At 45.2% G+C, this 47,052-nt stretch carries 25 protein-coding genes (1 of these 25 cut by a window edge); 12 read left to right on the top strand and 13 right to left on the bottom strand.

What is annotated here, in order from left to right:
• The 4 genes in view from ACED42_RS01615 to ACED42_RS01630 are tightly spaced (at most 3 nt apart) and all read right to left on the bottom strand, a layout consistent with a single transcriptional unit that may run on beyond the window.
• A protein-coding gene (locus ACED42_RS01615; RefSeq protein WP_371701124.1) for a TolC family protein crosses the window boundary here: on the bottom strand, positions 1–820 show its 5' portion. 605 nt of this gene lie to the left of the window's left edge; only the first 820 of its 1,425 coding nucleotides appear in the window; the start codon lies at positions 818–820; its stop codon lies off the left edge, out of view.
• Positions 795–3,026, bottom strand: a complete 2,232-nt coding sequence (locus ACED42_RS01620) for a response regulator (protein WP_371701125.1) — start codon at positions 3,024–3,026, stop codon at positions 795–797. Before ACED42_RS01620 ends, ACED42_RS01615 begins: the two co-directional genes overlap by 26 nt.
• A gap of 3 nt (positions 3,027–3,029) precedes the next feature.
• Positions 3,030–4,379, bottom strand: coding sequence for an HlyD family type I secretion periplasmic adaptor subunit (locus ACED42_RS01625; protein WP_371701127.1), 1,350 nt, complete (start codon positions 4,377–4,379; stop codon positions 3,030–3,032).
• Positions 4,380–4,381: 2 nt separating this feature from the next.
• Entirely contained in the window at positions 4,382–4,744 is a 363-nt protein-coding gene (locus tag ACED42_RS01630; protein ID WP_017092940.1) for a hypothetical protein, read from the bottom strand.
• Positions 4,745–4,930: 186 nt separating this feature from the next.
• On the opposite strand from ACED42_RS01630, the gene ACED42_RS01635 reads away from it, so the two are divergent.
• Together ACED42_RS01635 and ACED42_RS01640 are read left to right on the top strand one after the other, a co-directional pair.
• Positions 4,931–25,303, top strand: coding sequence for a tandem-95 repeat protein (locus ACED42_RS01635; protein ID WP_371701129.1), 20,373 nt, complete (start codon positions 4,931–4,933; stop codon positions 25,301–25,303).
• 201 nt (positions 25,304–25,504) lie between these two features.
• Positions 25,505–25,858 (top strand): hypothetical protein, encoded by a 354-nt coding sequence (locus ACED42_RS01640; RefSeq protein ID WP_371701131.1) that lies wholly within the window; start codon positions 25,505–25,507, stop codon positions 25,856–25,858.
• Positions 25,859–26,042: 184 nt separating this feature from the next.
• Here ACED42_RS01640 and ACED42_RS01645 read toward each other — a convergent pair whose 3' ends face one another.
• The 5 genes from ACED42_RS01645 to ACED42_RS01665 form a co-directional block, all read right to left on the bottom strand.
• Entirely contained in the window at positions 26,043–26,939 is an 897-nt protein-coding gene (locus ACED42_RS01645; RefSeq protein ID WP_371694476.1) for an RNA polymerase sigma factor RpoD/SigA, read from the bottom strand.
• 394 nt (positions 26,940–27,333) lie between these two features.
• On the bottom strand, positions 27,334–27,666 hold the full coding sequence (locus tag ACED42_RS01650; RefSeq protein WP_009844988.1) for an Hpt domain-containing protein: 333 nt from the start codon (positions 27,664–27,666) through the stop codon (positions 27,334–27,336).
• Positions 27,660–29,249, bottom strand: coding sequence for a response regulator (locus ACED42_RS01655; RefSeq protein WP_371701133.1), 1,590 nt, complete (start codon positions 29,247–29,249; stop codon positions 27,660–27,662). The genes ACED42_RS01650 and ACED42_RS01655 overlap by 7 nt, the downstream gene beginning before the upstream one ends.
• 288 nt (positions 29,250–29,537) lie before the next feature.
• The gene (locus tag ACED42_RS01660) at positions 29,538–31,088 is read right to left on the bottom strand and encodes a DHA2 family efflux MFS transporter permease subunit (RefSeq protein WP_371701134.1); all 1,551 of its coding nucleotides are present in this window, start codon (positions 31,086–31,088) and stop codon (positions 29,538–29,540) included.
• 3 nt (positions 31,089–31,091) lie between these two features.
• Positions 31,092–32,156 (bottom strand): HlyD family secretion protein, encoded by a 1,065-nt coding sequence (locus ACED42_RS01665; RefSeq protein ID WP_122047038.1) that lies wholly within the window; start codon positions 32,154–32,156, stop codon positions 31,092–31,094.
• Between the two features lie 128 nt (positions 32,157–32,284).
• Between ACED42_RS01665 and ACED42_RS01670 the strand changes: the two genes are divergently transcribed.
• On the top strand, positions 32,285–33,187 hold the full coding sequence (locus tag ACED42_RS01670; RefSeq protein WP_017097897.1) for a LysR family transcriptional regulator: 903 nt from the start codon (positions 32,285–32,287) through the stop codon (positions 33,185–33,187).
• 72 nt (positions 33,188–33,259) lie between these two features.
• On the opposite strand, the gene ACED42_RS01675 is transcribed toward ACED42_RS01670, so the two are convergent.
• From ACED42_RS01675 to ACED42_RS01690, 4 genes are all read right to left on the bottom strand, one after another.
• Positions 33,260–35,593, bottom strand: a complete 2,334-nt coding sequence (locus ACED42_RS01675) for a glycoside hydrolase (protein WP_371701136.1) — start codon at positions 35,591–35,593, stop codon at positions 33,260–33,262.
• A gap of 119 nt (positions 35,594–35,712) precedes the next feature.
• Positions 35,713–36,543: a DUF2861 family protein gene (locus ACED42_RS01680; protein ID WP_371701138.1), complete on the bottom strand. Its 831-nt coding sequence runs from the start codon at positions 36,541–36,543 to the stop codon at positions 35,713–35,715.
• Positions 36,540–37,190, bottom strand: coding sequence for a response regulator transcription factor (locus ACED42_RS01685; RefSeq protein ID WP_371701140.1), 651 nt, complete (start codon positions 37,188–37,190; stop codon positions 36,540–36,542). The genes ACED42_RS01680 and ACED42_RS01685 overlap by 4 nt, the downstream gene beginning before the upstream one ends.
• Positions 37,168–38,577 carry a DUF3404 domain-containing protein gene (locus ACED42_RS01690; RefSeq protein WP_371701142.1) on the bottom strand — a complete coding sequence of 470 codons (1,410 nt, stop codon included), beginning with the start codon at positions 38,575–38,577 and terminating at the stop codon, positions 37,168–37,170. Before ACED42_RS01690 ends, ACED42_RS01685 begins: the two co-directional genes overlap by 23 nt.
• 243 nt (positions 38,578–38,820) lie before the next feature.
• Between ACED42_RS01690 and ACED42_RS01695 the strand changes: the two genes are divergently transcribed.
• The 9 genes from ACED42_RS01695 (at position 38,821) to ACED42_RS01735 (ending at position 46,945) form a co-directional block, all read left to right on the top strand.
• Positions 38,821–39,354, top strand: coding sequence for a YbhB/YbcL family Raf kinase inhibitor-like protein (locus ACED42_RS01695; RefSeq protein WP_371701144.1), 534 nt, complete (start codon positions 38,821–38,823; stop codon positions 39,352–39,354).
• 105 nt (positions 39,355–39,459) lie between these two features.
• Positions 39,460–40,242: a helix-turn-helix transcriptional regulator gene (locus ACED42_RS01700; RefSeq protein ID WP_371701146.1), complete on the top strand. Its 783-nt coding sequence runs from the start codon at positions 39,460–39,462 to the stop codon at positions 40,240–40,242.
• Between the two features lie 154 nt (positions 40,243–40,396).
• Positions 40,397–41,746, top strand: a complete 1,350-nt coding sequence (locus ACED42_RS01705; RefSeq protein WP_371701148.1) for a D-serine ammonia-lyase — start codon at positions 40,397–40,399, stop codon at positions 41,744–41,746.
• A gap of 253 nt (positions 41,747–41,999) precedes the next feature.
• Positions 42,000–42,800 carry a hypothetical protein gene (locus ACED42_RS01710; RefSeq protein WP_371701150.1) on the top strand — a complete coding sequence of 267 codons (801 nt, stop codon included), beginning with the start codon at positions 42,000–42,002 and terminating at the stop codon, positions 42,798–42,800.
• Positions 42,801–43,051: 251 nt separating this feature from the next.
• Entirely contained in the window at positions 43,052–44,113 is a 1,062-nt protein-coding gene (gene trpS, locus ACED42_RS01715) for a tryptophan--tRNA ligase (RefSeq protein WP_102549079.1), read from the top strand.
• A 137-nt stretch (positions 44,114–44,250) separates the two neighbouring features.
• The gene (locus tag ACED42_RS01720) at positions 44,251–44,619 is read left to right on the top strand and encodes a hypothetical protein (RefSeq protein ID WP_102549078.1); all 369 of its coding nucleotides are present in this window, start codon (positions 44,251–44,253) and stop codon (positions 44,617–44,619) included.
• Between the two features lie 124 nt (positions 44,620–44,743).
• Positions 44,744–45,121 (top strand): VOC family protein, encoded by a 378-nt coding sequence (locus ACED42_RS01725; protein WP_102498517.1) that lies wholly within the window; start codon positions 44,744–44,746, stop codon positions 45,119–45,121.
• 137 nt (positions 45,122–45,258) lie between these two features.
• Positions 45,259–45,738, top strand: a complete 480-nt coding sequence (locus tag ACED42_RS01730; protein ID WP_371690597.1) for a hypothetical protein — start codon at positions 45,259–45,261, stop codon at positions 45,736–45,738.
• A gap of 346 nt (positions 45,739–46,084) precedes the next feature.
• A complete protein-coding gene (locus ACED42_RS01735) occupies positions 46,085–46,945 on the top strand; it encodes a delta-class carbonic anhydrase (RefSeq protein ID WP_371701152.1) in 861 nt (286 codons plus the stop codon).
• Positions 46,946–47,052: the final 107 nt, after the last annotated feature.

Raw genomic sequence — 47,052 nt, forward strand, 5'->3', positions numbered from 1 at the left:
TTGTACCGCTCTCTTTTAAGCTTCTACGGCTTCTCTCGACGTTTTTCTTCGCCACTAACAAGTCGTTGTTGAGCTTTAATGCTTGATCCATGATTGAGCGTTGTTCGCTTTCGCTAATCTCTTTTAATGGCACGCTTTCGTATATATCTTGCGACGGAGTGATAGGGTATTGAATCTGAATTGAGAGCCCGTTGAGAATGACGCGACGATCTTTTTGTAAGGTTCTCAACCGATTCGACACACCTTCTTTTTGAGCGATAACTTCGTACAGTTCACTGGCGGCTGTGTTGCCTAACTCTACGTTTCGTCGCATCTGATGTTCACGCGTCTCAGATGATTTAAGCTCGACCTTGGTCGCTTTTATCTGTGCGTTGTTTTTCAAATACTCGAAGTATTGAGAGCCGATTTCAGAGATAGTGCTCTGGATTTTGTTCTCGTGTTTAATCTCTTCAATATTGAAGTCGAGTTTTGCCGTTCCATATTTAAAAATATCACCCAGATTGAATATCGATTGGGAAAGGGAAAGGCTATAGCTGTTCGAGTTATAGCTTGAAGTTTCATCAGGCACACTTGATAACAAGGTTTCATTCTCATTCCATGTGGTATCGGCAGCGCCATTAAGCGAAGGTAGAAACTTAGATCGGCTGATCCCAATATTGTATTCGTTCTCTTCCACACCTTTATCACTGGCGCGAAGAGACAGGCTGTTTTGCAGGCCGAGTTCTACCGCCTCAAGCAGGGTCGTCGCCGATGCTGAAGGTATCGTGCTGAATGCAAGCGCAGCCATAATGCTGCTAGTTAAGTTTCTGTACCGCCACATACTTGTTGATCACCTTGATGATTTGGTCGCTTTTGTAAGGTTTGCTGATCACGTAATCCATTCCGGCTTCAATACAAGCCTGGTGTTCGTTACTGCTGGTCAATGCGGTTGCCCCTATGATGGTACAAGGGTTTTTCTCGTTCTCTTGTTCGAATTGGCGAATGCGTTTTGTTGCTTCGATGCCGCCCATACCCGGCATGATGCAATCCATGAAGATGATGTCAGAACGTTTATTCATGAAGTGCTTCACGGCATCGGCACCATCGCCAACGGTGTCTGGTTCATACTCTTGCTTGGTAAGAATTCGTTTCAGTAAGATCTGCTGAACTCGGTCATCCTCAACGATAAGGAATGAGCTGTTCTCCATCTGTTCTTCCGATGCTTCCGCTTCCATAATGGTGAGTAGGTTTGGAATGAACTCGTAAGGGATAGCAGGGGCGTTGATGATCTTGTCGACGAAGCTATGACACTCTTGTGCTTGCTGAGTGTTGGTCACTGACAACAGTAACTTGGTATTTGGGTGGTTCTTAAGTTGAGATTTGACCGTTTTACTCAACGACGGCAGCTTATTGGGTTCAAAGGTATCGGTCAGCATAATCGCATCGTAATCACCGAATGTTTTCGCCGCTGAGAAAAGCTCATTTGCAGTGCGAATCTCGGTGATGTCGAGCCCCAAATTGCTGAGCATCTTCTTCATCACATCGATACGGATTTGAGTATTGGCGCACAGCAGTAAACGCTTGCCATCGAAGCGCGTCTTCTCTGTGTGGAAATTCTTAGCTTTAAGATCAAGCTCGATCTGAAAACGTTCCTGTGCCCCTGACTGGAACCAGTGACTCTCGTAATAGCCGTAATCTTTCAGAACGCTTTTTGCTAAGTCATCTGTATTGGCTGTATGGTCTTTGTGTGCGCTCCAATGGAGTTTATTGAGCTTGGCAACAGAGACATCCAGCGTTGATAAGAAGTTAAGGTTGATGGTGACACGGGTATTTTCCATGTCTGACGCCGCACCCGATTCAATCGTCACAAATAGCTTCTTATTTGATTTGAGTTGAATGGCATTGGAAAGCTGCAGGAACAATATCCAGAACAAGCTGGTGGATTGGCCCTCCACTCGATTCGGCAAATTATCAGAGATAAAGCAGTCGAGTTGACCTTCGTTCCTCTGAACTTTGGCGCTGATATGAATCATCAATTCAGACAACACGCTTAGTAGCGAGAATTCCTTCGACTTGCTTTCCGTACCCTGTGAAATCAATCGGTTATAGTTTTCTGCTAACTCAGATAAGGTACTACACGCAGAGGTAATATCCTTCGCCATCAATACGCCGTTTTCATCGGTTTCTTGAACCAGATATTGGACACCGCCGTTGATGGTGTTGGTGATACCGCGAATCTCATACCCGATCAGTGCATACAACTGTTTGTAGAGATCGTTATTGCGCTTTTGGTCTTCCAATTTACTGAAGATCAGTTTGAGGTGAGAGTAGATCTGGCGTTGTTTCGGATTGATGCTCACTTCATTCAGAAGCTCTTCGAGTCTTTGTAAGTCGAGTTGTTTCAGCTCTTGATAGAGGGCATCGAACTCATAGTCGATTTCGCGTTCGTTAGAGCTGGATTTCTTCAATTTCAACATGGCGACAGCGTTAGATAGAACCGTTATCACGGCCAATATTACGACCACCATAAACAACCAAACGAAGAACTCGTTTTTCTCAGACATCAAATCGCTCGCATGGTTGTTAAACATGGTGCGGTAGTTGTCATCCATCTGCAGATAGTTGTTGGTCAGTGAGAGATATAAATCGAGTACATCGGCACGTGCTTTAGCGCTATCGGAGAAACGGTTAATCGCTAATTCAAGTTGAGTGTATTCAGTAGCGCCAACCAAGCTGAACTCAGTTTTGTTCAAAGAGGCTAGCGACCTAAATTCATCTATTTCACGCTTCAAGTTAACTAGATTGAATTCGTTAGTACCACAAGTGTCGGTACTTAAGCACTGCTGCAGAGTTTGAATATCTTGTTCGATGGTCTGATTAAGCTTCTGAGCTTGTATGAGCAGTGGGGCACTTTGCACTTGTGCAACTGAGTCTACTTTTGACCAAGAAAAGTATAAATAGAAAGCGAGCGCAGCCAGTACGACGCTAAACAATATGCTTAGTCGCAGGGCGGGTACAGAAATATTGTACGAAGGTTTTCCGCTCATTGATTACCTCTCATCGAAAGCATCTTCGATGGCTGACATCACTGGCTTCGCTGCGTATTCGATCACGCGACGCGAGCCTGTTTTTACATCGGCGGTAAATTCCATATAAGGTGATAATTTGTATTGAGTGCCTCCTCGTTCAAGAAAGTTTCGGTCAATTTCAATCTCTGCTAAATAGAATTCGGCGTCTTCTTCTTCATAAGACGAGCGGCTGATTGAGGCGATGGTTCCCTCAACAAATCCATATTTAGCGAAATTATAGGTATCCATTTTTACCTTCACAGCCTGTCCGATTTCTACAAATCCCATGTCTTTACGTGGAATCTTCGCTTCGCCGTGTAGCGAATTATTTATTGGGGCAATATCTGCGATACTCTCACCTGGCGGAATCACAGCTGAGCGGAAATTGAAGTGCAGTTTGTCGACCACGCCATCGACTGGTGAGTAGACAACCAGTCGATCAACCTTGTCGGAATGTTGTGGTTGTAAGATACGTTTTAGCTTGAGATCTTTATTCGCTTGAATGATTTGTGCTTGGTACTCGGAGTTTCGATTTTCAACCAAGTCACGGTGTTGTTTTTCCAGTTTGTCGAGCTGAAAACGTTCGTTCATGACCGACTCATCAAGGTTCTCAATCTCACGTACCATATTGGATTCTTGTACTTTCATGTTGAGGACGTCGACATAAGACGCCATCTCTTCTTTATAAAGCGTATTTTTGATGTTGAGTTGTTTGCGAATGAGCGATAGTTGGTTCTCTGAACTTTTACGACGCTTAAGCATTGATTTAATCAGGGAGTTTTTGTGTTTAATATCGTGGGTAATGAGCTCTTCATTTGAACGGTTTTTAGAGAACTCTTGTCGCCATGTATTCATGTTGACCTGAACTTGTTCTGGAAATTTTTCGATATAAGAAGCGAAGTTGGGTTCTACCATGTCGCGTAAGCTTTCATAACGAATCTTATCGAGCTCAATCTGAATAATCTCAGTATTCACGGTATCGAGTTGTGTGTTGCGGTCTAGTGAGCGAATTCGTGCGATCGGCTGTCCTTCATAAACGACTTCTCCTTTTCGGACTAACATCTCTTCCAATATACCGCCTTCTAGGTGTTGAACCTTCTCAACGTCAGATTCCAACAACAGTTCACCACGTACAGAAACGACGATGTCTATACGCGCTTGTGATGCCACGGCGATAGCGACTAAAGCGAGTAGGAATATGATGAGCAACGTTTTGTGAACACTGGTCATGGCACTTCCAAGCACAATGGTGTCATCAGCTGTGACCTTAGAAGCCTCATTATTAGAAACGAGCGCTTTTCTTAAGTGATGTTCTATTTGGTTATTGCTCATGACTACCTCGATGACTTGTCATCTATTACTTCCTTAATGTCCAACAAGTGATTGATTTGTCGATTGACGTTGTGCAATTCAGTTTTTACATCCTCTAAAAGATCTTCAGGTGCAGGGAATTCGTGCTTACTCAAATGTTCCAATTTGGCCATTTTGGGTGGTAAGTCTTGATCGCACAGTAAAGTTAAGATGGTCTTTAATCTCTTTGAGTAGTTGTTGAGCTCATCAAAACGGTCACTTTTATGAAGCATCTCTATGTTGATCGCTGCGTCTGAAAAGTCCTTATAAAAATCGCCTAGTAGCAATTGAAGCCCTTTGTGGTTGTTGTCGATTGAACGCAGCAAACTCGTCATGTCTATCATCATTCCACCGCCGTAATTGTTTTAATCACAATAACTAAGGATCTTTAAAGGCAGTTTTCAAATTTTTTTTGATTCTTTATGCATAAAAACAAAAATATGAAAAAAGTTGTATAAAAACTTGGTTTTCCAAAATGGTGTCCTTTAATGCCTCTAAATACGATCAGTTAGCTAGTAGCAACGGAGGCTGTAATGGCAGGCGAAAATAACCAAAACAACCAAAATGAAGATCTCAATGACGCGGTAGAGCAGACGGACACGAACGACGCGGGTACGCCCTCCCAACAGCAGAATCAACAAAATCAACAGAACACGATTGCGTCGACGGTAGCGACGGGTGCTGAAAATACGGATGCAGCAGACGAAGTTAACCAAGCGTTGGAAGACAATCCAACTGGGGCCGGTAATGCGGAAGAAGCATCGGTTTCTGGTGCGGCTGTTCAAGAAGAAACACCTGAAAGCGATGGAGACTCAGATGCAGCTCAATCCAATGTAGTTGGTGGTGCGGCTTCTGAAGCTGGCTCAGATAATGCAGCTGGTAGTGGCGGCGGAGCGGGTGCTGGCGCTCAAGCTGTCGGTGGCGAAAATGCCGCAGGTTCTGGAGGTGCTTCTAGCGTTGAAGGTAACGAAGAACAAAGCCAAGCTGCACGTACGTCTGCAGCTCCAAATGCTGCATCTTCTGAGTCCGACGACCAACAAGTCGGTGATGATTTAGATTCACAGACGGTAGAAGAGACATTTGCCGTTGATGTTCAAGCTTCTGACGAAGAGACTATCAGTGAAGTAGAAGACGACTTTGATTCAGAGACGGTAAGCGAAACGTTCAAAATCAAAGTGGAAAGTGAAAATGATGCACCAGAAGCTGAACAAGATCTGGCTTACATCATGGATGAAGACGGCTCCATAACATTCACTCAAGAACAATTACTCGAATACGCAAGTGATGTTGATGGCGATGAGCTGGTAGCTTCAAATGTTCAAGTTGGCGCAGATGCAACGGTTCAAGACAATGGTGATGGCACTTTCACGGTTGTTCCTTCTGCAGATTTTAACGGTGAACTTGATCTAACTTTCGATATCAGCGACGGTCAAGAAACCGTAAGCAGCGCAATTGACTTAACGGTTCGTCCTATTAATGACGCACCTGTACCAGAAGATAAAACGTTCGAAATCGAAGAAGATGGCACGCTAGTTTTCACTGATGCCGACCTTTTAACAGGTGCAACAGACATTGAAGGTGACAACCTGTCAGTTGAAGGTGTTACCTACGATGGCGGTGACGGTATTCTTACCGACAATGGCAATGGTACGTACACCTTTGCGCCAAACGAGAACTTCAATGGCGATGTAAACTTCAGTTTCGATGTGTCTGATGGTACCGATACGGTAGCGGCAAACATCGACGTAAGCGTAACAGCAGTCGATGATGCACCAGTATCTGGCGACCTAGCGTACTCAATCGATGAAGATGGTTCGATTCGTCTAAGCCAAGAGCAATTGCTTTCTCAAGCATCTGATGTGGAAGGCGATGACCTAACTGCTAGTGGTCTTACAGTTGGCGGTGATGCGACGGTTGTAGTTAACGATGACGGCAGTTTCACCATCACGCCAGATGAGAACTTCAATGGCGACATCGATATCAGCTTTGATATCTCAGATGGCTCTAATACGGTTCAAGCCTCTGCAGACTTAACCGTTAACCCAGTTAATGACCTGCCAGTACCTCAAGATCAACAGTTCAGTATTGCAGAAGACGGTACTTTACTGTTCACAGACGCGGATCTGCTTACAGGCGCGACAGACGTTGAAGGCGATAACCTAACGGTTGAAGGTATCACTTATGAAGGTACTGATGGCGTACTGACTGACTTGGGTGAGGGCTCATACAGCTTTGCTCCAAACGAAAACTTCAATGGTGATGTTAGCTTTAGCTTCGATGTGTCAGACGGTACAGATACGGTGTCTGCAAACATTGATGTAAACGTGACTCCTGAGAACGATCCGCCAGTTGCGGGTTCAACGTCCTACACGGTGAATGAAGACAATTCGATTACCATTTCTGATGCACAACTATTGGCAACATCTTCAGACATCGAAGGTGATGTATCGGTAGACAGCGTGACTTACTCGGGTAGTGATGGTGTCCTTGAAATCAATGGTAACGGCACTTACACCTTCTCGCCAAATGAGAACTTCAGCGGTGAAATTGCACTGGATGTCGTTGTTGCTGATGAAGATGGTGCGACCGACTCAACGACCGCGGGCATCAATGTTCTTGAAGTGAACGATCCGCCGGTTGCAGGCCCTACGTCTTACACCATTGATGAAGACTCAGTACTTACCTTCAGTGAGTCTCAAGTGTTGCTTAACGCCTCAGATGTAGAAGGGGATGTTGAGCTTGTGGGTATTAGCTACGATGGCCCTGAGGGTATCTTCTCAGTAAATGGTGACGGCACTTGCAGCTTCGCTCCAAATGAGAACTTTAATGGCCAAGTTCAGCTTGATGTCACCATTCGTGATGAAGATGGTGCAGAAGTGGAAACCGTCATCAATGTTGACGTATTACCAATCAATGATGCGCCAGTGTCTGGTGATTTGGCTTACAACGTTAACGAAGATGGTTCAATCACACTGAGCCAAGATCAGCTGTTGTCTCAAGCGTCCGATGTAGAAGGCGAAGATCTAACCGCAAGTGACTTAACAGTTGGTGGTGATGCGACGGTTGTAGCTAACGATGACGGCAGTTTCACCATCACACCAGATGCGAACTTCAATGGTGACATTGATATTCAATTCAACATCACTGACGGTACTGACACGGTTCAAGCAACCGCCGATCTTACTGTTAACCCAGTTAATGACTTGCCGGTTCCTCAAGACCAACAATTCAGTATCGCAGAAGACGGTACGCTTCAATTTACAGACGCCGACTTACTTACCGGTGCCACCGATATTGATGGCGATGACTTAACCGTTGAAGGTATTAGCTATACAGGTGGTGATGGCGTACTGACCGACCACGGTGATGGTACTTATACCTTTGCGCCAAACGAGAACTTCAATGGCGATGTGAACTTCAGTTTCGATGTGTCTGATGGCACAGAAACAGTCAGCGCTAACATTGATGTGAGTGTGACTCCTGAGAACGATCCGCCAGTTGCGGGTTCAACCTCATACATGGTCAACGAAGACAATGCCATCACAATTTCTGATGAGCAGTTGCTAGCAAACTCTTCTGACGTTGAAGGTGCAGTGTCGATTGACAGCGTCACTTACAGCGGCACAGATGGTGTGTTCCAAGATAATGGTGACGGCAGTTACACCTTCCTTCCTAATGAAAACTTCAGTGGCGATATCAACCTTGACGTTATTGTTGCCGATGAAGACGGTTCGATTGATGAAACCACTGCGGGCATTACCGTACTAGAAGTGAATGATCCACCGGTTGCGGGTCCAACGTCATACACCATTGATGAAGATTCGGTACTGACGTTCAGTGAATCTCAGATTCTTGTGAATGCTTCGGATGTCGAAGGCGATGTAGAGCTTGTTGGCATTAACTACGATGGCTCTGACGGTATCTTCACTGTAAATGGTGATGGTACATGCAGCTTTGCACCCAACGAAAACTTCAATGGTCAGGTTCAACTGGGTGTGACCATTCAAGATGCAGATGGCGCGACGGTAGAGACACAGATTAATGTTGATGTACTGCCAATTAACGATCCACCAGTATCGGGCGATTTGGCTTACACCATCAACGAAGACAGCTCAATCACACTAAGCCAAGATCAGTTATTGGCGCGAGCTGGTGATATTGATAGCGAGAACCTCGAAGCTATTAACCTTTCGACCGATGAAAACGCAACCATCCAACACAATGATGATGGCAGCTACACCATTACGCCTAACGCCGACTACAACGGTGACCTAGATCTGAACTTCGATATCATCGATAACGATGGTGGTTCAGTTCAAGTTGGTCTAGACATTACCGTGAATCCGGTTAATGACTTGCCACAAGCGCAAGATCAACAGTTCACGATTGAAGAAGACGGTACGTTACTGTTCACCGATGCTGACCTGCTTGCCGGCGCGTCGGATATTGATGGTGATGAACTGTCGATTGAAAACGTGCTCTACACAGGTGCAGATGGTGTTCTTAGCGATAATGGCGACGGCACATATAGCTTTGCTCCAAACGAGAACTTCAATGGTGATGTTCAATTCTCATTCGATGTCTCTGACGGTACTGATTCAACATCAGCTGTTATTGATGTCAGCGTTACGCCTGAGAATGATCCACCGGTAGCGGGCTCGACATCTTACACCGTTCAAGAAGATGGCCAAATCACGATCAGTGATGAGCAATTATTAGCGAACTCTTCAGATGCAGAGGGTGATGTTGCTCTATCGAGCGTTACTTACGCTGGTGACGATGGTTCGTTCGTTGATAACGGTAATGGCACCTACACCTTCACGCCAAATGAAAACTTCGACGGAGACATCTCACTAGATGTTGTCGTCGTTGACGAAGACGGTGCAACGGCGACAACGACAGCGGGCATTGATGTCATTGCTGTCAATGACGGCCCTGAAACGTCCGGTATTGAAGCAGAAGTCGACGAAGATAATTCAATCACTATTACTCAAGAGCAGCTGCTTGCAAATGCTACTGACGTTGAGGGTGATGAGTTAACGGCGTCTAACCTGCAAACCAACGACCCTGACGCGACAATTGTTGCTAATGACGATGGTTCATTCACCATCACGCACACTGAAAACTTCAATGGCGAGTTAGACTTCACATACAGCATCAGTGATGGTGACAACGAAGTTCTGACCACACTCGATCTAACGGTTAATCCAGTTAATGATGCGCCAGAAGCGGGCGAAGAGATCTTCATCCAAGCGCAAGAAGATCAAACGGTTGGTGTGACGCTTCGTGAAGAACCTGCACTACGTTTAGACCAAGCGCCAGAAAACGGGATCATTGAAGCGAATGTTAATGATGAGTGGGTGGTGCTGGAAGTAGGGCAAGAAGTACCGGCTGATACAGAAGTACGCTTTGTTCCAAGTGAGGGGGCTCTTGCTGAAGGCACACATACTACGCAAATTGGTACCTTCGACGATAACGCGAGCGTAGACGATTGGGGTACAGAAGTTGACCCTTACACTCGTGAGTTCTCGGATGGTGATTTAACGGTTACGGTTCAAAGTAACGATGATCCGCTTGGTGCTTGGAATGGTAACACCCACATAGGTCACGGCCTTGGTGATACCGATCGCCAAGGGTTGAGTGGTGATGAAAAACTGACTATTTCAGTTGAAGGTCAAGACATCAATGAAATCAGTTTCCACCTAGATGGTTTAGGTGGTTGGTTCATGGAAGAATCGCGTCACTTTACAGAAGTAGAAATCAAAGCGTTCAATGAGGACGGTGACCTAATTGACTCGATGACTTACCACAAAGAAGACCGTGGTACTTTCGAGACAGATTACACGCTAACGGTTGATCAACCAGTGTCTTACTTTGAGCTTGGTACAGTTCAAGGAAATGGTACTTATGTTGTTCAAAATATGACCGTGTCACAAACTTGTCATGATGAAGCCGTGTTCACATCGATTGGTGTAGACGGTTCAGAAATTACCGAAACGGTTGAGTTGAATATCCATGCGGGTGACAACGAAATCGAACTAACGGCTGATCTTCCGAATATTACTGTCGATACCGATGGTTCTGCCCAGTTTGCTTCGGTTGTGATTACCGAAGAGCAACTACTGGCGCAAGCATCTGATATTGATGGCGACGACCTTGATATTGAAAATCTCGAGCTAGTGGGTGAAAACTCAGAGCATGCAACACTGATTGACAACGGTGATGGTACTTGGACGGTGACACCAGATGAAAACTTCTACGGTGAAATTGAGCTGGGTTACCAAGTTTCTGATGGTGAACTGACTGATGACAACATAATTAACATCAACTTTGAGTCAGTGAATGATGCGCCAATCGTTTCTGGTCCAATGGTTCTATCGACAGACGAAGACCAAGGTATTGCGTTCAGTGCTGATGATTTACTGGCGAACACCACAGATGTAGAAGGTGATGCGCTGTCTATTTCTGACATCACTTACGGTGGTGATGACGGTGATTTAGTCGACAATGGTGATGGTACATTTACCTTCATGCCGAATGAAAACTTCAATGGTGAAATCGACATTGATTACAAGGTATTCGATGGCACCGATGAAGTTGCAACCCATCTAGATCTGACCGTTGTACCTGTTAATGATGTGCCGGTTCCGGGCGAGCCATTGCACACCCAAATGCTTGAAAACGGCTCTATGATCATCGAAGCGAAAGACCTATTGTCTGGCGCGACCGATGTTGATGGCGATATCCTGCATGTTGAGAATCTACTGCTTGTTGACCAATCACAAGGTACATTAACAGACAATGGAGACAATACTTTCACATTCGAACCTGCAGAGGACTTCTACGGTGAAGTGAATCTGACCTTCGATATCAGTGACGGTCAAGCCAGTGCACCAAGTACTGCAAGAGTAGACGTTGAAATTGTCAACGAAGGCCCTGAAGTGAGCGGCCCAATTGAAGCCGCTGTTGATGAAGATGGTTCAATCACTATCACTCAAGAGGATCTGTTAGCGAATGCAACGGATGTCGATGGCGATAACCTTGAAGCGGTTAACTTTGCGACCAACGATCCAAATGCGGTTGTTGTAGAAAACCCAGACGGTAGCTTCACGATTACACCAAGTGCTGATTTCTTTGGTGAGATTGAATTTACTTACGATGTCACTGACGCGATCGAAACTGTTGCAGCTGACCTTAACCTAACCGTAAACCCTATCAATGATGCACCAGACGTTCCAGACATGTCTTTCACTACGGAAGACGGTCAAGCGATCACCATTACAGAAGCTGAACTACTAGCACAAGCGACAGATGTTGAAGGTGATGAGCTTTCTGTACTGAACGTGACAAGTGCGAGTGATACGGTAGATGTGACAGACAATGGTGATGGCACATACACATTAACGCCAGAGCAGGGTTTCTTCGGCAATGTTGACTTAACGTTTGATGTGAGTGACGGCACCGACGTGGTGGCTGCAAACATCGACCTAAAAGTTGAGTTCGCTAATGATGCACCAGAAGTAACACCAATGGTTGCGGATGTCGACGAAGATGGTTCAATTCTCGTTACACAAGCGATGTTGCTGGAGAACGCGAGTGACCAAGATGGTGATGAACTGTTTGCTAGCGCGCTAGAAACCAACGATCCGAATGCAAGTATCGTAGACAATGGCGATGGTACTTACACAGTAACACCTTCGGAAAATTTCAATGGTGATATCGCATTCACCTATGAAGTGAGTGATGGTGAGCTAAGTACCGCCAATGACATGACATTGACCGTGAATCCGGTGAATGACATTCCAATTGTTGCCCCAGGCATGTACCACATCGAAGAGGATGGCAGCATCCTGTTCACTCAAGAAGATCTATTGAGCGGTGCGATTGATATTGATGGCGATGACCTTAGCGTTACCAGCATCAATTACTCTGGTGATGAAGGCACGGTAACCGATAACGGTGATGGCACGTTTAGCTTCGTTCCTGAAGAACACTTTAGTGGTGACCTGCAGTTCAGCTTTACGGTTACCGACGGCACTGATGAGGTAGAACAAGACATTAGCGTTCATATTGAAGCGGTCGCGGATGCACCGGATCTTGTGATAACCGATGGCGACGGCGTTAACGTTGATGATGAAGCAATTCTGGTTGAGCCAGGCGGCATTGTTGAACTGAACATTGCAGCGGCGCTTGTCGATCAAGACTTGTCTGAAACACTTACCGTAACGGTTGATGGTGTGCCAGAAGGTTCGGTTATTCAATACGATAACGAAGGCGTTCTGAATGACCAAGAGAACGGCATCACCAGTTACAACGACACTGAAATTGCAGTAACGTTTGAAGGTGAAACGGCAGGTTACCAAAACGCAGCGGGTTACTACAAAGTCGATGAAGACGGTAATATCACGGGTGTTGAGGTTGTTTACGAAAACGCGTCACAATTTGGCGGCGGCGGTGACCTTGTTCCAGGACAAGACCAGTTCAGCTTCCAAGTTGAAGAAGGTGAAAGTTTCAATCTGTTCTTGATTCCAAACGGACATCAGCACAATGACTTTGACGCGATGCAAGACGGTCAGTACGAGTTCCGTGCTGAGGATGGTTCACCTGCGAAAATGGATACGGTTGATCCTCAACTTGTATTTGTTGCTGCCGATGGCACTGAAACTGTAGTTCAAGGGCAGAATGGTGACGCGATCTTCCATGGTGGTTCAAGCGCTCAACTAAACCAAGATGGTATCGAACATACGCGTACCACTGTTAATGAAGATGGCGAGCTCGTTTACGGATTTGAAGATTTGTATGGCGGCGGTGATGCTGACTATTCAGACTTCAACTTCACAATCGATGTGGGTGAAGTGAACAGCCAAATCTACAGTGGTGAAGTGACGGTTGGTCCTGATGGTACGGTGAACTTACCAACAACGGCTATCGAAAATGCGCTACAGATCCAGTTACCAGAAGACTTCAATGAGCAGCTTGAAGTTCATGTAACCGCAACTGCGACAGAGTTATCGAATGATGATTCTGAAACGGTTTCCCAAACCATTTACATTAACGCGACAGGCGCACACATTGAGCATGCACCTGAAGCACTTCCTGTTGCAGCAACAGTGGAAGAAGATGGTTCTATCATCATTACGCAAGAAGACTTGCTAGCTAATGCTCGTGATTTAGATGGCGACCAACTAACAGCGCTTAACTTAGCGACTGATGACGACAGCGTAACTATCACAGATAACGGGGATGGTACTTACACATTAACGCCAGATGCTGACTTCAATGGCGATGTTAGCTTTACGTTTGATGTGTCTGATGGCGATGATGTTGTCTCTACCAACCTAGAGCTAACAGTTTCACCAGTGAACGATGGTCCAGAAGCACAAGACCAAGCATTCACAGTCGGTGAAGATGGCGTGTTAACGTTCAATGACCAAGACCTATTAACGGGTGCGACGGACATTGAAGGGGACGACCTAAGCGTTGAAGGTGTGACTTACACTGGCGCAGATGGTGTTCTAACCGATAATGGCGATGGTACATACAGCTTCGCGCCAAACGAAAACTTCAATGGCGATGTAAACTTCTCGTTCAATGTATCAGATGGTACCGATACGGTAACCGCTAACATTGATGTCAGCGTGACGCCAGAGAATGATCCACCTGTCGCGGGTAGCACGTCTTACACGGTTCATGAAGACAATTCCATCACGATCAGCAACGAACAATTGTTAGCGAACTCTTCAGATATTGAAGGGGAAGTGGCGATTGATAGTGTTACCTATAGTGGCAGTGATGGTGTGCTTGAAATCAACGGTAACGGTACATACACCTTCTCTCCAAACGAGAACTTTAATGGCGAAGTTAGCCTAGATGTGGTTGTTGTAGATGAAGACGATGCAGCCGTATCGACGACTGCGGGCATTACGGTTCTAGAAGTGAACGATCCGCCAGTTGCTGGCCCAACGTCTTACACTATCGATGAAGACTCGGTACTGACCTTTAATGAGTCTCAAGTTCTGCTGAACGCCTCTGATATTGAAGGTGACGTACAACTTGTTGAGATCAACTACGACGGCCCAGACGGAATCTTCTCAATCAATGGTGACGGCACATGTAGCTTTGCACCGAATGAAAACTTCAACGGCCAAGTGCAATTGGATGTGACCATTCAAGATGAAGACGGCGCTCAAGTTGATACTCATATTACGGTTGATGTCCTACCAATCAATGATGTTCCAGTATCAGGAGACTTGGCATACAGCGTTGAGGAAGACGGTTCGATTACCTTGAGCCAAGAGCAACTTCTTTCTCAAGCTAGCGATGTAGACGGAGACGACCTTACTGCTTCTAACTTAATTGTTGATGGAGACGCGACAGTTGTTTCTAACGATGATGGTAGCTTTACCATTACGCCAGATGCGAACTTCAATGGCGACATTGATCTAACGTTCGACATTAGCGACGGTACCGATACGCTGGTTGCGACGGCTGACCTCACCGTTAATCCAGTTAATGACCTTCCACAACCACAAGATCAAACGTTCAGCATTGGCGAAGACGGCTTCTTGAACTTCACAGATGAAGACTTGCTAACAGGTGCTACCGATATCGATGGGGATGACCTATCGGTTGAAGGTGTGACTTACACTGGCGCCGACGGTGTTCTTACTGACAATGGCGACGGAAGCTACAGCTTTGCGCCAAACGAGAACTTCAATGGTGATGTGAACTTCAGTTTTGATGTGTCAGATGGCACGGATACCGTTCAGGCCAACATTGATGTCAGCGTGACACCAGAGAACGATCCGCCTGTTGCGGGTAGCACGTCTTACACAGTTCATGAAGACAACTCAATTACCATCAGCGATGAGCAGCTTCTAGCTAACTCTTCGGATATTGAAGGTGATGTTGCCGTTGATAGCGTGACTTACTCTGGCACAGACGGCGTCTTTGAAGACAATGGTGACGGTACTTACACCTTCTCACCAAACGAAAACTTCAACGGCGAAGTTAGCCTTGATGTTGTCGTTACCGATGAAGAGGGTGCAACTGAATCGACCACAGCGGGTATTACTGTACTTGAGGTGAACGATCCACCAATCGCAGGTTCAACCAGCTACTCAGTCAACGAGGACGAAGTTATCACCATCAGTTCAGAGCAACTGTTGGCGAACGCTTTTGATATCGAAGGTGAAGTGGCGATTGATAGCGTTAGCTACACAGGCTCAGACGGTATCTTTACCGACAATGGTGACGGAACATTCAGCTTCGCACCAAACGCTAACTTCGATGGCGATGTAAGCCTTGATGTTGTCGTTACTGACGAAGAAGGCGCAACCGTAGCGACCAACGCAAGCATTGATGTTCTGCCTGTTAATGATGCTCCGGTATCGGGCGACTTGGCGTACAGCGTGGACGAAGATGGTTCAATTACCCTGAGCCAAGAGCAATTACTTGCTCAAGCGAGTGATGTGGATGGCGATGACTTAACAGCGGCTAACCTGACCGTTGGTGGTGATGCGACAGTTACTGCAAACGATGATGGTAGTTTCACTATCACGCCAGATGCTAACTTCAATGGCGACATTGATTTGAACTTCGACATTACCGATGGTGATGCGACGCTTCAAGCAACAGCTGACCTAACGGTTAACCCAGTTAATGACTTGCCAACAGTCGGTGAGCCACAATTTGTGACTCAAGAAGACACCAGCTTTACCTTCACAGAAGAGCAACTGCTGCAAAATGCGGGCGACATTGATGGCGATAACCTATCGGTTGAAAATGTGGCTTCAGATAGCGGTACTTTGGTTGATAACGGCGACGGTACTTACACATTCGCACCGAATGAAAACTTCGACGGCAATGTAAATGTGACGTTCGACGTGAATGACGGTACCGCGACAGTACCAGCAGAAGCGACAATTGATGTTCAATCTGTGGTTGATATGCCAGAGCTGTCGATTGCGTCTGACCTAGTGATTGCGTCAGACAACTTCGAGTCTGGCTCAAACGGTTGGAATACCGGTACTGAAAGCTCACAAGGCTTCGAATCAGGTGACATGCTAGGTCGTATTGGTGGCACTGGTGGCGATGAAGCAGTCAGCAAAACTTACGACATTCCAAGTGATGTGAGCGAAGTTAATATCTCGTTCAGTTTCTACGAAATTGATTCTTGGGATGGTGAGTCATTCCAAATCTTTGTCGGCGGCGAAGAGCTAACTTCGTTAGACAACTCGGCGTTCCAAACTCAAGATGGCACTACAACATTGTACGATTCAGCGGGCAATGAAGTGGGTGAAGTTGTTCACGGCGTGTCGCAAGGTGAAGGCTTCAGTGGTTGGAACGACCAAGCGCACCAAATCAACCTAACGGTACCCGTTGAAGACGGCCAACTTGAGTTAGGCTTCGGTTCAACCTTGAACCAAGGTGTGAGTGATGAGTCGTTTGGTATCGACAACATCGAAATCACAGTGTCTGACGCGGATTACCAAATCATTGGTACCGAAGATACACCTGTACCACTCGATATTGATGCCGCTCTAACCGATACCGATGGTTCAGAAAACCTTGCTATTTTGATTGAAGATGTGCCGGAAGGCAGCTCGCTTTCTGCAGGTACTGATAACGGTGATGGCACTTGGTCATTGCAACCTGGCGAGCTAGAAGGGCTAGAGTTTATCCCTTCAGGTGACTTCAATGGGGATGTGGTTCTAACCGTGAATGCGACGTCGACTGATGTTGATACGGGCACCACCGCAACGGCAACACAAGATGTGACGATTCATATCTCGCCAGCGAATGATGCTCCAGAAGTTGATGGTGACATCAGTGCTGTGACAGCCGAAGACAACAGCATCACGCTAACTCAAGAGCAGTTGCTAGAGCACGCTGTTGATATTGATGGTGATGATTTATCAGCAATCAACCTAACTACCAATGATGAAAATGCGACCGTTCAAATGAACGACGATGGCAGCTTCACCATTACACCGAGTGAAAACTTCAACGGTAATATCGAATTTAGTTACGATGTAACCGATGGGGAAGACATGGTCGCGGCTGGCCTAGACTTGACGGTAACACCTGTCAATGATGCGCCAGAGCCACAAGACCAAGCATTCACTATTGGTGAAGATGGGGTTCTTAACTTCACTGACGCTGACCTGTTAACGGGTGCAACGGATGTTGAAGGTGATAACCTAACAGTCGAAGGTGTGACATATACGGGTGCTGATGGTGTGCTTACCGACAATGGTGACGGAAGCTACAGCTTTGCGCCAAACGAGAACTTCAATGGTGATGTGAACTTCAGCTTTGATGTGTCAGATGGCACGGATACGGTTCAAGCCAACATTGATGTGAGCGTGACGCCTGAGAACGATCCACCAGTGGCAGGCAGCACGTCTTACACTGTGCATGAAGACAACTCAATCACGATCAGTAATGAACAGTTATTAGCCAACTCTTCAGATATTGAAGGTGAAGTTGCGATTGATAGCGTGACTTACACTGGCAGTGATGGTGTGTTTGAAGACAACGGTGACGGGACGTACACCTTCTCGCCAAACGAGAACTTCAATGGTGATGTGAGCTTAGCGGTTGTTGTTACCGATGAAGAAGGGGCAACAGAAGCGACCACAGCGGGAATCACTGTACTTGAGGTGAACGATCCGCCAATCGCAGGCTCAACCAGTTACTCAGTAAACGAAGATGAAGTTATCACCATCAGTGCAGAGCAACTGTTGGCGAACGCTTCTGATATTGAAGGTGAAGTGGCGATTGATAGCGTGAACTACACAGGCGCTGACGGCATCTTTACTGACAACGGTAACGGCACATTCAGCTTTGCACCGAACGCAAACTTCGATGGCGATGTTAGCCTCGATGTCGTGGTGACTGATGAAGACGGTGCGACAGTAGCCACCAGCGCAAGTATTGATGTTCTTCCAATTAACGATCCACCAGTATCGGGTGACTTGGCATACAGCATTGATGAAGATGGTTCGATTACTCTGACTCAAGAGCAATTGCTATCTCAAGCCTCGGATGTGGATGGTGATGATCTGACCGCAAGCAACTTAAGCGCAGGCGATAATGCAACCGTTGTTGATAATGGTGATGGCACCTTTACGGTAACGCCAGATGCGAACTTCAATGGCGATATCGACCTAAGCTTTGATATTTCGGACGGCACTGAGTCGATTGTGACGAACGCCGATCTGACGGTAAACCCAGTCAACGACTTGCCAACGACATCTGATGTTTATGCGAACGTTGATGAAGATAATGTCATCACTATCACACAGGAGCAGTTACTTGCGAATGCCGCTGATATTGAGGGCGACGACCTTGTCGCTTCCGAGTTAACATTAGTGGGTGACGATGCAACGATTGTCGACAATGGCGATGGCACGTTCTCAATCACTCCAAGCGAAAACTTCAATGGCTACATCGATGTTGCCTACAGCATCAGCGATGGCGACACACCAATTGCCGCTAACTTAGGCTTGACCGTTGACCCAGTTAACGACGCGCCAATTGTTTCTGCTGATGTGGCGATAACCATTGAAGAAGACGGTTCATACACCATTACTCAAGAAGAGCTCCTACAATTCGCGACTGACATTGAAGACGATGACATGACCGCAATTATTGGAGAGCAAGGCGATGAAACGACCGTTACCGGTACTGTGTTGGATGCTGAAACCAGTAATCCAGTGTCTGGTGCAGAAGTCACCCTGACCGACAGCGTTGGCAATAGCTACACCACAGTAACGGATGATTCAGGTAATTACTCTGTTACAGGTTCAGTCGTTGACCAAGGTACCGTTACGATTGAACAAGAAGGCTCTATTACTAGCAGCTTCCTAGTTCCAGCTGGTGAAGATACCAACGGTGGCGTAACCGCAATATCGGAAGTACTTGAAGAAACAGATATGCGTATCGTGGTCACATGGGGTGACAGCCCACGTGATATGGATAACCACCTATGGCTCTACGATACAGAGAATGGCAATGAGCTAGACCATATTTACTATCGCGACATGAGCCATGATCTTGGTGAAGGTAACGTTGTTCAGCAAGATGTAGATGACACAAATGGTGGCGGCCCTGAAACCATCACCATTCCAAACTACCAAGATGCGGACATGCACTATTCAGTACACAACTACACTAACAGAAGTTGGGATGTAGATGGTGTTGAAGATGTACAAGTTCAGGTGTTTGTAGGTGATACATTGGTTGAAACCTTCAGCCCAGATTTATCTGATACCTCATCGGGTGACCACTGGCATGTATTCGATATCGTGAATGGCATTATTGTACCAAGTCAAGATGTCGGCACTCAAAATGCGTTCGATTTGCCAACGGCAGAAGAAGCGCTTGCGAATGAAAACGGTATTGATATCTCAGAATTGCTAACCGGCGATGAAGGTGATGACTCTGGTGATACGGGCGGAAACGAACCAAGTGTTGGAGATGTTTCAATTGAGAACGCTCTTATCACTGACAATGGTGACGGTACTTACACCATTACACCGGAAGAGAACTTCAACGGTGAATTCTCCATTAGCTATAACGTGGACGATGGCAACGGTGGGGTTACGCCTGCGGAACTTGACGTGACCGTAACAGCAGTTAATGACCTTTCGGTTATTTATGACCACGACTATACCATCAATGAAGATGGCTCACTGACCTTCACTGATGAGCAGTTACTCGCTGGTGCAACGGATATCGATGGCGACGACCTTTCTGTTGAATCTGTTAACTACGAAGGCACCGAAGGTGTGTTTACGGATAACGGCGACGGTACTTATACCTTTGCTCCAAACGAGAACTTCAATGGTAATGTCGACCTAACTTACGATGTGAGTGATGGTACAGATGTTGTGTCGGCGAATATTGATGTTCAAGTGGTTCCAATCAACGACGTACCGGTAGCAGGTTCTACAACTTACAGCGTTGAAGAAGACGGCAGTATCACCCTAAGCGATGCACAGCTTCTGGCGAATAGCTCGGATGTTGAAGGGGAAGTGTTTGTCAGCGATGTAAGCTACAGCGGCACTGATGGTGTGTTCACTGATAATGGTGATGGTACTTACACCTTCTCGCCAAACGAAAACTTTAACGGTGACATCAGCCTTGATGTGTCTGTTATGGATGAAGATGGCGCAACCGCTGAAACAACCGCTGGCATCGACGTAATTGCCGTCAATGACTTGCCAGTTGCAGGTTCAACGACCTACAGCGTTGACGAAGATAACGTGATTACCATCTCTGAAGCGCAGCTTCTTGCGAACAGCTCAGATATTGAAGGTGATGTATCCGTTAGCGACGTTTCCTACTCAGGTGCAGACGGTATCTTCACTGACAATGGCGATGGTACTTACAGCTTCGCACCAAATGAAAACTTCAACGGCAATGTCAGCCTAGATGTCACCGTTGCAGATGAAGACGGTGCAACCGCTCAAACGACTGCGGGTATTGATGTTATCGCAGTCAACGACGCACCAGTATCGGGTGACTTGGCTTACTCAGTGGATGAAGATGGTTCAATCACGCTAAGCCAAGAGCAACTACTTGCTCAAGCATCGGATGTGGACGGCGATGATCTTACCGCTGCCAACCTAACTGCGGGTGATAACGCTACAGTTACGGCAAACGATGATGGTTCATTTACCATTACCCCAGATGCCGACTTCAATGGCGATATTGACCTAAGCTTCGACCTTTCTGATGGTACTGAAACAGTTGTTGCAACGGCCGACCTTACTGTGAATCCAGTGAATGACATCGCAGTTGTAGAAGATGTCGCCTACACCATTGAAGAAGACGGTTCACTTACCTTTACTGACGAGCAACTGCTAGCGGGTGCTTCTGATATTGATGGTGATGAGCTTTCAGTTGCCGATGTGTCTTACACTGGCGCAGAGGGTGTGTTCACCGACAATGGCGATGGCACTTACACCTTTGCACCGAACGAGAACTTCAATGGTGACGTAAGCCTGGACTTCTCAGTATCTGACGGCACTGAGACAGTCGATGCAAACATCGACGTAACGGTAACAGACGTTAACGATGCACCAGTGGCAGGCGCAACGTCTTACCAAATGAACGAAGATGGCACCATCACATTGAGCCCTGAGCAGTTGATTGCTAATAGCTCCGATGTGGACGGTGAAGTGTCGCTTGATAGCGTGAGCTACTCAGGTGCAGACGGTATCTTGGTTCAAAATGAAGATGGTTCGGTAACGTTCGCACCAAACGAAAACTTTAACGGCGACATCAACCTTGATGTGACGGTTATTGATGACGACGGTGCAACGGCTCAAACCACCGCTGGTATTGAAGTTATTGCAGTTAACGACGCACCAGTGGCCGGAAACGTGGCTTACTCGGTTGATGAAGACGGTTCAATTACGCTATCTCAAGAGCAGTTGCTGGCTAACGCATCCGATGTTGATGGTGATGCACTAACCGCAAGCAACCTATCTGCAGGTGACAATGCGACTGTAACAGCGAACGAAGATGGTTCATTTACTATCACTCCGGATGCTGATTTCAACGGTGACATTGATTTGAGCTTCGATGTGTCAGATGGCCTTGAAACTGTTCAAGCTGGCGTCGACCTAACGGTTAACCCAGTCAATGACCTACCAACAGCAGAAGACCAAAACTTTACTGTTGAGGAAGATGGAACGCTAATCTTCACGGATGCAGACCTACTAGCAGGTGCTGCAGACATTGACGGCGATGACTTGTCTATCGTTGACGTGTCTTACACGGGCGCAGAAGGTGTGTTCACTGATAACGGTGACGGCACTTATAGCTTTGCTCCGAACGAGAACTTCAATGGCGATGTAAATCTTGGCTTCACAGTGACTGATGGCACTGAGACTGTCGATGCCAATATTGGTGTGACGGTAACGGATGTTAACGATGCGCCGGTAGCGGGTTCTACGTCTTACCAAATGAACGAAGATGGCACCATCACAATCAGCCCTGAGCAGTTAATTGCTAATAGCTCTGACGTTGATGGTGAAGTGTCGCTTGAAAGCGTGACTTACTCAGGCTCTGACGGCACCTTGGTTCAAAACGATAATGGATCTGTGACCTTCACGCCAAACGAGAACTTTAATGGTGATATCAGCCTAGATGTGGTCGTGACCGATGATGACGGTGCAACGGCAACAACAACGGCAGGTATCGAAGTTCTGGCTGTGAACGATGGACCAGAATCTGAGGAAGTGAAACTAACCACAGCCGAAGACAGCACCATCCTTATCACACAAGACATGTTGTTAGCTCAAGCTACCGACATCGATAACACCGCAGATGAGCTGTCAGCTTCGGGTCTACAAATCGACCCTAGCTTAGGTGAGTTGCTAGATAACGAAGATGGTACTTGGTCATTTACGCCAAACGAAAACTTCAACGGCGATGTGCCAATGACGTTTAACGTTAGCGATGGCCAAGAGACAATTTCAGTCGACGGCAACATCGATGTTACTCCAGTGAATGATGCACCTGAAGCGCCAATGATTGAGATGCAAGGCGAAGAAGATGTGGTTATGGTGATTGACCCAGCTTACATCGCGGATCAAGTGACAGACCTTGATGGCGACGAGATCAGCATTGAGAGCATCACAGTTCGAGCTCCAGCGAACGCGACCTTAACTCAGCAACCAGACGGCATGTATCACTTAGTGACTACTCAAGACTTTAATGGCTTAGTGGAACTGGGTTATCAAGCGACTGACGGTGAAGAAATGGTTGATGGCTCGCTGAATGTGGATGTCATTCCGGTTAACGACGCACCATTCAATGTCGGCAACGCAATGATGACCACAGACGAAGATGGCGCGTTCACCTTCGATGCTGGCGACTTGATGAACTTGTTCGGTGACATTGATACCGCTGACCTTGTTGTTTCTCGCATTATCACCGCCGACGGTGAAGATGGCGGAGAAGTAACAGACAACGGTGATGGTACGTGGACATTCACACCAACAGGCGACTTTGCGGGTGTTTCTGACCTACAAGTTGTCGTGAGTGACGGTGAGTTTGAAACCGTTCTCGATGTTCCTGTGTTCGTACGTCCTGTCGCAGATGGCGCGGTTATTTCAACTGACCATGACGGTCCATTGGTGTTCGGTGAGGATGAAACCGGTCACTTAGGACTGAATGTTGGCCTAGTCGATGATTCAGAAACACTAAGTAACCTAGTGATGACAGGTTTCCCTGTTGGATTCGAGGTAACAGATGGTGTGAATACCGTGATGATCACCGAGCCGGGTCAATACATCGACCTGTTCGATTGGGATATCTCAAACATTCAAATGACGCCTCCTGAAGACTTCCATGGTGAGTTCTTCGTAACCGTAAGCGCAACAACGGTTGATTACGGAGATGAGCCGGAAGCGTTTGAAGATGGCATCAATTCTGGTGATTTCGAAACCGTAGCGGGTGATTCCATCATCCTAACGGCGGACGACCTAATCGGTTTGGCTGAGAATGTGGATGCCGACAGCGATGATGAAGTGAAACTGGTTCATCTTGCCGACCGCAGCCAAGGTGAGATTGTCGATAATGGCGATGGCACTTGGACGTTCACACCAGCACCAGGCTTCACTGGCGAAGCAGATATAGCTTACGTGGTTGATAAAGATGGTGTGCTTCATGATGAGCAAACTGGCGTAGTCGTGAAAGAAGGCGACTCGCAAGAGAATGCGGCACCAGAAGTTAACAGTATCACGACGACGGAAATCGCAGCGGATGCAACCTTGTCGTTCACTGATGAAGACATGTTAGCGAATCTGAGCGATGCAGAAGGCGATAGCTTGAGCATTGAGTCTGTGAGCTTGATGGAAGGTCAGGGCGTAATTGAGAGCGATAACCAAGGTAACTATCAATTCACACCAGCTGAAGACTACACCGGTGATGTTCAAATTGGGTTTATTGCGACTGATGGCGAAAATCGTATCGAAAGCTTCTTCAATGTGGATATCCAAGGCGGAGATGAAGCTGCGGCGAGCGAAGGTTATGCCTTAGCTGATGATGGTTCACTAACTATCACGGATGCACAGCTGGTGGATGAATTGGGCGTGAGTGATTCTGCACAAGTTGTTGATGTTGCAGACGCGAACGATGCTGGCTTCTTTGCCGAATCAGGTGAAGGTGAGTGGACTTACTGGCCGAACGAAGACTTCGATGGCAACTTAGCGATGAATGTTGAAGTTAACGACGGCGGTGAAGTATCAAGTCACAGCTTAAGCATCCAAGTTGAAGATGATTCAGTACAAAGTGATGAACCACAAGTCCAAGCTGCTCAAGAAACAGAAGAGCAACAAGTGGAAGTGGCTCAACAAGCTGATGACCAAGCTCAAGATGCTGAAACTGAAGACAGTACAGCAGATGTAACCGCGGCACCGGGTGATACCATCTCTATCTCGATTCCAGATGAGGTGAGTGGTAACGAATCGGTTGATTACGCTGATATGTCTGGCTTACCTGAGGGCGCTACTGTGAGCAACGCACTGGATAACGGTGATGGTAGCTTCACAATCAGTGGCAACCTAGAGCAGCCTGTATCCGTTGAACTTCCAGAAGGTTATGAAGGTACTAGCGAGATCCAATTCCAAGGTTACGACGAATTGGGTAGTTCAATAGACGGTGCTAGCGGTTCTGTTGAAGTTGAGGTCGATGATCAATACACCATGCAAGGTTCTACTCAAGAGCAGCAACCGGACATGGCCGGTATGGAATCTGGAGGCAGCGACTGGACAAGTTCAGGTGGTCAAGATCAAGGTGTTGACTTCACGGATGACTCTGGAAGCTTCGATTCAGATTCTCAAACTGGAACTGATCAAGGCAACGACTTCGACCAAAGCTCGATTTAATCGAGAGGGCTTGGTTTTAGTCTGAACCGACATTTAGTCTAAACCAACAAGCAGATAGGGCAGCGTAATGTTGCCCTCGTTAAAGCCATGCAGACTCGCCTTTGCGTGGCTTTTTTATTTGCTTTTGTCTCGCTAAATAAACTTGAGAACAGATAAAAATGTCCTTAATTATTAGAAGAGTTAATTAAAAGGAGGGACGACATGTATCGTTATGTCAGTTCACCGCAAGCGTCGAGATACATCGTGCCACCACCTCAACATCGTGAATTGTCGAGTGTCGATGTTCCTGAGTCTGAATTGGAGATGCGAGAAATTCTAAATAATTGGTTAGCCGATGGTTTGGCTCCGATTATTCAAAGTGATGACGATTACATTGCGGCAAGCGACCAAGTTCGATTTGAGAAACTTAGCCGCACGGTCGGCATGTTACTTAGGAACAAAGACTATTACTTTGCAACTAAGCGTATCCTATCTTTGTGGGAGCAAAATTGCCTTGAAACCACCTATGTTAATTATCTCATTCTACGCAGCGAAAGAGCCACTTCGTTAAGGTGATTAAACGCAGCCTGGGTTCGCTGAACATGATTGCTTGTTTTGAGAGCTATGATGACTCAAGTTTGCTAAGAAAGCAGGCAAACAAAAAGGGCAAGCTTTGAGGCTCACCCTTAAGGTTCTTTCTTTACTTAACGTTACAGTTTTTACTGACCGTTATTTTCACCTAATTCTATACAGGTGCGACTTAGACCCAGCCATCAAATTTCAGTCGTTTTTGAATTCTCTCGACCGCTTCTTTCTGCATCTGTCTAACTCGCTCATTAGAGACATTCACATCCAACATTTGTCCAACCTCAGACAGTGTTTTCACCTTGTTGTCGAAGAAACCAAAACGGTGAATAAGAACCTTCTGCAATTTAGGTGGCAGTGTGTTTATGATCTGCTCTAGCGCATGTGTAAATGATTGGTCTTCACAGTCTTGTTGAGGATCGGGGATGTATTCACTTTCGCACTGTTCAAGTACAAGTGGTGCGTGGCTGATACCAACCGTCGTTGTTACGTCAATAAACCCGCTTAACGCAACCAGTTGATCGACACGTTCAGCTTTTACGCCTGAGCTATTCGATAATTCTGAGATCGAGATTTCTTTGCGCATTTTTTTGCTTACATCGAGCTTCTTTGATGCAAGGCTATTAATTTCTTTACACACATGAGCAGGTAAGCGAACGGTACGACCTTTATTCATTAAGGCCGCTTCAATATTTTCGCGAATCCACCACACAGCATAAGTGGAAAAACGATAGCCGGGTTCTGGATCGTACTTATCGATGGCCTTGATTAAGCCAATATTCCCTTCTTCGATAAGGTCGAGCAGTGTGAAGTTGTTGCCTTTGCGTTTTAGATAACTTTTTGCGATTTTTACAACGAGGCGTAGATTCGATTCGATCATGATGTCACGTGCATGTTTGTCACCCGCACGATTCAACTTTGCGTAATACAATTCATCTTCACGCGATAACAGATCAATGCCCACGATATCCTTTAGATAGTGAGCGTAAGGTTCTGTAGCAGTAGTAAATGATTCTTTAATGGGAGTTTCATTCGTGAGCCCCTGAAACGCAGCAAAACTGTCATTGTTCATTTCCTTGTCCTTATCTAGCCGACTGAACGTTTTATTTATTTTATTATTATGTTACCAGGTGAATAACACTTGGTTTCATTAAAGTGTAGGTAACAGTTTCTTCTTTACCAATAAATAAAATGCAATTTCGTATGTTTATGTCACAAAAAATTCTACAAATATTTAACTGTTTTGCATCCCATCGAGTGTGACGGTTTTTTGTTCAAGACATGTATGTAGGAGGTCTATAAAGTGTTGCTATGTTTGAGCTTATCTAGATAAATACCATGAATTTATAGGCGTGGATTAACTATAAAATTGAGAGAGAAAATGACAAGAGTCGAGGTTCAATGTTTCCAAATACCTCAACTCCTTTGGCTACTAAGTTACACCACGTAACTCTTAGTTCTATCGACTAATAAGTGCTGAGCACATCATCGATTTGTTGATTGATGATTTTTACTTCGCTGTAGATAACCGAAAGGTCATCCGTTTGAGGTGCTAGTTTATTGGATGTGTTTTGCTCGACTCTTTCTAAGGCCGCTGTAGCTGTTTCTTCGCCGAAGCTGGCTAATATGCCTTTTAATGTATGTACGATAAAATGAAGCTTGCCCCAATCTTGTTGCTGTACCAGTTCTTGTATCTCTTCTAATGAATTGCCATGGTCTTCTTGATACACAGACAATACAGCGAAGATTATTTCTCTGTCATTATCTAAGTAGGCATTTAAGGCATCGATATCTAGCATATAGACTCCTGTTGGCTGTATGTTGAAAATGGGCTAGGCGGCTTACTCGAAAAACCAGATCTTAATGAATCACTAATCCATTGATTCCATTTTGGAGGAAGTTCTAACTGTAAAATTTCTCTTAAATAGTCGTCGCTAAGTTTTTCATCTATATGAGCTTTATGAACGGCATATATATAGTCAAGTTTGGCGGCAACTGAATATGGGTAACTGTGAATATAGTCTTTTAATTCCTGTATTGACCCAAAGCTTTCAATGTTTATACAAGTTGAAGGGTCTGCATTTTGGGACTCAAGTTTGTGGTTTACTGCTTCTCCACGAGATTTTAGACATTCCACTGCTAAGTGATAAAGAGAGTACTCCCCAAAATAGACGAGCAGTGGTAAGAGTTGAGCGAGCAAGTAAGTTGGTTGGCTGTGGAAATTATTCGCTAACAGCGTTGAAGCTCTAATCACTTTTTTGTGGGCAACCTGAGGGCTATTTTCGATGAGCAAGATACTGCTCTGAAACAGGGCAAGGCTGGCTAAAACCTGCTGCTGTTGTTTTACCGGAAGTTTCAGGTTTACTAATTCGGTGAATTGGTTGGCGTGCTCAAGCAAAATACGTTTGTACTTTAGTTGCGTCTCGCGCTGATAAGTCGCTTTTAACGAATTAAAGTGCGCACAAATGGAGTGAATGACATCAATGTCAGCAGCTGAAACATGGGTCGCATACATCTCACCTAACTTTATGATCATACGTGTGTTGTCTGCGTTCTCAGCCAAGTCAATAGCCCTGATTGCACGATGGCTGATACTTGGTGTCATCTCAAATGCACGAATCGCTAATTTCAGAGCAGGAAGCAGCATCTTATGTTTTTCGTAGATACAGCTTAAGCAATCAATGACGCTCAATGAGAGTGGCTGCGCGATCAGAAAGTTGTGGAGCTTATCTATGGCTAGATCCTGTTTGCCTAAACTGTCGAGAATCAGAGCTTCAGCAACCAGTTTTGTCGGGTGCATGTTGGTTTTCGAGTTGTTAATGACGCTAGAGAGCAATTGCCAATTCTTACCTGAAATTAAATGTTCAATCAGTGTCGCTTCGAATTGAACGCTAGTGCCATTAGGCGAGACCGCTAATGCTTGAGCCAATTTATCCTGACTGGTGATTGGATATAACTCGTTCAGTTGTGTCAGCTTCTTCGAGATGGACACAGCACTTTGGATCTTTTTACCTAACCTCTGAGTATGAATCGGTTTAGAAACGAAATGGTGTGCCTCACCTGAAAGGGCAGTTAATACCGTTTCTTGCCGCATATCTCCGGAGAGTAAAATTGTCGCAACCGTATGGTCGATGAGCCTATTTCGATACAGAATTCCTAATAGTTCAAAGCCCGTGAAGAATTGCTCTAAGTGGTAATCGATGAGGAGTACATGAAAAGAGTGAGTCTCGACCGCTTTAATTGCTTGTCGATAGTCGGTCGCAATAAAGATGCAATCATGCGCAATGCCCAAGCTCGAGAGTTGCTGCTTTATAAGAATAGTTGCACTCTTGGAGTCGTCGACAATTAAAACTCGTAGGTCAGGTGGTAAGGTCAAATCCATTTTCCTCAATACCAAATGTTATTTTTAATTTAGGCGTCAAGTTGCACATTGTCAAGGTGCCAATATCACAGGCAAACAATCAATAAACTATTGGTAATTAAGGAGTATTCGATAACATTTATGAAAGACTTCAAACGCAGGTTACTTTTACCTGATTTTCGTTGGGCTATACGTGTTTTAGAAATAAAAAAGAGGCAAGCCGATAAGCTTACCTCTCAGTTTAATTGTTCGGTTTTTTATTCGAAATGTTGTTCTTTTCTTGAAGCTTTATTAAACAAAACTCTAGCGCTAATCACGCATGCTCAAAATCAATACTGCAGCTAGAGCTAAGAACGCCGTCATCATTAAGAACACATCGTTGTAAGCCATAATGGCAGCGTCACGTTGCATGGTTCCTAAGAGGCTTGCCTGCGCTTGTTGCATTGCTGTCGCGGCATCACTTCCTGATTGGATAAAGAACGCTTGTTGATCTTTGAGCGTTTGCCAACCCAATTGGCTCACTGAAGGCAGCGACTCTTTGATATGCGCCAAATGCTCGCGCGTTTTGTTATCTAGCAACGTAGCAATAATCGCGATACTAAAAGCACCCCCTAAGTTACGCATTACGTTGGTCAAGGTCGAAGCGTCAGGTGTGTCCATTTTGCTGATGTTTTTCATCGCAACCAAAGACAGCGGAACCATAATAAACGGGCTACCGATAGCGCGCAGAACCATGGACAGGATCAACTGTTGGCCACCAAAATCAATCGTCATATGTGTATTCACGTAACAACTGAAACCGAACATTGCGAAGCCAAAGGTCACCAAGTACTTAGGCTTAATGATCTGTGTTAGCTTGGGTACAATTGGGAATATCAGAAGTTGTGGGAAACCCATCCACATTAGCACTTCACCAATTTCCATCGCGTTATATTGCTGAATTTGAGTGAGATACATCGGCAGCACATAGATAGAGCCAAGCAACGCCATCCCCAAAATCAAATAGGCGATACAAGACATAGCAAACTGCCCATCCCGCAATAGCCGCAGGTTAACTAATGGCTTTTTGTGTTGGAGTTCGTTTATCACAAAGTAAACCAAACTCACCGCCGACACGATACTCAAGCCAATAATAAAGCTCGAACTGAACCACTCTTCACGGTTACCTTCTTCTAGTACCACTTCCAAACAACCTAGCCCTAACGCCATGGTCGCGATACCAAACCAGTCGGCTTTTTTCAGTGTGCCAAGGTCGAGCTTTTCATCATCCAAGCCATATCGGATCATGGTGATCACAAGCAAAGCCGGCGGAATATTGATATAGAAAATATAGTGCCACGAGAAGTTCTCCGTCAGCCAACCACCAAATGTTGGGCCGATCGATGGAGCAAAGGTCGCGGTTACGCCAAACAGTGCCATACCCACAGCACGTTTGTTAACAGGTAATAACTGAATCACTAACGAGAAAGCAAGCGGGATTAAAGCACCACCACTGAAGCCTTGCATCGCGCGGAATACAATCATCGAGGTCATGTTCCAAGAAAACGAACACAACAAAGATGAAATGGTGAAGATGGCCGTCGTCCACGTGATATAACGGCGTTTACCGAGCGCTTTAGAAAGCCAACCACTGAGTGGGATAGCGATCATCTCTGCGACTAGGTAAGACGTAGAGATCCACGAGCTTTCATCCAAGGTGGCAGACAGCGCACCTTGAATGTCTTTGAGAGACGAGTTGGTGATCTGAATATCCAAGATCGCCATAAACGCGCCGATTAAGCCGCCAAAAAGGGCGATCCAATGGCGTCTCGAAACCTCGTCATCATCATTTGTTTGGGTGACAACACCAGTGTTACTCATGGTCTAGCCTCGTTTATCGATGGTCGCTACCACAGACAAACCAGGGAGCAGTCGACCTTTCAACTCTTGCTGATCTGGAATCGTAATTTTCACCGGTACACGCTGAACGATTTTAGTGAAGTTACCGGTCGCGTTTTCTGGTGGTAGGAGCGCAAACTTAGCGCCAGTCGCAGGGGAGAAGCTGTCTACCACGCCTTCAAGTGGTTGACCCGGAAAGGCATCCAGTTCGACTTCTACGGTTTGGCCTTTATGAATACCGCTTAATTGAGTTTCTTTGAAGTTAGCTTCAATCCACACTTGGTTGTTTGGTACCAAACTCATCAATGGCGCGCCTGCTTGAATCAGCAAGCCTTCACGGACGCTACGTTTACCAATCTCGCCATCCGCTGGCGCGTAGACCTTGGTGTAATCAAGGTTAAGTTGTGCTTGATCTCTTTGTGCTTGAGCTTCAGTCACGGATGCGTTTGCTTGTTCGATTTCACTCGCAATCACGATTAGTTGATCATTACTTGCGACAAGGTTTGCTTTTGCTTCTTCAAGTTCTGCTTGGGTGACTTTTTGTTGTGCGACCATGCTGTCGACTTCATCTTGCGAAGCATAGTTACGCTTTAATAAGCTACGAGAACGCACGACTTGTTGGATTGCACGCTCGTATTCAGCTTGTGCGGAATCAACACGGCTCTCAGCTTGATTTATTTGGCTACGTTGTAACGTTTGTTGAGCGATAAGGTTGTGTACGCTTGATTGAACGACGCTTAAATGCGCATTCGCCTGAGCAAGTGCAGATTGGTAATCACGATCATCAATTTGAACCAACAAGTCACCTTGTTTAACCGATTGGTTATCACTCACGTAAGACTTAACAATATAACCCGACACCTTCGGGCTTATATTAGTGATGTCGCCTTGCAGGTAGGCATTGTCGGTTGACTCGAAGTACTGGCCATAGCCATACCAATATCCAGCGCCAGCTAAGCCTAATGACAGCATGATCGCAGTAGCAATAAGCGGGGCTTTTTTACGTTTTTTTGTGCTTACTGATTGCGAAGCGTTGTTGTTCTCTGTCATTTTTTATTTCTCATTTTGTTTTTATTTAGATGTAACGAATTGTAAATGAATTCGATTGATTGATAAGATAGGAAAAAAGGGAAACACTGTTGCATGAATCTTACTAATAGGGCTTTGGGAGAAGTACGATGGACTTAAATGCTGTGACTGTTTTTACACAAGTTGTTGATTGTGGGAGTTTCACACACGCAGCTGAAGCATTGAACATGACCAAGTCGACCGTCAGCCGAAAGCTAGACGAGCTGGAACAGCACCTAGGTGTGAGGTTGATCACTCGTTCGACACGAAGTTTAGTTTTAACGCCAGAGGGTGAGCGCTTTTATCAGTCGAGCATGCAGATGCAAGAGATCATGAACCAAGCTGAGTTAGAGGTTTCTGCCAATCAGGATTTGATCCGAGGGCAGTTGAATGTTGTGTTGCCTGTCGAATTGGGGCATCAAGTATTAGCCACATACATCCACAGTTTCCTAAAAGAGCACCCAAACGTGACTTTGAACTTAGAACTGTCGAATCGAGAAGTCGACATCATTGCGGAGGGGATCGATCTTTACGCACAAATTGGTGAGCTAGTGGACTCGAGCTTGGTTTCTCGTTACCTCACAACATCGAAGCGTGTATTGGTAGCCAGCCCTGAGTATTTAGAACAGTTCGGTGAAATCTCTTCACCCGATGACCTTAAGCCTCCATTTAGGATGATTGAGGTCGTGAACAAGGCGGCACGTCTACCTAAGTGGCATTTGCAATTAGAAGGCGGTGAGTCGATTTTGATCGATCTACCGTGTCAGTTGCGGGTGAATACCATCACGGCATGCCTAACAGCGTGTGTGGATGGGCTCGGCTTGGCGGTGCTTCCTGAATTCATTTGTCGGGAACACTTCAAGACAGGTAAGCTGATTCGCTTGTTACCTGAATATGAGATGCCAGAAGTTTCAGTAAGCCTAGTGTATGCAGACAGACAGTTGATGCCGAAACGTAAGAAGGTCTTTATCGACTATCTACTGACTGCTTTTCAAAATAGGAAGCACAAGTAACGGGCTGAACATTAGCGGCTAAATAAGTGCTTAAGCTTCCTATTATTCGTTTTTGTCTAAACCGTATCGAAGCTAACTATGATTGGGCTGCCAGTCGACGACTTGCCCATTCGCCAATATAGCTTTGACCGATAGGGCAGCAATATCGATACCGTTGTAACGAAATGCCTTGTTAGAGAAGTTGGCAATGATCTTACTCCCGTCACTGAACTCGGTTTGTTGAACTTCGCCGCTTTTGTCTAACCAGTCGAAATCGACTAACTGTTTATCCCATAACTGTTCGTGCATCGGTTCAAAGCCATCTTGATAGTGTTTGAGTGCTTTGATCCTTGGACTTGAACTTGATAAAGCTTCATCTCTGGTCAAGTGAACCATCGCGGGTGTGTTGTACAGCATGGCGGTTAAGTCACCTTCTGCTTGTACATTAGTGAACTTAAGGCTGTCTGAATGCCAATGGTGCGTATTGATTACTTCATCATGGAAAACGGCTTGGTAAAGTGGAATTCGATATTGAGGCGAAAACAGTAGCGACTTATAGGGCTCTTTAACCTCGGCGGGCTTAAAGAAGAAGTCGGGTTTGTGGTCTGGGTACCAACGGCCTAAGTAATAGGGAGACTGGCGGTTCTCTTTCATGTCTTTATCTGTCCAACCAAAACCAACCGTTTCTAAGCCGTGTGCAAACGCAATGCCTTTTGTTGTTAGGCTATTACCATCTTCAGAACCAAGCACCAAATCGGGTTGCACGCTTAACCACTGCATTCGGTTACTGAAGGCAGAAAGCATATCCGTCTCACTGCTATTATCGCTGTAGTCCTCACGCGCCATCGCAGTCGCATCAACATCTAGGAACAGGCTATTGAAGTGACCAAAACGCATGATGTCTACGGCGCGCTGTTTTACATAATCCAAATGGCAATTCGGGTTCAAGTAAAAACCGTTACCTCGAAACCCTTTTTTTAGGCTGCCATCCGCTAGTTCAATCGCACAACTTTGACGCATCGGTTCTGGTAATTGAGCGGTTAGCCAGTTGTCATTGAGCTTCGCAGGAATGGCTGTGTTGTAGGAGTCATAGGTTCCAACCAGATAACCAGATTGCTTAGCCAGTTCTACTGCATTCGGTTGATAGAATGCTGGCATCCAGTTATCAAAACCTAACCAAAGCTTATTCAAGCCCGCTTTGTTTAGATTGTTGACCATGCCTGATGACAAGGCTTGTCCCCAAGTATCCGGTGCATTGAGATAAGAAGAGGCATGCTTAATCAACCAGCTTTTCTTGCTCTGAGCAGCGGTGTGTTGAGCTTTTATGGTGTTATCAGACAGTGTTGGCGTTGCAACAGGATACAAGCTTTGTAATGACTGGCTAATAGAGTCTAACAGCAGTTGATTGTGATACTGGCTAAACCAATCTTTGCCTTTAGACAGAGGGGATAACTCTCGCTTCGCTTCACTTGAAATGTTTAATTGAGAGTCCTCTAGATACCAAGCGTTTAATCCCCACCAGTCGCTCACATCTTGGATACTTAAAGGGTCTTTACCAAACAAGTAGACGTGGCTTGCGCCAATCAGCTTATTCACATCTGGGTTACGCTTTTGCTTTTCAACAAGCGATTCAGAGAGACCATTTTCAATTCGCCAATCGCGATAGTGTTTGGCGCCATCTAACCAAGAGTCTCCAAGTGTTATCCGAACCGTAAAAGGCTGTGATTGATTCAGCGTTGTAAATTGGTGTGAAGCGCTCATATCAATCTTGGTCTTCTCATCAGAGGACGTATCCGACGATGCATCAGAAAAGAACAATTGGTTGTTTGTCGGGTTAATCAACTGATAACTGATGAATTGATCATTCTGTTGTACCGTCCAAAATGGCATTTTTAAGTCTTGAGTGGTGTTACTTCCGGAATGGTTGTCGACTAAGTAATCGGCCCATTGCTTGTTGTTGGTCGGTACGCGCATCCCCTCACTAAAGGGCAGAAATAGAGTCTGAGTTTGTTGTTCTGCTAGGTCAAACCAAACGAGTTCAATGGGTTGGTTTCGTTTTACTTGTGTGTTTTCAGGTAAGGTGAATTGGACAAGAAGATTATGTTCCTTCAACTCAGCTTCAACATTGATTCCACTCGGCATGAGTGTCCAAGATGCCTTGGTTTTTGAGTCTATGACTAGGTGAGTAACTTTTTGAGGTTGACGATCAACGGTCAAAGCAGTGCTATTAACACTTAAGCCATTCCAATCTATCGCTAATGTTTTTGTTGAAATCGACACTATGTGACTAGCGTTACTGTTACTGACGTGGCTTTTGCTGGTAAGAGTGACTTGATTATCTTGTGCGTTTGCCGAGAGCGCACAAGTCGTGAATAGAGCTGCAATAGCAAAAGACGTAAAATTAAGTTGATGACGAACGTTGACCATATCTAGATTCCGTAAAGGGTAAGTACGGTCATTACACCCAAATCGCGTTGGTATTTTGTCACCTATATGTCTCTATTTTTTCCCTTAGGTGTTTAATGCCATTGTATAGCGAGCTTAACTTAGAAAGGCATCGCGACACGCTGTACATATTGGATTTCAATCGCACCTTGGTATTCAAACATTTCAACCGATGCACTCAAGTGTTTAGCTTCAGATCCGGTTGGGCTTTCTGTAGGAAGAGATGCTTGCGTTGTTTTGATTGGCACCTTGAAGCCTAGCATATCGTAGTTTTCGTCAAACCACTGCCAACTGACATTGACGTCTGGGCAGCTGTCGATTATCTCAGGCGGTGTTACCACAATGTGAGGGTCGTTGAGTTTGCTTTCGAGTGTTAGCCACCGCTTGTTGTCGTCTAAAGCAACAATAATAGGGTAGTTGTTCGAACCTATCGTTAACTGATAAACCCCCGATTCCGGTTTGATGAACATCTCACTGGTTTCAATCTCTTGATATTGGACATCAGTGTAGAGTTGTCCGTCGATAACCACTTTCCCATCAGGCGAGACCAGAGAAATACGTTGTGTTTGATCTTCTAACACTTCGCTGAGTTGCTCCGCAGACACTTTGATCTGATAGCCTTGTGATGAAAGACCGTGGCGCTTGATAAAGCTGACTTGGATGTGGTTGTTGGGCGTAGCACTTTGTTCAAGAGTGCTTCCACATTGAGTCCGACTTAGGATTTCTTGTTTAACGGGCAGCCAAAGTTGGCTATTAAGCTCCGCGTGATCAAGCGCGATTTGCAGTTCTTGCCATGCCACTTGCGGTTGATCATCGAGCAGTGATTGATAGGTGTGTTGCAATGGCGTGTCTGTAAACCAAGCCGCATTACACGCAAAGGGCATTGTAAAGGGTAATGTGCAGAACAGTGCTATTAGAGAGTTTACTTTCATTGTGATTCCCCAGCCAAACGATAACCAACTCCACGATGCGTTTCTAGTTTCAGCGTTGGTAGCTTTTGACGTAAACGCAGTATGTGGTTATCAACGGTTCTTGTGCTTGGGAAGGCTTGATAACCCCAAATTTTATTGAGCAACTCATCTCGGTGAAACACACGACTTTGGTTCTGAACAAACAGTACCAAGAGCTGAAACTCTTTAGGTTTCAAAGTGATTGGGCTTTCATCCAGATAAGCGATCCGTTCCGACAAGTTGATTTGGATATTTGCGTAATTTAAGTGGCTAACACCTAATGGACGAAGTTGCGTAATGACTCTAGCAAGCAATTCATCGTTCGAAAAAGGCTTAGTCACGTAATCTTTGGCGCCTGCCATTAAACCTTCAACACGTTGTTGAACTTCAACTTTGGCGGTCAACACTATTACAGGTAGCGCTTTGAGCAGTAACCAATTAGGTAAGTGTCGTAAGCTGTCGCCGTCTTCAAGTTGGCGATCAAGCACCACGAGATCGGCTCGTAACCACAGCTTACTGGCACTCTGAGCATCTTGCACCCAAAGGCATTGATAACCATTGGACTCAAAGAAGCTGACGAGGCCTTGCCCAAGCAGTTGGTCGTCTTCAATCAGCAGTAGGGTGTTCATAAGCGATTTCCAAAATACATCGGGTTGGATTACGGAGAATGATGAGACGGCCATTCGCTTGTTTCATCAAGTGTTCGACAATAGTCAGGCCAATGCCCATATTATCTTGTTTGTGATTGCCGCACGGTGTTGTTCTTGAAGTAAGTCGTTGTATCAAAGAGGGGAAGTGACCCTCATCTTGTACCTCTATTCTCAGTTTATCTGCGAGGATGACTTTAATTAAAACCTTACCTTGTCCATGCTGCTTAGCATTCTTGATTAAGTTATCAAGACAGATGGTCAGCCAGTAATAAGGCAGGTTAAGTTCAACATCTCTTGCTTCACATTGATAAGAAATATTGTGCTTTTCGCAGACATGGTCGAGCCACTCTTCCAATGATGCGTTTTGCTTCAACAAAGGTTCAGACTGATCCGAACTTAGATACACTTTGCTGTTTTCGGTGAGCTGAGAAAGCCTTTGATAGTCCGAGATTAAACGCCAAACTGCCCCTTGGGTCTCATCGGGAAAATCGTCGTAACGATTTCTGAACATCTCGACGGTTAGACCTAGGCTAGTAATTGGCGTGCGCAGTTCATGAGTGAGAAGCTGTAAAACGAACTGCCTCTCTTTTCGTTGTTTTGTTCTTAGGTATAAGACTCGGCTGAGTCCGGAAAACAATGTTAACAGCAACGTAAAGATCAACGTTTTCATGATCAGGTTGTCGTTGCTCGACTCGCTCAGGCACAGGTTACTGTAACGAAAAGAACAGCTTTCGGCTGACAAGGTCACTTCTTGTTGCACGGCAATAGGTTTCCAAACCTCCGATGGAATTGCTTTCCAACCTTGTTCGCCACTCAACCAAAGCTCATCACCTTGTTGCCAAGCGCGGTATCCATTGAGCAGTGCTTCTCTGCCTTGCGTGGTTAAGTTTTCTAGCTTGGAAAATAACGGATGCAAAGGATTACTGATACTCAAAAACGGATGAATTTGCTCACTGTTTTCTGGGTAACGAGCTACGTAACGATCAGCGAAGCTACCACCAGCAGGGTGTCGTTTTGAGTGTGCCGCGAACCAGATTGAATCCAAGGGTTGTTGTTGACACACAGCGAGTTCGAATTCGATGGCATCGTTCAAAGAAGGGTTGGCATTTTCAATCGCTCGGCAGTGATCTTGTATCGAGGCGAGTGCGGCGATGTCTTCCCAACTGAATTTGTTGAAATCCGGGTAGCGGCTGCTTTCCTGAAGAAGTGCTTTCGGGTACTGGGTTAACTCTTTCTGAGAAACTGAGATAGGAAACGATTGCCAGCTCAATTGATACAGAGTTTGCCACTTGTCTTGCAAACTTTGGGCATTGGCTAGCGTAGGGAGCCAAAAGGTTAAGCAAAGAGCCAATGTAAACCTGTGCATCCAATCATTCTCGTTAAAAGTCGTGGGGAGAGTCTAAAGAGTTTTGGACGCGATTTGTAACCTGAATGTCAACAAGTGTTCTTTTAACAACAAATTGTCGAGTGGGTCATGCTTTTAAATAATAAAGTAAAAACACAGTAAGTATCATTTGTTTGGGTTAAATTAGATAATTGTGTACTTATTGTCATCAATGGGCGTGTGGAGGGAACTATACTGGACTCATACCTAATAAGAGGAACTATCATGAAACTCATCATCAAATCAGTATTAGCAATTAGTATTTTGGCGGCAAGCTCTGCTCAAGCGTTCGAATTAATCAGCAACGATATTCAAGAAGGTCACCCAATGGCGAAGACCTTTGAATACTCAAGTTGGGGTTGTGACGGCGGTAACCTATCACCACAATTGATGTGGAAAGATGCTCCAGCAGGAACCAAAAGCTTTGCAATCACGGCTTATGATCCAGATGCTCCGACAGAAAGTGGTTTTTGGCACTGGGTCGCGTTTGATATTCCAGCAACAGTGAGCGAGCTACCTCGTGGTGTCGATATCTCTAAAGTGGGTGGCAAAGAAGGCCGAATCGATTATGGAACGGTTGGTTTCGGTGGCGCTTGTCCTCCAGAAAAAGATGGTATGCACCGTTATCAATTCACGGTTTGGGCATTACCAACGGACAAACTTAACCTAGACGAAAACACGCCGTCGGCAGTGGTTGGATTCACGTTGAACAGCATGGCTTTAGACAAAGCGAAACTGACGGCAACTTATACACGCTAATAGCTTATGTACGTTAAAAGCTTATACACCTACATAATAAGCAAATAAGCAAATAAGCAAATAAGCAAATAAGCAAATAAGCAAATAAGCAAATAAGGGGATGAGATGAATCATCAATATCAAGTGACGATCTTTCGTGCAGAGCAGTTACAAAAACTGCGTAATGTGAGGATACTATCCCCTAGTATTATTCAGATCATTACAGGCAGTAAGCGCCTGTTTTGGAAAGACTCAGCGGCAGAACTCTCACATTCTGAGCTGCTGTTGTGTGAGGCATCAGCGTCATTGAGTTTTGAGAACATGCCCCACAAAGGACGTTTCCTTTCGCGTGTATTCAGTTTTCATTTCCAACCGACGCAAGCAATGCTCGATCTGAGTGAGGATCGAGCAATTGAACTGGATTTACCCACCGTGGAGGCAGATCGAGGTTTGCAAGATTCTCTCAATGCGTTGTTTTCGTTTGATCGTCAGAGCATGAGTGAACAAACCCAACAATTTTGGTTGCAGGGTTTGTATCAGCAATTAGCCGAGAAGGGCGTGTTGCATCGATTGTTTATTAGCTCAAACGTTTCGTTTAGCCAGAAACTCAGCCACTACCTTTCGTATTCACCGGACGAGAAACATCCGTTAGAGTCGGTAGCAGAGCGTTTTGCGATGAGTCGCGCCACGCTTATCCGAAAGCTCAAACTGGAAGGTATGCAATATCGTGAGGTGTTGGCTGAAGTTCGGTTGAGTCACGCACTTTATCTGATGCAAAACGGACAGCAGAATGTGGCGATGTTGGCTCAGTCTTGCGGTTACCAATCGGAAGGACGTTTTAGTCAGCGCTTTAAAGGAAAATTTGGTTTGTCGCCTAGTGAATACATCAAGACAGTGGTCAGTAATTAAGTCGCAAGGCGTATCGAGCAAAGCAAGCCTAGTTAATTACAGGTCATTGAATAATGGTGTAAATACCGTTTTAATAGGTTCAAAACCAAATGTTTGTACGAGCGCAGATTGCTGAGTACCAGAGATGATGGCGCTATACCAGAGAAGGTCACCCATGACTGATTTGAACCCAAAAAGTGAATTAAATATAGAGAAGATCACCAACGATTTCCCGTTGTTAAGACAACTTATAGCGCTAGAAGAAGTGAGTTGGTTTAACCCAAACATCACGACGTTAGAGCAAGGTTTGCCCTATGTGGGATTAAGTGAAGAGGACATTCAAGATGCAAGCGTCCGATTACAAAGGTTTGCCCCTTATTTGGCGAAGGCATTCCCTGAAACACAAGCGACCAATGGCATCATCGAGTCTGAGCTTGTTGACATTCCATCTATGAAATCAGTATTGCAAGCGCATTATCAGCAGCCTATCAAAGGGCGTTTGATGATGAAAAAAGACAGTCACTTGCCGATTTCAGGTTCAATCAAAGCCCGTGGTGGCATTTATGAAGTACTAACGCATGCCGAGAAGCTTGCCATTGAAGCTGGGTTACTGTGTGAGAGCGATGACTACAGTAAGTTGCTCGAACCTGAATTCCGTGACTTTTTCCAACAATACAGCATTGCCGTAGGCTCAACGGGTAACTTAGGCATGTCGATTGGCATCATGAGTGCCAAGTTAGGCTTTACAGTGTCGGTTCACATGTCTGCTGATGCGAGAGAGTGGAAGAAAAACAAACTGCGTGAGCATGGCGTTAACGTGGTCGAGTATCAACAAGATTATGGCGTTGCAGTAGAACAAGGTCGCAAAGAAGCGGAACAAGACCCGAGTTGTTTCTTCATTGATGATGAAAACTCGCAAACTCTATTTCTTGGTTATTCTGTAGCTGGAGAAAGGCTTAAGCAGCAATTTGATCAGCAACAGATTGTTGTCGACAAAGAACACCCATTATTCGTTTACTTGCCATGTGGAGTCGGTGGCGGCCCCGGTGGTGTGGCATTTGGCTTGAAGATGGCTTTTGGTGACCATGTACACTGTATTTTTGCTGAGCCGACCCATTCGCCTTGTATGTTGTTGGGTGTCCATACCGGCTTGCATGACAAAATCGCAGTCCAAGATCTCGGTATTGATAATCTAACCGCAGCAGATGGGCTTGCAGTTGGCCGTGCTTCTGGTTTTGTTGGTCGAGCTATGGAACGTTTACTAGACGGCTATTACACGTTAACCGACGAACGTATGTATCAATTGTTAGGTGAACTGAACCAAGTGGAGGGTATTCAATTGGAGCCTTCAGCACTCGCGGGTATGCCGGGCGTGATTCATGTTGAACAGAATAGAGAATACCTTGCTCGTCTAGATATTGATGAGTCGGTACTAGCCAATGCCACACATCTTGTATGGGCGACTGGCGGAGGCATGGTGCCAGAGCAAGAAATGGCAGCCTACTTAGCGAAGTCATCGGCTTAACCCTGAATCTTTTATCGTTTAATTGTTTGTAAATATCAGTTGTTGCAAATATAAGCTGCTAAAAAGATAAGTCATGATAGAAGAGTGTTGTTTATAGCTTGAACACACTCTTTCTCACCTCTAAATCCCACCGTAATTCAAACAATAATTTGCGCAGATCGTTATCCAAAACACACATTTTATAAATTAAGCTTCTTAGATGTTCTAACTATCAGTTAGGTTGAGTGGCATTCAACTTGATAGGGATTGAGCAATGCAGACGGACAAAGTGATACAGACAAGACATATAAACACACCAGAAAAATTACTACAGCGTTTAGATGCGATTGGGGAGTCTTTGGAAGCATCGGGTCAGGCTCATGCTTTACTGGGATTGGGCTCGGTAGGTATTGAAACAGAACGACTTGATCAGTATTCAGATGTCGATTTTTTCGCGATAGTACAAACGGGGCATAAGCAGTATTTCTTAGACAGCTTGCATTGGCTCTCAGACATTCACCCAATCGACTACGCGGTGAGAAATACCGTCGATGGCTATAAAGTCCTGTACGCTGACGGAATCTTTTGCGAATTTGCGGTGTTTGAATCCCACGAGTTAGCGCATATTCCATTTGCTGAAGGGCGCATTGTTTGGCAGCAACCTGAATTTGATACTCAGTGCTGTATCCCACCAGTAAAAGGGGAGGCAGATACTAACTCCGAAGAGTGGATCATTGGTGAGGCTCTAACCAATCTTTATGTCGGCATGTCTCGTTATAATCGAGGCGAAAAGCTGTCGGGCAGTCGGTTCGTTCAATCTTACGCACTTGATCGTTTGATCGATCTTGTGGATCAAACTGAGCATTCTGAGCCTGAATTCGTTGATGAATTTATGTCGGATAGAAGGCTAGAAGCACGCTTTCCTAAGTTTGCTCAATTGCTACCAACCTTTACCCAAGGTTACGAGCGCACGGCTGAATCGGCACTTGCCCAACTAGCGTTCCTCAACACCCACTTCACAGTTAACCAAGCCATGTGTGACCGAATCACTGAACTGTGTTCCAGTAAAGATTAAGCCTATAACCTGTTAATCTTAAGACCTATTTTCTTGGTGCGCGTAAATAACAGTTGTCGCTCGTCTGTATTGTTGATAGGTTTTAACCATGAAATTTAATTCTGCTTCAACTTCAATTTTCTTTTGGTGGTGCTCTCAATAGAGCAGCACGGAATACTTACATTCTTTAGCTGCTGGACGGTAGTTAAGAATGTCATCAAAAATGTCGCCTCTTTTTATCTCCAGTAGCCTTTTTAACTTGGAGATACACCATGAATACCAACTCAAACAGCCATACCGACAGCAATAATATTGGCAGTAATAACAATACCAACAAGCCTGAAATCATTCTGACTGGCGATAGAGCTACTGGGCCTTTGCATTTGGGGCATTACGTCGGTTCACTTAAACAAAGAGTCTCTTTGCAGCATATTCACGACCAAACGATATTGGTCGCTGACATGCAAGGGCTTACCGACAACGCCCATAATCCTTCGAAGGTTTCTTCCAACATTCTCAATGTAGTCGCTGACTATCTTGCGGTGGGTATCGACCCGACCAAGACCACGATTTGTCTGCAATCACAGTTGCCGGTGTTAGCTGAGCTCACCATGTTCTACAGCAATCTTGTTTCTATCGCTCGCTTGGAACGCAATCCAACGGTCAAAAGCGAAATTCAGAACAAGGAGTTTGGTCGTTCAATTCCAGCAGGCTTCCTCACTTATCCCATCTCACAGGCGGCAGACATTACTGCTTTTAACGCGACTTTAGTGCCTGTTGGCGATGATCAACTGCCGATGTTAGAACAAACCAATGAGATTGTAAGAAAGGTTAACTCGCTCGCTGGCAAACCAATCTTGAATGAATGCAGGCCTCTTCTCAGCAATGCATCTCGCCTCCCTAGTACCGATGGTAAAAGTAAGATGTCTAAATCGATGGGCAACGCCATTAATTTGGGTGCAACAGAGAAAGAGATCAGAGCTGCCGTTAAATCCATGTATACCGATCCAAACCATCTACGAATTGAAGACCCAGGCAAGGTAGAAGGCAATATCGTGTTCACTTACCTTGATGCTTTTCACACAGACGCTAACTATGTCAGTCAACTAAAAGAGCATTACCAAAGAGGTGGGCTAGGCGATGGACAAACTAAGAAAGTGTTGGAAGAGTGCTTACAGGAGATGCTTCGTCCTATTCGTGAAAGAAGATCTGAGTTGCTGGATGACAAAGCGCAGCTCATCGATATTTTGCGAAATGGTAGCGAAGTCTCTAGGGAAAGAACGCAAAAGGTACTGTTCGATGTAAAAGGCGTCTTTGGTTTGAATATTATCTAGCACTGGGTGCATGTAAATAAAGTCAATTAATTTGAATGCCGAGTACGATTGATTTATAAAATAAATTTTGTGAATGGAAATGAGGTTGTATGGCAACGCCTGATCTCAAATTTCAGCTTTCAATTTATGGTAATTAAATGAAATTTAACGTTTTATTCTCTATCTTATTTTCGGCTTTGGTTTTAATGTCTGGCTGTTCAGATGTGGTCAGCGATGAGTACTCGACTTATGCGCAAGCCAAACAAGAGCGATTGTTCGACAGAGGTTGGTTACCCGACATTCTGCCTAAATCTACAGTGAAGATTGAAGTGAATAACGATCTGGATGCGAATACTTCAGAAGGAAGCTTCATCATCAACGAGTCAGCATTGTCTGAATTTATTGGGAAATTACAGCCAACTGAATCAACCAATCAATTTCAATTTGTAAATGGCGAGAATGTTTGGGTGTTCAAGATTGGTGATGATAGTGTAGTTTCCTACACGCTCAGTAAGCGCGAAGGCTAAGTTAAGTAATTCCAACCTACATTTCTGTTATGAGTTATGTGGGTTGTCGAATGACATTGTTCACCTAACTGTGCCTAGTCACCGCCAATAAGCTCTTATCACTCTTAGTTACAGGAAGGTAATGATGGAAATCAGTCATTTAGATCATTTGGTATTAACCGTGACAGATTTACAAGTTACGGTCGATTTTTACCAACGGGTACTTGGAATGAAGCCTATCGAGTTTGGCGAGGGCAGGTTGGCGTTGTCATTTGGGGCGCAGAAGATCAATTTACACCTCAGTGGTAGCGAGTTCGAGCCAAAGGCAAGGCGTGTGCAGGTCGGTAGTGCGGACCTCTGCTTTATTACCAATACGTCAATTGCTGAAGTCGCCGAACATATCCAAGCGCAAGGCGTCGTGATAGAAGAGGGACCAGTACAGCGAACCGGTGCGACGGGAAAAATTGTCTCTGTTTATATTCGAGATCCTGATGGCAATCTGATTGAAGTCTCGAATTATTAGTTCTAGGCCCCGAAATCGTACGCTTTTGTTTACTCTTCAAGAACATGACATTTCACTTTTACGCTGCTAATCACTGGATGTCGTCAACCAAATAAAATACAATCGAACAATGTTTTATTAATTCGTGCTTTATCACTATGATGAGAAACTTACTCATATTCATCGTTAGCCTGTTTTTCTTAACAGCTTGTTCTTCAACGAGTAATAATCAGCTAGGCGACAATACATTGAGCAACGAAGACGCAATGTCGAAAAGCTTGGAAGAAGAGAGCAATATCGATGTTGCAATTGATACAAGTGCTGAGACCAACGTTGAATCTTCCCATGAATCGTTCGTTAATCATCAACCAATAACTGATCATGAATCAAACTCAAACCTTGATTCAAATAATGACACGATAACTCACGCCAATGCAGAGCCAGAATCAGTGGAACCTTCTCAAGTAGCAGCGACAGATACAGCTCAAAGCGATGCTAAGAGTGGCGGTGAAAAAGGCATCGGAAGCTATTTTATTCGTCATAACCAACCGACTAAGACCGTGATTAAATCACTAGAGGGCGTGACAGATGCATTGAACGTCATGACGTTTGGGATATTTGCCACCGGAAATGGTTAAACCGTTAACCAAGAACGCCAACCTAATAGATAGAATGAGACGTGAAGGCGAGCCAAGTGGTTCGCCTTTTTTGATCTTCTAAATCTGGCCACCGTTCTAACTAAGAATCGTGCTCACTTATCTGAGCGCTGAGTCAGGCGACGGTTAACGAAAATAGGAAATTATTAGTTCTGGAAGGGACTCGCCGAATTTACCCTGTTTGACTTGTTATATGCATCAAGGGTTCTAATGCTCATCCCAAAGTAAGCAATGAAATCTAATCTTACAAAGACAACTCTTATATTCACTTGTGAGCATAGTAAGATGTTTGCTGTTAGGTTCGGTATCAATATTTTAGGGAAGAGATATGAAGAATAAGAGTGTATTTTTAAGCGTCGCGATGGTGATGTTATCTGCTCAAGCAAATGCATCTGACGTGAACCATGAGTCTGTCTCAGATGGTGTTATCGCAGAACAAAGAGCGAAGCTTTCTGAAAATACCCAAGGGCAAGGTTTTGGCCCGCAAGCCCCAAGAGATTTGGGTTCATTGAAAGGAACAAATACCAGGCTGTTTTCGGATGCCCCTGATTCAACAGCAATGAACTTATGTAATATTCACTTCCATAAGAACGCTGAGCACAAAGGTGGCGAATTTACTCAATACGCTGGCAATGGTGATGGAAAAGGTTTCCAAAGTGGCTTTAAGTACACAGGTAAGTTGAGTGCTGCTGAACTTCAACCATTCGAGCAAAAGGTTTGTCCGAGCGATCATGGCTCTTTGCATTCAGGTGACACCATCGAAGTGCATTATGTGTACTCGACAGCACAAGTTGAACCGGGTGAAACACTGGGCGCTTGTTTTAACGATGCAATTACCAACCCGCAACTGCGTGTAGAAACCCAAGTTTACGTATTAGTAAATGACGACAAAGCACTCGATTTCGAAGCATTGGCGAAACACTCAAAAGTGGATGGTTTGCACCAAGCAACCAACATTCCACAAGATACTGGCTCAGCGATTCAATACGCAGGTTCTACAACGGGTCCTGGTTACAATGAGCAAGGTTCACCTTTCCAAGTAACATGGAGCGTTCGTCCACAAGTGGCGAAAGTAAACATCGCGACAGTGGGGAGTTGGTGTGAAGGTAATGACTTTAACGAAGACCACGCACACGGTGTGAGAAACATAGTCGTAAACCCTGAATTGTTGTCACCAATATCGAACTAATCTTGTTGCGTTGATTGGTAGTCAATGTTTTCAAAGGCGAGTCATTAGGTTCTAATGCCGATCGTTTAAGAAGACTTGAACGATCTTGCAGTTAGCAGATAATCCCC

Origin of the sequence: Vibrio sp. FF145, from assembly GCF_041439075.1 — a bacterium.
Lineage (GTDB): Bacteria > Pseudomonadota > Gammaproteobacteria > Enterobacterales > Vibrionaceae > Vibrio > Vibrio tasmaniensis_A.

Excerpts from the sequence above, each read along its gene's own strand:
- ACED42_RS01675 (WP_371701136.1), bottom strand. The coding sequence starts at position 35,593 with ATGGTCAACGTTCGTCATCAACTTAATTTTACGTCTTTTGCTATTGCA.
- ACED42_RS01725 (WP_102498517.1), top strand. The coding sequence starts at position 44,744 with ATGGAAATCAGTCATTTAGATCATTTGGTATTAACCGTGACAGATTTA.
- ACED42_RS01710 (WP_371701150.1), top strand. The coding sequence starts at position 42,000 with ATGCAGACGGACAAAGTGATACAGACAAGACATATAAACACACCAGAA.
- ACED42_RS01630 (WP_017092940.1), bottom strand. The coding sequence starts at position 4,744 with ATGATGATAGACATGACGAGTTTGCTGCGTTCAATCGACAACAACCAC.
- ACED42_RS01665 (WP_122047038.1), bottom strand. The coding sequence starts at position 32,156 with ATGACAGAGAACAACAACGCTTCGCAATCAGTAAGCACAAAAAAACGT.
- ACED42_RS01680 (WP_371701138.1), bottom strand. The coding sequence starts at position 36,543 with ATGAAAGTAAACTCTCTAATAGCACTGTTCTGCACATTACCCTTTACA.
- ACED42_RS01705 (WP_371701148.1), top strand. The coding sequence starts at position 40,397 with ATGACTGATTTGAACCCAAAAAGTGAATTAAATATAGAGAAGATCACC.
- ACED42_RS01700 (WP_371701146.1), top strand. The coding sequence starts at position 39,460 with ATGAATCATCAATATCAAGTGACGATCTTTCGTGCAGAGCAGTTACAA.
- ACED42_RS01685 (WP_371701140.1), bottom strand. The coding sequence starts at position 37,190 with ATGAACACCCTACTGCTGATTGAAGACGACCAACTGCTTGGGCAAGGC.
- ACED42_RS01735 (WP_371701152.1), top strand. The coding sequence starts at position 46,085 with ATGAAGAATAAGAGTGTATTTTTAAGCGTCGCGATGGTGATGTTATCT.
- ACED42_RS01660 (WP_371701134.1), bottom strand. The coding sequence starts at position 31,088 with ATGAGTAACACTGGTGTTGTCACCCAAACAAATGATGATGACGAGGTT.
- trpS (WP_102549079.1), top strand. The coding sequence starts at position 43,052 with ATGAATACCAACTCAAACAGCCATACCGACAGCAATAATATTGGCAGT.
- ACED42_RS01650 (WP_009844988.1), bottom strand. The coding sequence starts at position 27,666 with ATGCTAGATATCGATGCCTTAAATGCCTACTTAGATAATGACAGAGAA.
- ACED42_RS01645 (WP_371694476.1), bottom strand. The coding sequence starts at position 26,939 with ATGAACAATGACAGTTTTGCTGCGTTTCAGGGGCTCACGAATGAAACT.
- ACED42_RS01620 (WP_371701125.1), bottom strand. The coding sequence starts at position 3,026 with ATGAGCGGAAAACCTTCGTACAATATTTCTGTACCCGCCCTGCGACTA.
- ACED42_RS01695 (WP_371701144.1), top strand. The coding sequence starts at position 38,821 with ATGAAACTCATCATCAAATCAGTATTAGCAATTAGTATTTTGGCGGCA.
- ACED42_RS01635 (WP_371701129.1), top strand. The coding sequence starts at position 4,931 with ATGGCAGGCGAAAATAACCAAAACAACCAAAATGAAGATCTCAATGAC.
- ACED42_RS01625 (WP_371701127.1), bottom strand. The coding sequence starts at position 4,379 with ATGAGCAATAACCAAATAGAACATCACTTAAGAAAAGCGCTCGTTTCT.
- ACED42_RS01730 (WP_371690597.1), top strand. The coding sequence starts at position 45,259 with ATGATGAGAAACTTACTCATATTCATCGTTAGCCTGTTTTTCTTAACA.
- ACED42_RS01690 (WP_371701142.1), bottom strand. The coding sequence starts at position 38,577 with ATGCACAGGTTTACATTGGCTCTTTGCTTAACCTTTTGGCTCCCTACG.
- ACED42_RS01655 (WP_371701133.1), bottom strand. The coding sequence starts at position 29,249 with ATGGATTTGACCTTACCACCTGACCTACGAGTTTTAATTGTCGACGAC.
- ACED42_RS01720 (WP_102549078.1), top strand. The coding sequence starts at position 44,251 with ATGAAATTTAACGTTTTATTCTCTATCTTATTTTCGGCTTTGGTTTTA.
- ACED42_RS01670 (WP_017097897.1), top strand. The coding sequence starts at position 32,285 with ATGGACTTAAATGCTGTGACTGTTTTTACACAAGTTGTTGATTGTGGG.
- ACED42_RS01640 (WP_371701131.1), top strand. The coding sequence starts at position 25,505 with ATGTATCGTTATGTCAGTTCACCGCAAGCGTCGAGATACATCGTGCCA.